At 63.0% G+C, this 57,671-nt stretch carries 48 protein-coding genes (2 of these 48 cut by a window edge); 17 read left to right on the top strand and 31 right to left on the bottom strand.

The window, feature by feature from the left end; genetic code table 11:
- The 4 genes from glgA to DDF70_RS00250 all read right to left on the bottom strand — a co-directional run.
- Positions 1–606, bottom strand: the beginning of a protein-coding gene (gene glgA / locus DDF70_RS00235) for a glycogen synthase GlgA (RefSeq protein WP_114942861.1). 840 nt of this gene lie to the left of the window's left edge; 606 of the gene's 1,446 nt are visible here — the first part of the coding sequence; its start codon is at positions 604–606; the stop codon falls past the left edge of the window.
- Entirely contained in the window at positions 603–1,880 is a 1,278-nt protein-coding gene (gene glgC / locus DDF70_RS00240; protein ID WP_170316016.1) for a glucose-1-phosphate adenylyltransferase, read from the bottom strand. The genes glgA and glgC overlap by 4 nt, the downstream gene beginning before the upstream one ends.
- A gap of 164 nt (positions 1,881–2,044) precedes the next feature.
- On the bottom strand, positions 2,045–2,383 hold the full coding sequence (locus DDF70_RS38985) for a DUF2934 domain-containing protein (RefSeq protein ID WP_114942863.1): 339 nt from the start codon (positions 2,381–2,383) through the stop codon (positions 2,045–2,047).
- A gap of 211 nt (positions 2,384–2,594) precedes the next feature.
- Positions 2,595–3,200 (bottom strand): DedA family protein, encoded by a 606-nt coding sequence (locus tag DDF70_RS00250; protein ID WP_114942864.1) that lies wholly within the window; start codon positions 3,198–3,200, stop codon positions 2,595–2,597.
- A gap of 142 nt (positions 3,201–3,342) precedes the next feature.
- Here DDF70_RS00250 and DDF70_RS00255 point away from each other — a divergent pair, with 142 nt between their 5' ends.
- A complete protein-coding gene (locus tag DDF70_RS00255; protein WP_114942865.1) occupies positions 3,343–4,854 on the top strand; it encodes a phospholipase D-like domain-containing protein in 1,512 nt (503 codons plus the stop codon).
- 3 nt (positions 4,855–4,857) lie between these two features.
- On the opposite strand, the gene DDF70_RS00260 is transcribed toward DDF70_RS00255, so the two are convergent.
- The 3 genes from DDF70_RS00260 to DDF70_RS00270 form a co-directional block, all read right to left on the bottom strand.
- Positions 4,858–5,799: a lysylphosphatidylglycerol synthase domain-containing protein gene (locus DDF70_RS00260; RefSeq protein ID WP_114942866.1), complete on the bottom strand. Its 942-nt coding sequence runs from the start codon at positions 5,797–5,799 to the stop codon at positions 4,858–4,860.
- A gap of 102 nt (positions 5,800–5,901) precedes the next feature.
- Complete coding sequence (locus tag DDF70_RS00265) at positions 5,902–6,675, bottom strand: endonuclease/exonuclease/phosphatase family protein (protein WP_114942867.1); 774 nt, start codon at positions 6,673–6,675, stop codon at positions 5,902–5,904.
- A 146-nt stretch (positions 6,676–6,821) separates the two neighbouring features.
- Positions 6,822–7,760, bottom strand: a complete 939-nt coding sequence (locus DDF70_RS00270) for an O-antigen ligase family protein (protein WP_162820162.1) — start codon at positions 7,758–7,760, stop codon at positions 6,822–6,824.
- Positions 7,761–8,691: 931 nt separating this feature from the next.
- Between DDF70_RS00270 and serA the strand changes: the two genes are divergently transcribed.
- The 3 genes from serA (at position 8,692) to DDF70_RS00285 (ending at position 11,431) form a co-directional block, all read left to right on the top strand.
- Complete coding sequence (gene serA, locus DDF70_RS00275; protein ID WP_114942869.1) at positions 8,692–9,939, top strand: phosphoglycerate dehydrogenase; 1,248 nt, start codon at positions 8,692–8,694, stop codon at positions 9,937–9,939.
- Positions 9,940–10,318: 379 nt separating this feature from the next.
- Positions 10,319–10,624, top strand: coding sequence for a hypothetical protein (locus tag DDF70_RS36300; RefSeq protein ID WP_162820163.1), 306 nt, complete (start codon positions 10,319–10,321; stop codon positions 10,622–10,624).
- Positions 10,625–10,828: 204 nt separating this feature from the next.
- Positions 10,829–11,431, top strand: coding sequence for a hypothetical protein (locus DDF70_RS00285; RefSeq protein WP_114942871.1), 603 nt, complete (start codon positions 10,829–10,831; stop codon positions 11,429–11,431).
- 15 nt (positions 11,432–11,446) lie between these two features.
- On the opposite strand, the gene DDF70_RS00290 is transcribed toward DDF70_RS00285, so the two are convergent.
- From DDF70_RS00290 to DDF70_RS00305, 4 genes are read right to left on the bottom strand one after another with little or no spacing between them, the layout of a single operon-like run.
- A complete protein-coding gene (locus DDF70_RS00290; RefSeq protein ID WP_114942872.1) occupies positions 11,447–12,406 on the bottom strand; it encodes a Rossmann-fold NAD(P)-binding domain-containing protein in 960 nt (319 codons plus the stop codon).
- A gap of 11 nt (positions 12,407–12,417) precedes the next feature.
- Positions 12,418–13,380, bottom strand: a complete 963-nt coding sequence (locus DDF70_RS00295; RefSeq protein ID WP_114942873.1) for a pyridoxal-phosphate dependent enzyme — start codon at positions 13,378–13,380, stop codon at positions 12,418–12,420.
- On the bottom strand, positions 13,377–14,762 hold the full coding sequence (locus tag DDF70_RS00300) for a M20/M25/M40 family metallo-hydrolase (protein ID WP_114942874.1): 1,386 nt from the start codon (positions 14,760–14,762) through the stop codon (positions 13,377–13,379). The genes DDF70_RS00295 and DDF70_RS00300 overlap by 4 nt, the downstream gene beginning before the upstream one ends.
- A gap of 10 nt (positions 14,763–14,772) precedes the next feature.
- On the bottom strand, positions 14,773–15,885 hold the full coding sequence (locus DDF70_RS00305; protein WP_162820164.1) for an aminotransferase class I/II-fold pyridoxal phosphate-dependent enzyme: 1,113 nt from the start codon (positions 15,883–15,885) through the stop codon (positions 14,773–14,775).
- Positions 15,886–16,073: 188 nt separating this feature from the next.
- Here DDF70_RS00305 and DDF70_RS00310 point away from each other — a divergent pair, with 188 nt between their 5' ends.
- Both DDF70_RS00310 and DDF70_RS00315 read left to right on the top strand, forming a co-directional pair.
- Positions 16,074–17,189 (top strand): aminotransferase class I/II-fold pyridoxal phosphate-dependent enzyme, encoded by a 1,116-nt coding sequence (locus DDF70_RS00310; protein WP_114942876.1) that lies wholly within the window; start codon positions 16,074–16,076, stop codon positions 17,187–17,189.
- Positions 17,186–17,827 (top strand): helix-turn-helix transcriptional regulator, encoded by a 642-nt coding sequence (locus DDF70_RS00315; RefSeq protein ID WP_114942877.1) that lies wholly within the window; start codon positions 17,186–17,188, stop codon positions 17,825–17,827. Before DDF70_RS00310 ends, DDF70_RS00315 begins: the two co-directional genes overlap by 4 nt.
- Here the strand turns inward: DDF70_RS00315 and DDF70_RS00320 are convergent.
- From DDF70_RS00320 to DDF70_RS00340, 5 genes are all read right to left on the bottom strand, one after another.
- The gene (locus tag DDF70_RS00320; RefSeq protein WP_114942878.1) at positions 17,818–18,648 is read right to left on the bottom strand and encodes an inositol monophosphatase family protein; all 831 of its coding nucleotides are present in this window, start codon (positions 18,646–18,648) and stop codon (positions 17,818–17,820) included. The genes DDF70_RS00315 and DDF70_RS00320 overlap by 10 nt on opposite strands.
- Before the next feature lie 32 nt (positions 18,649–18,680).
- Positions 18,681–19,517 carry an aldo/keto reductase gene (locus DDF70_RS00325; protein ID WP_114942879.1) on the bottom strand — a complete coding sequence of 279 codons (837 nt, stop codon included), beginning with the start codon at positions 19,515–19,517 and terminating at the stop codon, positions 18,681–18,683.
- A gap of 96 nt (positions 19,518–19,613) precedes the next feature.
- Positions 19,614–20,594: a S1C family serine protease gene (locus DDF70_RS00330; RefSeq protein ID WP_114942880.1), complete on the bottom strand. Its 981-nt coding sequence runs from the start codon at positions 20,592–20,594 to the stop codon at positions 19,614–19,616.
- A 314-nt stretch (positions 20,595–20,908) separates the two neighbouring features.
- Complete coding sequence (locus DDF70_RS00335; protein ID WP_114942881.1) at positions 20,909–21,121, bottom strand: hypothetical protein; 213 nt, start codon at positions 21,119–21,121, stop codon at positions 20,909–20,911.
- 155 nt (positions 21,122–21,276) lie between these two features.
- A complete protein-coding gene (locus DDF70_RS00340) occupies positions 21,277–22,614 on the bottom strand; it encodes a globin-coupled sensor protein (RefSeq protein WP_114942882.1) in 1,338 nt (445 codons plus the stop codon).
- A 154-nt stretch (positions 22,615–22,768) separates the two neighbouring features.
- On the opposite strand from DDF70_RS00340, the gene DDF70_RS00345 reads away from it, so the two are divergent.
- Positions 22,769–23,068: a hypothetical protein gene (locus DDF70_RS00345; protein ID WP_245435312.1), complete on the top strand. Its 300-nt coding sequence runs from the start codon at positions 22,769–22,771 to the stop codon at positions 23,066–23,068.
- Positions 23,069–23,211: 143 nt separating this feature from the next.
- Positions 23,212–23,538, top strand: coding sequence for a hypothetical protein (locus DDF70_RS00350; protein WP_114943266.1), 327 nt, complete (start codon positions 23,212–23,214; stop codon positions 23,536–23,538).
- Positions 23,539–23,580: 42 nt separating this feature from the next.
- Here the strand turns inward: DDF70_RS00350 and denD are convergent, their stop codons facing one another.
- The 4 genes from denD to DDF70_RS00370 all read right to left on the bottom strand — a co-directional run bounded on the left by denD (position 23,581) and on the right by DDF70_RS00370 (position 27,559).
- On the bottom strand, positions 23,581–24,561 hold the full coding sequence (gene denD / locus DDF70_RS00355) for a D-erythronate dehydrogenase (RefSeq protein ID WP_114942884.1): 981 nt from the start codon (positions 24,559–24,561) through the stop codon (positions 23,581–23,583).
- A 124-nt stretch (positions 24,562–24,685) separates the two neighbouring features.
- Positions 24,686–25,696 (bottom strand): TRAP transporter substrate-binding protein, encoded by a 1,011-nt coding sequence (locus tag DDF70_RS00360; protein WP_114942885.1) that lies wholly within the window; start codon positions 25,694–25,696, stop codon positions 24,686–24,688.
- Between the two features lie 40 nt (positions 25,697–25,736).
- Positions 25,737–27,020, bottom strand: coding sequence for a TRAP transporter large permease subunit (locus DDF70_RS00365; RefSeq protein ID WP_114942886.1), 1,284 nt, complete (start codon positions 27,018–27,020; stop codon positions 25,737–25,739).
- Positions 27,017–27,559, bottom strand: a complete 543-nt coding sequence (locus tag DDF70_RS00370; protein ID WP_114942887.1) for a TRAP transporter small permease — start codon at positions 27,557–27,559, stop codon at positions 27,017–27,019. Before DDF70_RS00370 ends, DDF70_RS00365 begins: the two co-directional genes overlap by 4 nt.
- Before the next feature lie 441 nt (positions 27,560–28,000).
- Between DDF70_RS00370 and DDF70_RS00375 the strand changes: the two genes are divergently transcribed.
- The 4 genes from DDF70_RS00375 (at position 28,001) to DDF70_RS00390 (ending at position 31,949) form a co-directional block, all read left to right on the top strand.
- Positions 28,001–29,200, top strand: a complete 1,200-nt coding sequence (locus tag DDF70_RS00375) for a mandelate racemase/muconate lactonizing enzyme family protein (RefSeq protein WP_114942888.1) — start codon at positions 28,001–28,003, stop codon at positions 29,198–29,200.
- Between the two features lie 113 nt (positions 29,201–29,313).
- Positions 29,314–30,690, top strand: coding sequence for an FAD-binding oxidoreductase (locus DDF70_RS00380; RefSeq protein WP_114942889.1), 1,377 nt, complete (start codon positions 29,314–29,316; stop codon positions 30,688–30,690).
- Positions 30,691–30,719: 29 nt separating this feature from the next.
- Positions 30,720–31,496: an SDR family oxidoreductase gene (locus DDF70_RS00385; RefSeq protein WP_114942890.1), complete on the top strand. Its 777-nt coding sequence runs from the start codon at positions 30,720–30,722 to the stop codon at positions 31,494–31,496.
- Positions 31,497–31,718: 222 nt separating this feature from the next.
- Positions 31,719–31,949, top strand: coding sequence for a hypothetical protein (locus DDF70_RS00390; protein WP_114942891.1), 231 nt, complete (start codon positions 31,719–31,721; stop codon positions 31,947–31,949).
- A gap of 23 nt (positions 31,950–31,972) precedes the next feature.
- On the opposite strand, the gene DDF70_RS00395 is transcribed toward DDF70_RS00390, so the two are convergent.
- The 8 genes from DDF70_RS00395 to DDF70_RS00430 form a co-directional block, all read right to left on the bottom strand.
- Complete coding sequence (locus DDF70_RS00395) at positions 31,973–34,081, bottom strand: response regulator (protein ID WP_114942892.1); 2,109 nt, start codon at positions 34,079–34,081, stop codon at positions 31,973–31,975.
- Positions 34,078–39,930, bottom strand: a complete 5,853-nt coding sequence (locus DDF70_RS00400) for a HAMP domain-containing protein (protein ID WP_114942893.1) — start codon at positions 39,928–39,930, stop codon at positions 34,078–34,080. Before DDF70_RS00400 ends, DDF70_RS00395 begins: the two co-directional genes overlap by 4 nt.
- A 372-nt stretch (positions 39,931–40,302) precedes the next feature.
- Positions 40,303–40,641, bottom strand: a complete 339-nt coding sequence (locus tag DDF70_RS00405; protein ID WP_114942894.1) for a cupin domain-containing protein — start codon at positions 40,639–40,641, stop codon at positions 40,303–40,305.
- 18 nt (positions 40,642–40,659) lie between these two features.
- On the bottom strand, positions 40,660–41,418 hold the full coding sequence (kduD, locus tag DDF70_RS00410; protein WP_114942895.1) for a 2-dehydro-3-deoxy-D-gluconate 5-dehydrogenase KduD: 759 nt from the start codon (positions 41,416–41,418) through the stop codon (positions 40,660–40,662).
- A gap of 10 nt (positions 41,419–41,428) precedes the next feature.
- A complete protein-coding gene (gene kduI, locus DDF70_RS00415) occupies positions 41,429–42,265 on the bottom strand; it encodes a 5-dehydro-4-deoxy-D-glucuronate isomerase (RefSeq protein ID WP_114943267.1) in 837 nt (278 codons plus the stop codon).
- Between the two features lie 23 nt (positions 42,266–42,288).
- A complete protein-coding gene (locus DDF70_RS00420) occupies positions 42,289–43,569 on the bottom strand; it encodes a TRAP transporter large permease (protein ID WP_114942896.1) in 1,281 nt (426 codons plus the stop codon).
- 4 nt (positions 43,570–43,573) lie between these two features.
- Positions 43,574–44,113 carry a TRAP transporter small permease gene (locus tag DDF70_RS00425; protein WP_114942897.1) on the bottom strand — a complete coding sequence of 180 codons (540 nt, stop codon included), beginning with the start codon at positions 44,111–44,113 and terminating at the stop codon, positions 43,574–43,576.
- Positions 44,114–44,186: 73 nt separating this feature from the next.
- Positions 44,187–45,167: a TRAP transporter substrate-binding protein gene (locus DDF70_RS00430; protein WP_114942898.1), complete on the bottom strand. Its 981-nt coding sequence runs from the start codon at positions 45,165–45,167 to the stop codon at positions 44,187–44,189.
- A gap of 192 nt (positions 45,168–45,359) precedes the next feature.
- Here DDF70_RS00430 and DDF70_RS00435 point away from each other — a divergent pair, with 192 nt between their 5' ends.
- Positions 45,360–46,040, top strand: coding sequence for a GntR family transcriptional regulator (locus tag DDF70_RS00435; RefSeq protein WP_114942899.1), 681 nt, complete (start codon positions 45,360–45,362; stop codon positions 46,038–46,040).
- Between the two features lie 182 nt (positions 46,041–46,222).
- Here DDF70_RS00435 and DDF70_RS00440 read toward each other — a convergent pair whose 3' ends face one another.
- On the bottom strand, positions 46,223–46,678 hold the full coding sequence (locus DDF70_RS00440; RefSeq protein ID WP_114942900.1) for an Lrp/AsnC family transcriptional regulator: 456 nt from the start codon (positions 46,676–46,678) through the stop codon (positions 46,223–46,225).
- Positions 46,679–47,125: 447 nt separating this feature from the next.
- On the opposite strand from DDF70_RS00440, the gene DDF70_RS00445 reads away from it, so the two are divergent.
- Genes DDF70_RS00445 through DDF70_RS00460 form a run of 4 tightly spaced genes read left to right on the top strand, consistent with a single transcriptional unit; the run spans position 47,126 to position 51,447 of the window.
- Positions 47,126–47,998: a MetQ/NlpA family ABC transporter substrate-binding protein gene (locus DDF70_RS00445; protein WP_114942901.1), complete on the top strand. Its 873-nt coding sequence runs from the start codon at positions 47,126–47,128 to the stop codon at positions 47,996–47,998.
- 31 nt (positions 47,999–48,029) lie between these two features.
- A complete protein-coding gene (locus DDF70_RS00450) occupies positions 48,030–49,430 on the top strand; it encodes an LLM class flavin-dependent oxidoreductase (protein WP_114942902.1) in 1,401 nt (466 codons plus the stop codon).
- A gap of 30 nt (positions 49,431–49,460) precedes the next feature.
- Positions 49,461–50,774 carry an acyl-CoA dehydrogenase family protein gene (locus tag DDF70_RS00455; protein WP_114942903.1) on the top strand — a complete coding sequence of 438 codons (1,314 nt, stop codon included), beginning with the start codon at positions 49,461–49,463 and terminating at the stop codon, positions 50,772–50,774.
- Positions 50,775–50,793: 19 nt separating this feature from the next.
- Positions 50,794–51,447: a methionine ABC transporter permease gene (locus tag DDF70_RS00460; protein ID WP_114942904.1), complete on the top strand. Its 654-nt coding sequence runs from the start codon at positions 50,794–50,796 to the stop codon at positions 51,445–51,447.
- 18 nt (positions 51,448–51,465) lie between these two features.
- Here DDF70_RS00460 and DDF70_RS00465 read toward each other — a convergent pair whose 3' ends face one another.
- On the bottom strand, positions 51,466–55,764 hold the full coding sequence (locus DDF70_RS00465; RefSeq protein WP_114942905.1) for a translocation/assembly module TamB domain-containing protein: 4,299 nt from the start codon (positions 55,762–55,764) through the stop codon (positions 51,466–51,468).
- Positions 55,764–57,671: the 3' portion of an autotransporter assembly complex protein TamA gene (locus DDF70_RS00470; protein ID WP_114942906.1), read on the bottom strand. 72 nt of this gene lie beyond the right edge of the window; the window shows 1,908 of its 1,980 coding nt (coding positions 73–1,980); its start codon lies off the right edge, out of view — the gene reads right to left on this strand; the stop codon is at positions 55,764–55,766. Before DDF70_RS00470 ends, DDF70_RS00465 begins: the two co-directional genes overlap by 1 nt.

Consider the following 57,671-nt stretch of genomic DNA (forward strand, 5'->3'; position numbering starts at 1 on the left):
AAACCCGATCTGCCCGTAATACTCGACGCCGTCGACCGTGAAGACGCTGGCGGGCAGGCCGAGTTCGAACATGAGATCGGCCGGAAAGATGCCCTGGAAGGCGATGTTGTGAATGGTGATGACGGTGCCGGGACGCGGATTGCCGGTGAGGCTCAGGTAAACGGGTACGAGGCCAGCCTGCCAGTCGTGGGCGTGAATGACATCGGGGATGAAACCGGGGGCAAGCCCCTGACCGATATCGGCAGCGGCCCGGGCGAGTGCTGCGAAACGCCGGGCATTGTCCGGCCAGTCGCGACCGTTCGGCGCGAGATAGGGCGAGCCGGGACGTTCGAAGAGATGAGGCGCATCGATGACGAAGAGGTCGAGGCCCCCAGCCCGGCCGGACAGAAGCCGTGCGGCTCCGCCGAAGAACCCGGGATATTGATGCAGGACTTCCGAGTTCTCCAGGGCCTTCAGTACCGCGGGATAACCCGGCACGAGCGTGACGACCGTCACGCCCTCCTCGGCGAGCGCGGCCGGCAGGGCGCCGGCCACATCGGCCAATCCGCCTGTCTTGATGATGGGAAAGACCTCCGACGCGACCGACAGAACGTTCAGAGGCCTCATCCCGCTAATCTCTCGATCATCGGCTTGGTGATGAGGCACACGCCCTTTTCGGTGCGGCGGAAGCGCCTTGCATCCAAATCTGGATCATCGCCGACCACCAGCCCGTCCGGGATATGGACGCCGCGATCGATGACCACGTTCTTCAGCCGTGCTCCGCGGCCGATTTCCGCGAAGGGAAGAATGACGGCGCCCTCCACGTCAGCATAGGAATGCAGATGGACGGCCGTGAAGACGAGCGACCGGCGCAGGGCCGCCCCCGACACGATGCAGCCGCTGGAGACCAGAGAGTTGATCGCATGACCGCGTCTTCCGTCTTCGTCGTGAACGAACTTCGCCGGTGGCCATGTCTCCGAGAAGGTCGAGATCGGCCAGTCGCGGTCGTACAGGTCGAGTGACGGGACGATGGCCGTGAGATCGATGTTGGCTTCCCAGTAGGCGTCGACGGTTCCCACATCGCGCCAATAGGCTTCCGCTTCGCTCCCGCCGGCTTCGGCGCCCGAACGGACGCAGGAGCTGGTAAAGCGGTGGGCCACGGCTTTTCCGTGCTGGACCAGATAAGGGATGATGTCCTTGCCGAAATCCCGGTTCGAGCCGGGCGTTTCTGCGTCGCGACGCAGTTGTTCGAACAGGAACCGGGTGTTGAAGACGTAGATGCCCATGCTGGCGAGCGCCATGTCGGGCTTGTCCGGCATGCCCGGAGGATCGGCGGGCTTCTCCAGGAACGAGATGATCCGGTCCGTCTCGTCGACGGCCATCACGCCGAATCCGACCGCCTCCATGCGCGGCACTTCGAGACAACCGACGGTGACGTCGGCTCCTGAATCGACGTGCTGCCGGAGCATGATCTCGTAATCCATCTTGTAGACGTGATCGCCTGCAAGAATGATGATGTATTCCGGGTCGATGCTCGAGATGATGTCGATGTTCTGGTACACCGCATCGGCCGTGCCTTCGTACCACATCGTCTCGGAGACGCGCTGGCTCGCCGGCAGGATGTCGAAGCTCTCGTTCCGTTCCGCGCGGAAGAAGTTCCAACCGCGCTGAAGATGGCGGATGAGGCTGTGCGCCTTGTACTGCGTCGCGACGCCGATGCGCCTGATGCCGGAATTCAGGGCGTTGGACAGGGCGAAATCGATGATCCGGGTGTTGCCGCCGAAATAGACCGCGGGCTTGGCACGAATATCGGTCAACTCCATCAGGCGGCTGCCGCGTCCGCCGGCGAGAATGTAAGCCATTGCATGGCGTGCAAGTGGCGCATAGGAAGCACTGGAAATAGGCAAGACCGGGTCCTCACATCAACGGCAGCCAACTGCCCCGCTCTATAGACGCTGAAACCGCCTGCAAGTTCTTGCTTGTTGATCCCGGCTTCAGTTTTGCTCTTGCCCCTTTGGAGCCTCCGGCCGCGCGGGTCGAAGGCTCGTGTCAACTCATGCGCTGTTCAAGTCACGCGCGTCGTGCGCCTGCGCTTGGGCGCAGCGACGGGCACCTCGCCTCCTTCCGCGTCGGGCGCGACAACGGGAGCGGCCGCGGGAGCGCGCTTCTTTCGGGTCTTCGGTGCTGGCGGGCTGGTGAGCTCTTCATCGGCCGTCATGCTCGTCATGCCCAACGGAGCCGGGTCGATGATCGGCGCCTTCGTGCCCTCGACCTCGTCGCTCTCGCCGAGAACTTCTCGCTCCGCCTGATACCAAAATTCGTCCGCTTGGCCGTGAATGCTGCCGTGCCGCATCCAGAGCTCATATGCCCTTTCACGGATTCTTTCTTCGAGTTGCTTGTCCATGATTGCCCTTCATCCTGATGCCGTGCCTTGCCCAGATGCCGCGCCGAGCGGACTGTTTTCACCCACAAGCCACAAGGTTACGCGTTCATGGGATATGAACTGTGTAAATTATTAGGCAGTTCCCGCGAATAGCAACGGCTGCCCGCTGAATCAGCGACAAATGTTTGCCCGAACTTGATGCGCATTCGGGTGACGTTTTCAGCGCAGCCGATCAGGAGGACTCGGGCGCCTTGAAGCGGATGACCCTGTACAGGTACCAGAGCGCCAGTCCGGCGAAGACGATGTTCGAAACCGGATTGAGCCATTCCGAAACGCGCTCGTACTGGCTTTGAAGCAGGTATCCGGCGCTCGCCAGCAGAAGGGTCCAGAGAGCGGTCCCGATGGAACTCCAGAAGAGGAAGATCCGGATCGGAACGTCATAGACGCCGGCCGGCACGGAGATGATGGACCGGATGGCAGGGACCAGCCGCCCCAGGAAAAGGGCCACCGCCTGATGGCGCGCGAAGAAGGCTCCGGCCTGATCGATCTCCTCGGGATGGAGCGTAAGCCAGCGCCCGTGCCGTCCGGCGAACCGCTTCAAGCGTCTCAGGCCGAGCCAGCGGCCGATCAAAAACCAGAAATAGGCACCGGCGAGCGAGCCGACCGTTCCAGAGGCAACCACGCCTGCAAAGCTGAGCGTGTCCTTCGCGGCGGAGAAGCCCGCCAGCGGCATGATCACCTCGGACGGGATCGGCGGGAAAAGATTCTCCAGCAGCATGAGAAGGGCAATGCCGAGATACCCGGCTCTGTCGATGAGGCTGACGATCCAGTCGAACACGTGGCTTCACTACATTTGCGGGGGTTGAACGACGTCCGTCCCGCGTGGTGACCGTGGTCGGACCCGAAAGCAACGCACGATCCCGTGTCTGGCTCCACCCGGAACCTTGGCTTCAGTCCCGAGTTGGCAAGATATTCCGTTCATGATCGTGGCTGACGTGCAACTTTTGAAGCAAGCGACAAGCAGGCAGGCGCTCGACAGGGTTCCGGCGGCGGTGACGCGGACGACGGGTCCGATCCTGCGTCCGGGGCAGAATTGCTGGCGCGTGGCCCAGGCCGATCGGGCGAGCGTGCTGATCGACGGCGCCGCCTATTTTGCGAATCTCGAAGCCGCTCTGCGGAACGCCCGCCGCTCGATCCTCATCGTCGGGTGGGATTTCGACGGCAGCATCCGCCTGCGTCCCGACGTCGGCATCGAGGAATCGCAACCGCTGGGTCCCCTGCTCCGCTCGCTCCTCGAGGAGCGACCCGACCTCGAGGTCAGAATTCTCGTGTGGAGCGTCGCGGTCGTTCATGCGCCGGGCGCGCCGGGTCCGCTGATCTTCGGCGCCGACTGGCAGAACCATCCGCGCCTGCAGCTCAAGCTCGACACCCATCACCCGCTCTATGCCGCCCATCACCAGAAGATCGTCTGCATCGACGACAGCCTGGCCTTCATCGGCGGCATGGACCTGACCGTCGAGCGCTGGGACACCTGCCGCCATGCCTGCGACGATCCGATCCGGTTGAAGGACGACGGGACCATCTACGAGCCCGTTCACGATCTCCAAATGGTCGTTGACGGCGAAGCCGCGCACGCCATTGCCGAAGTGGCCTATGGGCGCTGGAAGCTCGGTACCGGTGAAGAGCTCGTCCCGGCCCCGAACGGAACCGATCCCTGGCCTGACGGCCTCGTTCCGGATTTCCGCCATGCGCCGATCGCCATTGCGCGTACCTATCCGGCCTGGGGCGAGCAGCCCGCCGCCAACGAGGCGGCGGCGCTCACCCTGGATGCGCTCTCGGCCGCCAGGGAGACGATCTACATCGAAGCGCAATACATGACGGCGCCCTATGTGGGCGACGTGCTCGAAAGGCGTCTCGCCGATCCCGACGGTCCCGAGGTCGTCGTTGTCCAGACCCACGAATCCCATGGCTGGGCCGAGGAGCTGGTCATGGGCACCAATCGGGACCGGCTGATACGGCGCCTGCGCCAATGCGACCGCCATGGCCGCTTGAGGGTCTATTACCCGGTCATTCCCAACGGAAAAGGCGGGGAATGCCAGGTCCTGATCCATTCCAAACTCATCATCGTCGATGACGTCTTCGTCCGCATCGGGTCCTCGAACCTGAACAACCGCTCCATCGGCCTCGACAGCGAATGCGACGCCGCCATCGAAGCCACGACGGAGGAGATGCGCCGGACCATCGTGGCGCTTCGCAACCGCCTCCTCGCGGAACATCTGGACGTGTCTCCTGAAGCGTTCGACAGCGCTCTCGATGCCAATGACGGATCCGTCATCGCGGCCGTCGAGCAGCTCAACACGGGCATCCGCGGCCTTCGCGCCTTTCAGGCCATGACGGATGACGGCCCGGCTGTCCCGGCAACCGGCACGGGGCTCCTCGATCCGCTCGAACCCTTCGAGCCTCTCTCCCTGTTCAAGCGCCGCAAGGAATAGGCATCACGCCTTCGCGCCGATCCCATCGGTCACATAGGCACTGCCCTTGCGCCGGTAGACCAGTTCCGTGACCGAGAACAGGATGCTGCCCAGGACGAGCGGCACGAGGAAGTAGACGAACCGGAACACGAGAAGCGGCCCGATCAGGTCGTTCTGCGGCAGCAGATACATGACGACGCTCTCGATGACACCGAGGCCGCCGGGGACATGGCTGACGAGCGCCGTCGCGTTGGCGATCACATAGACCGATGCCACGCCCAGGTAAGCCACGTCGGCCACGGCAGCGAGCGCCTGATGAAGGCAGGCCGCCACGAAGGCGAAGTTGATGGAGCCGATCAGAACCTGCCCGATCGCGAGTCTGAGGGGAGGCATTTCGAGCGACCAGCGCCTGATGGTCAGGGGCTTCCGAAGGAAAGCCGACAGGACGAGGTACAGGGCGGGAAGCGCAAGGCAGCCGGTCCCGAGGGCGAGCACGGCCGGCCGGGTGAGCCCCGTGATCTCCATCGCCAGACCGGAGCGCAGCAGGAGGGCCGCTCCGCCCAGGACGAGGAGCCCGAGCCCCACGGTGATGCCGCAAAAGACGATCACCTTGGCGACCTCTCCGGTCTTCAGACCCCACCGGTTGTAGAAGCGGTAGCGGACCGCCCCGCTGCTGAGGGCGGCCAAGCCGATATTGTGTCCCAGCGAAAGAGCCGTGAAGGAGGCCAGAGCCGCCTTCCGATACGGCAGCGGACGCTTGACGTAATGCAGGGCCAGATAATCGAAGAAGCTCAGGCACAGGTAGCTCGCGGCGGCGAAACCCGCCGCGCCCAGGAGCCTCGGCACGGGCACGGCCGCCACGGCGGCGATCAGCTGGTCCAGGCTGTAGCGGCTGAGGGTGCGGTAGAGAAGAAAAGCCGCAAGGCCAATAGCCGTCGCAGCAATCACGTATTTCCAGTTCCGCATCCGCTCTCCTCGACCTGCTCGAGCCGTCACTGAAACGGCTCCGCTCCGTGGGGCTAAACGCGGTGGAGCGCCGTGTGATCCGTCGGACGCTTCAGGACATTGTTATTCCTGTGCATGGGCAAAGGTGGGCCGATGCTCCTTGCCTTGAGCGACCTGGAACTCGACCAGGAGCGGCAGGTGATCCGACGCGACGCGAGCAAGAGGCGTACGCACGGTCTCGACCCGCAGGACGCGCACCGAGCGGCTGACGAAGACATGGTCGATGCGCAGCATCGGCAGGCAGGAGGGGAAGGTTGCCTTGGGGCGCGGCAGCGGAAGCTGCGCCTGCGCGTCCCACAGGTGCGAGGCCAAGCGCCGGTAGGCCCTGGAGCGGGGCGTGGCGTTGAGATCGCCGACGAGAATCACCGGTTCCCGGCAGGCCTGATGCCCGAGCCATTGCGGGCCCAGCAAGGTGTCGATCTGGGCGAGGCGCTCATGCCGGCGCAGCCCCAGATGCGTGTTGATCACCTGAACCTCGGCGCCGCCGATCTGCATGCGGGCCCAGAGTGCTCCCCTCGGCTCCAGGCCGGGCTTGCGGGCCCACCCGGGAAGCGCGTCCGCCTTCACGAGCTGCGACGGCCTGTGGGTCAGGATGGCGTTGCCATATTCCTCCTCGAGCACCTTGAGGCTGGCATGGAAATGGACATGCATCCCGAGCGACTGCGCGATCGCATGGGCCTGATCGATCCCGCCCGTGCGCAGGCGCCCCACATCGAGTTCCTGAAGAGCAACCACATCCGGCTCATAGGCGGCGATCACGTCGGCGATCCGCGACGGGGAGAGCCGACCGTCCGTCCCAAGACAGCGGTGCACGTTGTAGGTCAGGATCCGCGGCACTTGCCCCCCTGTCTCAAACCTCCCCGCGCGACCGATTGCAGTCCGGGATGGTTCATCCGATCTGGTTTGAAGCCAAACTCGGATCGAAGGGCGTTGGATCCCGCCAAGCCTGACAATTCAGGCGCGGCCCCTTTGATGGCCCGCCGTCACTCCACGGGTTTCGGCAGGACCGGACGGACGGTCAGGAGCGCGGCCGCGAGGGAAACGGCCGCAATCCACCATCCCTGCCAGGCGCCATGGCTGACGAGCGCGATCGCGCCGGCCGTCATGAGTGTCATCAGACCCGCCCGGCGAATATTGGCTGGTGCACCCGACAGGCGCCTCAGCACCCACAGGACCAGTGCCGACAAAAGCAGGGCGCCGACGGTTCCCAGCTCGACCCAGACCTGCAGGAAGGCATTGTGAGGATGGCCGATCTTCAGCATCTGACGGTAAGCAGGGTTGATCTCCGCCGCGACCGGGTGGCCGCCCATATGGGGCGAGGATCCGAAGCCTGTTCCAAGGACCGGGTAATGGTGGGTGACGTCGCTGAAGGCCTGCCACAGGGCAATACGCTCCCGCGAGTGCCCCGCCTTCGTAGCCTCGATCACGCGGTCGGGCACGTTTCTCATGACGTTCCCGAAGAAGGGCTGCATCCAGATCAGTCCGAGAAGGACGACCGTCAGGAACCGCCTTACCCAGACGAAGGGGGCGTAACTCAGCGCAAAGGTCCCGGCCGCCGCCAACAGGCCGAACTTGGCGGCCTCGCTGTCCGAGATCAGGATGGTGGTCACGATCAAGAACAGCAGCGCCAGGCAGAGCGCGCGTTGCCGGCGAAAACCGACGAGGGCGAGAACCGGTGCCAGCAGGAGCAAAAGCGTCACGACCGGCCTGTTGTAAATGAAACCATCAACGCGCTGGGACAGAAGCCGCCGGACCGGAAATTTGAGCAGAAGCTCGGCCGTGATCAATCCTGCGGCAATCAGCATCGTCCATGCGAGGGCTCGAACCATCCATCGCGGTGGCGGGGCGGCACGCCAGCTGACGATCAGAATAAGGCTCGACACGGCGGGGAGCATCGCCTCGCCCCAGGAGAACAAGCCCAAGGCGGGTCCCAACGCCCAGGCGAGCGAGACCAGAGGATAGGCGATCCCGCAGAGGACGAGGATCAGGACGCCTGCTCGTACATTCCCGAGCGCTGAACGATCGAGACCGATGGTCCCGGAGGTAAGACGTGCAGCAAGTACGAATAAGGCGCTACAGGCCAAAAGCAAAGGAGAGGATCGATTGGCAACCGCCATCGCTATTGGAAGCAGAGAAACCAATCCATGACCGATATTGTCAAGGTGTGTAGCAAGTTTTTTCCGTCTATCGGAAACCATATGAGGATATTTTACTTCCATTCCGATACTATTTTGCGGATCATATGCATTCTTTTGCTTATAGATTTCCTTATTGCCCGCAAGCATGCGCCATCTCGTTTTTCGAAGTCTCAATCCTTAGCAACCAAGTTGCTGCAGAACAGCGACCTGCCGAGCAGCCGCATGAATAGACAATATGAAACAACATTCATAGGCCAGACAGGTTGGAATGCCACTCAAAAGATGGATTGTAGCGCTCTCCCTAGGCCCGACTGCCAAACTTAGGCAGCTCCTCTCAGGGACACCCTATGGTACCCGATCGATTGAGTTCGAGGCAACGTGAGATTGCCTGCCGGGAACCTAGGGCAGCAATGATTTCGGCACCGTCCGTCCTGTCAGGCTTCCCAGCAAAGGCATCGGGATGAGCCCCTGAAAAGGAACGGGAGCCGTGCGTACATCCGGCACCGGCTCCCGTCTTCTTGACCGGCTGCCGCTGCATCCGGATTGACTCATCATACCCCAGACCGGCCCGGTGAAGACGGTGCATTGGGGGTATCGGACTCCTCCGGTGGGAGTTGTCCTGCCCACCGGCACATGGGCGCGATGCGCCGAAAGGGGCTTGCGCGCCCGCTCCCGCACGGTATGCCATGCCCGCACATGGCGAATTGGAGCTGACATGTCCGAGATGTTCTCCCTGCAGAAAGACAAGATCCGCGTTCTGCTGCTCGAAGGCGTGAACGACAGTGCTGTCGAACTGATCAGGGGCGCCGGCTATACCAACCTGACCCATCTCAGGACGGCTCTCGACGAGGCCGAGCTGATCGACGCCCTGCAGGGCGTCCATCTGCTGGGCATCCGCTCCCGGACGCAACTGACGGGCAAGGTTCTGCAGGCCGCCAACCGGCTGATCGCCGTCGGCTGCTTCAGCGTCGGGACCAATCAGGTGGATCTGGAAGCCGCGCGGCACGCGGGCATTCCCGTCTTCAACGCTCCCTTCTCCAACACAAGAAGCGTTGCCGAACTCGTGATCGGCGAGATCGTCATGCTGCTGCGGCGGACGTTCCCCAAATCCACCGCGGCTCATGCGGGACAATGGGATAAATCCGCTGTCGACAGCCACGAGGTTCGCGGAAAGACCCTCGGCATCGTCGGCTACGGTAATATCGGCTCGCAGCTTTCCTACCTGGCCGAGGCCATGGGCATGCGGGTCATCTTCTTCGACCAGACCGACAAGCTCCGCCACGGCAACACCGAGCCTGCCGACAGCCTGCACGCCCTGTTAGGCCAGAGCGATGTGGTCAGCCTGCACGTTCCCGAGACACCGGCCACTCATGGCATGATCGGCAAGGCCGAGATCGCCGCAATGAAGAAGGGGGCGTATCTCATCAACAACAGCCGCGGCACCGTGGTCGATCTCGATGCTTTGGCCGAGGCGCTCCGGAGCGGCCACCTGCGTGGCGCCGCCGTCGACGTGTTCCCGGTCGAGCCAGCCTCCAACAAGGAGCCGTTCGTCACGCCGCTGCAGGGTCTGCCCAACGTTATTCTGACACCCCATATTGGCGGATCGACCGAAGAGGCTCAGGAGCGGATCGGCGCAGAGGTTGCGAAGAAGCTGGTCGAGTATTCCGATGTCGGCACGACCGTCGGAGCCGTCAACTTTCCGCAGGTCCAGCTCACCTCCCGCGCGACGGGAACACGCTACATCCATGTGCATCGGAACGTGCCCGGCATTCTCGGGCGCCTCAACAACGTCTTCTCGCAGCGCGGCCTCAACATCACGGGCCAGCATCTGCAGACGGACGGCGAGATCGGCTATGTCGTGATCGAGGCGGAAGGGTTGCCGGGTCAAAGCCGGGCAACGCTCAACGAGATCCGCGCTCTGGAAGGGACGATCCGGGCACGGCTGCTCTACGCAAACGGTTGATCCACAGAGAGCTTCCTGAAGCACTCGCGCCGAAGGCATGCTACCGTCAGGGGTGCCTTCCTCCCCGGAAGACCAGAGCGCAGGTTGGCGGAGCAGGCGTGACACCGTGATTTCCGAGGTTCGAGTTAAGTTGCGCGGTTTCCTGCGGCAGATGATGTCCAGGCTCACCCGCGCGACAGGTTTGCCCGGGATCGGCAGGGATGATTCCCCGGCCGCGCGTGGCCGACCGGCTTCCACGAAGGTCTATGCTCGCCCGGACGAACCGGATCGCTTATCATCCACGCTCGACTCCGTCAGCGCGTCGCTTCGGCTTCACGTCGCCGACGACTTCGCTCCTCCGCCCCGCTCAGACATCGAAGACTTGGGACGCTCAATCGATATGAACGCTTCCGTGGATACCCTGGCCGAACAGATGCTGACCCTGGTCGAGATCGTCTCGGCACAGGAAAGGGACATCAAGGCGCTCAAGGAGCAATGCCGCAGGCTCGAGGAACACGATCAAGCCATCGCGGTCGCCTTCTCGACCTTTTTCCACGTCCTATCGGCAGGGCGTGTCGCCAAGCTGAGCGAAATCGCCCATATCCTGAACAACATCATCAAGATCGCCGAACAGGAGGGCCGCCCGCCCGCGTCGATCAAGTTCCTGCAGGATCTCGCCGGAATGCTTCCGGACGAACAGCGCTGAGAAGCGCCAGAGGCAGGCGGGAAGCCATGGAGAATCCTCCTAACCAACCGAAGAATGTGCTCCCGAGTAACCATCTGTTAACCACGTTTCCCTCACCTTCGGGAAACTGCCAGCGCGGTGCTGCCGGGCGGTTGATCATCGGAGGAATCCCGAAGGTGCAGGTCCACTTTGGGTCCGTTGCCTTCGAGGAGAAGGAAGCTAGTGATGTCGACGGACCGGGCCGAAGCCACACTCGAAGTTGCAATCGCCAGGCATGTCGCCATGTCCTTTCAGCGGGGCGGCCGGAGCACCGATGTTACGATCGCGGCCCGAAGCCGCAACCACATCACGGACAGCTTTCCGCGCGGCGAACTCCAGTCGGATCAGGACAACCGGCCGCCGGCGCTCGTCGCTTTCTATCGCAAAGTCACCGCGGCCTTCACGCCGATACCGATCGAGCCCCATCCGCCGGAACGAGCATCGCGCCTCGACGACATCAACGGCTCAATCGAAAACCTGCGCGGTGCGCTTTCCGTCGTCTCGCAGAAGTCGAGAATGGAGCACGCCAGGTTCCAACTGCTGATCGAGCGGCAGCAACTGCTTACGAAGAATGAACTGACCGAAGGCTTCGGGCGGATCGAATCCTGGATCCTGTCCCTGTCGTTCCTCGGGCTGGTTCTCCTGAACGCCGTCAGTCTTCCCTGGGCTTTGCCGTTTCTCGGTTTCAGCATCGGCAGAGCCTGGTACCTCGACAGGATATGCAAGCGCCGCCTCACGACGGTTTCTGAGATCGACACCCTGATCGCCCGCATCGAACGGACGTCATGATCGACGCCATCTGCGTCAGGGCCGCTTCAGAACGGCCGATGCCATGGCGATGTCCTGAACGGCCAGTCCTGAGAATGTCGAGACGGTGATCTGGTCCGCAGCCTCACGCCCTTTCGCCATGCCCATGATGATCTCGCCGATCTCCACCACCATATTCATGGCGGACGCATCGGAGCCATAGGCGTGTCCCAACTCGCCGCGCGAGCGGGCCTGAATCCTGCTGTCCGTCACGACGATATCGGCCTTGCGGATGATGGCGGCATCCAGTTCCTGCTTGTCGGCGCTATCGGCCCCGATGGCGGTGATATGGGTGCCCGGATGAAGATCGCCCCATTGCAGCAGCGGCGACGGGCTTGCGGTCGCCGTGACGATCAACCGGCAGCGCGAAGCCACGTCTGACGGAGACGACACGACCTCGACAGCGAAGTCCTTCTCCTCCATTCGCCGTGCATAGGCCGATACCCGTTCGGGATTACGCCCCCAGACCACGATATTGCGGCAGGGACGGACGGATTGCAGCAACTGCACCTGCAGCTCCGCCTGGATGCCGCAGCCGAGAACGCCGAAGGCATCCACCCTCTCGGGCGCGAGATGCTTCGCGGCGACCGCACCGGCGGCGGCCGTGCGAAGATCCGTCAGCCGTCCGCGATCATTCAGCACTGCTGCCAGCTCTCCCGTGTCCTTCTTGAAAACGAGCAGCAATCCGTCGCTGCTGCTCAGTCCTCGTGCGGGATTGTTCCAGAACCCGGAGGCGATCTTGATCACATAGGTATCGCCGCCGGTCAGATATCCGTACTTGATATGCACCTCTCCCGGCGGGTCGTTGAGGAGCAATTCACCCGGTGCCGGCACCACGGCCTCGCCGCGGGAGAACGCTGCGAAGGCGCTCTCCATGAGGGCGACTGGATCGAGACCTTTCAGGCGCTCCTCGATCTGCGGAAGATCGAGAAATGTGATGGACGATGCAGTCACCATGGGGTCGAGACCTAACTATTCAGGAGAGAGAAGATCTTGTCGCGGTCGAAATTGGCGCCGCAGAGTACGACGACGTTCTTCTGTCCCTTGCAGCTTTCGGCAACCTTGAGGAATCCAGCCAGAGCGAGAGCCGCTGCACCCTCGACGATCTGGTTTTCCTTGAAGGCCAGATCCTTGAGAGCGCCGGCAATCTCGGCCTCCGTGCATGTCACGATCTCGTCGATGACGGACATGGCCAGCGGCAGGGTCATGCTGTCCTCGTCCATGCCGCCGGCAACGCCGTCGGCCAGCGTATCGAGATGCTCGGTCTCGACCACGCGGCCCGCCGCAATCGACGCCGCAAGCGCGGCCGAATTCCGAGCCGCCACGCCGAAGACCCGCGTTTGCGGACTGAAGCTCTTGAGCACGGAGCCGATGCCGCCGATCAGTCCACCGCCGCCCATGGCGATGAACACATTGTCGATGCTCTCGGCCTGCTCCAACAACTCCAGCCCTATGGTCCCCTGCCCGGCCACGATCTCGGGATCGTTGTAGGGCGAGACATAGACGAGACCGCGCGAAGCGGCCTCCTGCTGGGCATGAAGTTCCGCGAGACCGCTTTCCGCGCCATGCAGGATCACATCGACGTTGTACGAACGGATCCGCTCGAGCTTCGCCTGGGCGACGTTTTCAGGCAGCACGACGGTCAAAGCCTGGCCGATGGAACTGGCGGCCTGCGCCGATGCGATGCCGTGGTTGCCGGACGACGCGGTGATGACCGCGCTGTCGAGTCCGAGCGCCGTCATCTTGCTCGCGGCTCCCCGGATCTTGAACGAGCCCGTGAGCTGAAAATTCTCGGCCTTGAAGGAAACGGACGATCCTGTCTCATGGCCGATCCTGCGGGATGGCAGCAGGGGAGTCTCGAAGATATGCGGACGGATGCGCCGACGCGCTTGAACCGACCGCGCCGCAGACTCGAAAACGATGCTGTTCATGGCGTATCTCCTTTCATCGGAGAAGTCTCACGCGACCTGATGCCGCTCGCGCGTTCCGAAAGCCTCTGAAAGAGCGCAGCGGAGCAGGTGATCATCGCCTCGAACTGCTCGACGATGATGTTCTCGTTCGGGGAGTGGAGCATGGCCCCGTGATGGGTGATGCCGATGCCGACGATGCTTGCGCCGAGTTGCTCGACGAAGGGGTGCGACGTGCCGGAGGCGGGCGAACTCGGCTGCACGATGACAGGTTGTCCGAAATGCCGCTCCAGAAGCTCTCTCGCATCCTGAATGAACCAGTGATCCGTCGCTGAACGTACGGGTCTCACATTGGCATCGTGGACGATCAGCTCGATATCCTCGAAACCGTGCCGGTCGAGATGGGCGCGAAGAAGGCTGACGACCTGCTGCGGATCCTGGTCGGGCACGAGGCGAAAATCGATCTTGACGGAACCCTCGGACGGCAGCACCGTCTTGGCGCCCTCGCCCGCATAGCCGCCGGAGAAGCCGTTGACGTTCATGCACGGCGCGAAGTTCATCGCCTCGTAGAAATTGGCCGCGTCGATGCCGTCCAGAATCCGCTGTCCGCCCGTGGCCTGGACCAGGCTGTCGAACGAGAACGGAGGTTCGCCGGCGAGATCCCGCTCCTGCTGCGCGGGCTGCCGGATCGTGTCGTAGAATCCGTCGATCAGCACGCGGCCGCTCTTGTCACGCAAGGAAGCGATCGCGGCTGCGAGCCGCCAGAGCGGATTGTCGAACACCGCTCCCAGGCTTGAATGGAGATCGGCCCTGGCCGTCCTGCAGCGCAGCTCGACGGCCATCACGCCTTTGAAGCCGCAGAGGATGATGGGGCGGCCGCTCGAATCGATCTCTCCATATTCCCACCAGCAGATCTCGGCCTGCACGCCTGAGAACCGGGCTTTCAGGAACGCCTCGAGCGACGGACTGCCGATCTCCTCCTCGCCGTCGACGAGCCAGATGAGCCTGAAGGGCAATGGTCCGGGATGTCGCTCGCGAAACAGACGCCAGCCTTCGAGGCGGCTGACGAATTCGCCCTTGTCGTCGGCAACGCCGCGTCCATACCAGCGTCCGTCGCGCTCGCTGAGTTCGAACGGAGGACTGTGCCACAAGGAAACCGGCTCCTCGGGCTGCACATCGTAATGGTTGTACACGATGACGGTCAGAGGACCGTCGCCGGTCTCACCGACGACGAAGGGGCCGATCTCCCCGGCACAGATCTCCGCCTCGAAACCGGATTGTGCCAGCAGGTCGTGCACCGCACGGGCACACTGAGACAGACATTCTCCGCGCGCACTCACGGACGGGATCTCGACGAGGTGCCTCAGATCTTCGCGCGCTCGCAGCAGATTCTCTTGCGGCAGCATCGGTTGCGCCTTAGGCAATGCCGTGCCGGGACAGGAAAGTGTCGAGGCGGGCCAATCCTTCCACCAGATGCTCGGTCTTCACGCCGATGCCGATGCGGATGTGGTTCTCGATTCCGAACCAGCTTCCGGCAACGACGAAGACGCTCTCCTCTTCCCGCAGCCGGTTCGACAGATCCTCGGACGACATTTCGAAATCGTAGCGGAGAAAGGCCATGCCGCCGGCAGCGGGGCGCTGCCAGGACCAACGGTTCCGCTTCTCGACCCAGCGCTCGACGATGTCGGCATTCTCGCGCAACAGGGCTCGCCCCCGCGCAAGGATGCGCTCGCGGTTCTTCGCCTCCATGACGGACGCTCCGAGGATCTGGCTCAGAATCCCGCTGCCGATGGTCGTGTAATCCTGCCTCTCGGCGGCCGCCTCGATCACCTCTTCGGGTCCGACGATCCAGCCGAGACGCAAGCCCGGACATGCGAAGGATTTCGACAGGCTGCTCGTGACGATGACGCGCGGATACTCTCCATAGAAGGTTTCCGTCTCCGCTCCGTCGATCTCGCCGCCGCGATAGATTTCATCGACCAGAAGCCAGGCACCAGCGTCCTGTGCGGCGCCGAGCAGCGCCTCGCGGCTCCTGCGCGACAGGACGGCACCCGTAGGGTTGCCGGGATTGGTGATCGCAATCAGCTTCACGCCATCCGTCGCCTCCGCCAGGGCCACAGGATCGACCTGCCAGCCCTGGTCGGCCAACAGCGGAAGGCGCTGGACGTTCATGCCGAGCGCGCGCCCGAGACCGTCCACCTGCATGAAGTTGGGAACCGCGAAGAGCACCTTGTCGCCGGGATCGATCATCGCCATCAGGGTGATCATCGTCGCCTCGGAAGAGCCGTTCGTCACCAGCACGTTCGACGCGGCCGCGCCCGGGTACCAGTTGGCGATAGCGTTCCTGAGATCCGGGCGCCCGTCCGTCCAGCCATAGCCGAGCGGCTGGCGCAGAAGCGCCTGAGCCGCGTCCGCCGGCAGGATTTCTTCGATGGTGCAGGGATGCACCCCGCTCTCGGTCAGGTTGATCTCGACGCCGTTCTCGAACAGCGTCTGGCTCCGCTCCATCAGGAAGGTATCGAACTGCACCCAAATGCTCCAATCCGGAAATGGGGTCGAGGTAAGCATAGAGAACGGCCGCGCCACTGCGTTGCCGGGCGAGCGGCAGGGGCGGACCATGGCAGGCACACAGTTGAACCGTCAAGTCCAATTTGGACTATGAAGTCTATTTTCGAGATGGTAAGACCCCGCGAACCATTTCAAAGTCGGGGATCGCCATGAAGATCGAAGAGTTCACGCTCGAGCGCATTCAATCGCTCTATGAGAACACGGTTGAGTACAACCTGTCCGACAGCGGCGTGCATCCCTACTCCCTGCGTGAGCTTCTGACGCCCGAACAGCAGAGCCAGGTGCTCGACGTCGAACTCGGCTATGGCTGGACCAACGGCCGCGTTGAATTGCGGCGGGCCATCGCCAATCTGCATCCCAACCGTAATCCGGACCACGTGATGGTCACCAACGGCTCGGCCGAGGCTAATTTTCTTCTCGTGATGTCGCTTCTCGAGCCTGGAGACGAACTTGTCGTCTTCGTGCCAAACTACCTGCAGATCTGGGGCCTGGCCCGGGCCATCGGCGTGACCGTCAAGGAGGTCCTGCTGCGCGAGGAACTCGGGTGGACGCCGGATCTCGACGATGTGCGCAAGGCCGTCACGAGCCGCACGAAGATGATGACAATCTGCAACCCCAACAACCCGACCGGCGCCGTCCTGTCGCGCGAGACGATGGACGGACTCGTGGCCATCGCCCGGGAGCACGGCATTTATCTCCATGCGGACGAAGTCTATAAGGGCGCCGAACTCGATCAGGATGAGCCTCCGAGCTTCGCGGATCTCTACGAGAAAGCCATCATCACGAGCGGGCTGTCGAAGGCGATGGCGCTTCCCGGCCTGCGCATCGGCTGGCTCGTCGGCCCGGTCGAGGAGATCTACACGTCCTGGCAGCGCAAGGACTACACCTCGATCACGACGGGCGCGGTGAGCGAGTTCGTGGCGGAGATCGCCGTGCAGCCGGCCAAGCGACAGGAAATCCTCTCCCGCAGCAAGCGCATCCTGCGCGAGAACCTCGCCCTGCTGCAGCGCTGGATCGACGCCAACGGCGACCTCTTCTCCTTCGTGCCTCCCAAGGCCGGCGGCATGGCCTTCATCCGCTATGCCACGCCGATGAACTCGACCGAGCTGGTGCATCGCCTGCGCGAGGAGCGCGGCATTATGCTTCTCCCTGGCGATGTGTACGGCATGGATCGTTACATCAGGGTCGGCATCGGCGCTCCCGCCCACCATCTGGAAGCGGGATTGGAACGGCTTGCCGCCTTCGTGCGTGCGCAGGCTGCATGAGCCGCGCGCGCAAAGCCGCGGCGAAGGCGGCGCTCTCGCCTGAACTGGCGAGCTATGCGCCTGTCTGCGACGCCATCGCCCTGCTCTTCCAGCCTTATGCGGAAGTGGTGCTCCACGATCTTTCGACCGAGACCGTGGTGCACCTCTCCAATCCGTTCTCGAAGCGCGAACTCGGCGAGCCATCGCTTCTGCACGAGATCGACTTCAAGCCGACCGACATCATCATCGGGCCTTACGAGAAGGTGAATTGGGACGGGCGGCGCATCAAGTCGGTCAGCGCCGTATTGCGTGTGCATGAAAGGGCCATCGGCATTCTCTGCATCAATGTGGACGTCTCGCATTTCCATGCCGTCATGCAGACGCTGACCGCGCTCGTCGCCGTGCCTCAATCGCCCGAGAAGCCGGCTTCGCTGTTCAAGGAAGACTGGCACGAACGCATCAACGAATACATCCAGTCCTGGACCCGCGAACGCGGGCTAACCATCGCCGAGATGAGCCGCGCGCAGAAGCAGCGGCTCGTCACCGATCTTGCCGGTGACGGCGCCTTCGGAGGGCGCAATGCGGCCGCCTATATCTCGCGCGTGTTGGGCCTGGGGCGCGCTACCGTCTACAATTACCTCAAGAAGGATCAGGCCTGAGGAAGCAGCGCATCACGGATCGCTTTCCAGCTTTCCTGGTCCGGCGCGCTGATGAGACCGCCGCCGCGATTGACCGGGCGGTAGGGCGAACCGTCGAAATGCGCCGTGTAACCGCCGGCCTCGCGATGAATCAGCCAGCCGGCCGCATGGTCCCACGGCATCACGCTCGACGAGAACGAGAAGTGCATGTGACCGGCGGCGGTCTGGCGATAGGTATGCGCCGCGCAGCGCAGGTCCGCCGCCATGGCGACTTTGGGCAGATTGGCCGTCACCACGGGGCGAAGGTCTTCCGGCAGGTAGCGCCACGAGACATTGCCTGCCATCTGCGACAGGGGTGCCTGCGCGGCAACCTGGAGCGGACTGGTGCTGCCGTCGGTGCGCTGAATCCACGCGCCCTCGCCACGAACGGCCATGGACCAATCGTCGGAAATCGGATCCAGGATCACGCCGCAGACAATCTCGCCCCTGATCAGACCAGCCGCCATCACGCCGAAGAGCGGAAGGCCCGAGGCAAAGTTCAGCGTGCCGTCGACGGGATCGAGAATGAAGGCGAGTTCGGCTTGCCCAAGACCGTCGAGCAGGCTCGCATCCCGGCTGACGCCTTCCTCGCCGACGACGAGCGCTCCCGAAAACCGGCGCAGGAGCTCGGCCTCGATGGCGCGCTCGGCCGCCTCGTCCGCATCCGTCACGAGGTCAAGCTGCGAGGACTTGGTCCTGATCGCGTCGGCCGACAGGTTCCGGAACCGCGGCAGGATCTCGGCTTGAGCCGCCGTCCTGAGGATCTCCGCAACGGCGAGTGCATCGGCTCGGGTGAAGGTCATGGGCTTGTCGTGTCCTGCAGTTTCGCAACGGGTCAGATCATTTCGAGCGGGCGCTTGCGCCGGGGCGGAGGAAACTCTGAATCAATGGCCTCAAGATCCTCCCGATCAAGCTGGATCTCAAGCGCTCGGTGATTGTCCCGCACGTGATCCACGCTCGAGGCCTTCGGAATCGCGATCACGTCAGGCCTCCGCAGAAGCCAGGCCAGGGCGATCTGGAACAGGCTCGCGCCATGTTTCTTCCTGATATTCTCCAGGACTTGGCTGCGTGGGAGCCTGCCCTGTTCGATCGGGCTGTAGGCCATGAGCGGCATTTGATGCTCTTGCATCCAGGGGATGAGATCGAATTCCGGCCCTCTCCGGCTCATGTTGTAAAGCACCTGATTGGTGGTGCAGTTTGCCCCCTCCGGAATCGCGAGCAGCTCCTCCATGTCTTCGGTGTCGAAGTTGCTGACGCCCCAGTGACGGATCTTCCCGGCACGGCGAAGCTCCTCGAATCCGGCAACGGTTTCCTCCAACGGCACGCCGCCGCGCCAATGCAGGAGGTAGAGATCCAACCGGTCCGTCTTCAAACGCCTGAGGCTGCGCTCGCAGGCCTGCAGCACGCCCTGGCGGCTCGCATTGTGAGGATAGACCTTGCTCACGAGGAAGAGCCGGTCGCGTTGCCCGGCGAGCGCCTCCGCAACGAGTTCCTCGGCGGCGCCCTCGCCATACATTTCGGCCGTGTCGACGAGCGTCATGCCAAGCTCGACGCCGAGACGGAGCGCCTCGATCTCCTGCGCCCGGCGACTCGCCGTCTCGGCCATCTTCCAGGTTCCCTGCCCGAGAGCCGGAACGGCTTCACCACCCGGCAGCATCACTTCAAGGCTCATGTCTCGACCTCCGCCTGGAGCGATCTTCGCTCGGAAACCGCATGACTGCTCGTGAGAACGGCGCAGTGCCAAGCAAGTTTCATGGCGTTCGGACGATCACTGCAGGCGCGGTCCCTTCATGAAGCGCCCCCGGTCGGCGGATCGAACCGTCACGTCGAACATGTCTCCTTCCCGCTCGAGCGTGAGCGGGACATCGACGCCCGCGGCGCCCAGTGCCCAGATGGCGCGATAAAATTCCGCGAGTGAGGTCACCGTTTGGCCGGCTACCGCATGGATCTGATCGCCGGCCCTCAAGCCCGCCCGCTGCGCCGGAGCGTCGCCAGCCAAGCCGATGACCGTGATCTGATCGTCCTCCGCCTCTGCGACATAGAATCCGAGCCATGGCCGCGGTTTGCTCTTGGTCCGTCCGAGGGTCAGGAGATCGTCGAGGATCGGCTTCAGAAGGTCGATCGGCACGCTCATGTTGAGAGGCACCACGGTACCCCCGGATGCCTGATGCTGGAGCTGGAGCGAGCCGATGCCGACGAGATCCCCACGGGGCCCGATCAGGGCCGTGCCGCCCCAATTGGGATGGGCCGGCGCGGTAAAGATGGCGGGATCGATGAGATATTCCCAATACCCGGCGAATTCCTGGCAGGCGACGACCTGTGCGGCGAGGGAATGGCTTTGCCCGCCGCTCCCGCCGATGACCACCTGATCCCCTGGGTGCAGATGGCGGGAATCGCCTAGGGCCAACACCGGCAGGCCCAGAGGTTCGAGCGCCTGCACCAGCCCGAAACCGCTTTCATAATCGTATGCGAGCACATGGGCCTGAACGACTCGGCCCTTGTTGGTGGTCAGCCAGACCTCCTCGGCTTCGGCAATCAGGTAGCCGATAGTGACGACGAGGCCGTCATCCCGGATGACGACGCCCTGCCCGGCCCGTTCCGTTCCGAGTGTTTCGGCCGTGAAGGCATCGTCCGGAACCCTTGCCCTCAGAGAGACAATAGCCGCGAGAGCATCCTTGAGGTCATAGCCGAGTGTCCTCGGATCAGGCTGGTATTCAGGAGGGATTTCCCACTCTTCGGGTGATTGCATGCAAAGCTCCTCAGACTCCCGGCGGAGAGTCTGCACCCTTTGAAAATGGCAGGACATGCGGCGCCTTCAACAGGCCTCCCCCATTTGACACACAAAAAGCCGTGAAGCGGAATCGTGCGCGGCTGACAGCGCGCGGCCGGCTCGTCCCGTCAGGGGCACCGCCAAAGGCAATGGTTCGCTAATGCATCGTGCGGAAAAGCGGATCCGGATGTCACTAACGTGAGCCCACGGGTCCGCTACGAACGGCGCGCCGCATCAAGGACCTAGCATCGGTGTCCGTCCCAAAAGTGCATTTCTCTTTTGGGCCCGAGGCTCTAGGCTGCTTCGAGAATGTCCACCGAAGCCATGCGCGGGGCCTCGCTCCAGATCTGTTCCTGCTTCTTTTGCAGCATGCTCAAAGCCTGCCGGGCATAGAGGCGGAATTCGTGTTGCAGAAGCCGCGATGCGGTCTCCCAAACTCCGTCTTCATGCCGTGCGACATAGAATGCGCGAGCGATTTGCTCGATTTCCTGGTCCGTCTGATCCACCTGTGCCCCCACACAGGAGCCCTTACGGCTCCGTCGTTGCACCGGAAAGCAAAACCCGGCGGCAACTGTTGGCAAGGTGTCTGATTTGCGGACTCGTGTCTGTACCCCAAAAGACACGATTCAGCCACAAATCGCTGGTGTCGGCTTTGCAGCGGTCAGGCAGCCCTGGCTGTTGCGAGGAAAAGGTCGATATCCTGTCTGAGCCGCTGAAGCTGCTGGTCCAGGGTAAGCTTGGCGCTTGAGACCTCCTGCGCGGCGGCGGCCGCGGAGGCCGTTGACCCGGTCAGAGCCTCGATGCTGCGCACGACCGCATGGGTATGGTCGGTCGTTTGGTTGACGCTGACGGATATTTCGGACGTGACGGCTGCCTGCTCCTCGACGGCTGCCGCGATGGCCGTCGCGATACCGCTCAGTTCCTCCATGATGCGGCCGATATTGTCGATATCGGACACGCTTCGCTGCGTCGCTTCCTGGATCGCCCCGATGCGCGAGCCGATCTCGGTTGTCGCCTTGGCTGTCTGGTTGGCAAGGGTCTTCACCTCCTGCGCCACGACCGCGAAGCCCTTGCCCATCTCACCGGCACGGGCCGCCTCGATGGTGGCGTTCAAGGCGAGCAGGTTGGTTTGAGCCGCGATACGCTCGATCAGATCGACCACGTCGCCGATTTCCCTCGCCTGTTCGGCCAAACCGTTGACTGTTTCCTTCGTCCGCTGAGAACTCTCCAGGGCATGCCGGGCGACGTCCGCCGAGCGGCTGGCCTGCTGCCCGATCTCACGGACAGACGAAGCGAGCTGCTCCGTCGCGGCTGCGCCGGATTGCATGTTGGACGCCGTCTGCTCCGCCGCCGTCGTCACCTGAACGGCAAGGCTCCGGGCACTTCCGGTGGCCTCGTCGAGAACCGTTGCGCTCTCAGAAAGTGCGCTGCTCGCCTGCCCGGAGATCTGCAGGCTTTCCTGCACGGCATCGGAGAAGGACGCGACAGCCTGGGACAGGTCCTCGCCCTTCTTCTGCCGATCCTGAACGAAAGCGTCCTGATAGACGGAAATGGCGAAATCCATGTCGAGCATGACCGCCTGGTTCACCGCCGCCAGCTTACGGGCGAGAGCCCCTCTGCTGAAGCGATGCTTCCTGGACAGCACATGGATCAGCTCATTGAGGACGAAGGCATAGCCTCCGATGTACCAGCGCGGTTCAAGACCGATCTTGTTATGGATGAGCCCGATGCGGCGGATGCCGTCCACATAGGAGGCATCGAAACTGCCGCCGAAAAGCCTGCCCCAATGTTGCATCTGAGCGGATACGAGCCGGGATTGCTGTGTGCCGATCAGCTGGGACAGTTGCGGTTGCCGATGCATGTGCGCGTAGAAGCGCTCGAGGATGTTCGGCAGCTCGGTGGATATTTCCTGCCAGATCCCGCGAAGCTCCCGACAGACTTCGTCGTCGATGCCCAGGAATGCGAGCCGCTCGGCAAGAAACAGGTCGTTTTGCAACATTTTTCCCCAAACCTTGTCTTTCGCCGAGGTCTAATGCCGCAGGCTTGGCCGAGGCTTGCGTCATCCGGCCAAGCCTGCGGCAGTTTGCACCGCCCGCGACTGCAACCAGCCGGCAGGATGTGCGTTGACCTAGGCAGTTTTGCGGGGCTTTACGATGCTTGATAACATTTCAAATCATTCGAATTTAGCTCAACCGGCTACCATGGCGCTGCCCGTCCGTCACAATGTGCCGCCACTCCCCCACTCGGTGCAGGAACATCTCGGACGGCTGCTGCGCGCGGACTACTACGAGCGGGCCGACAAGCCGCGCTATCTCGGCGATCCCGCGCTGCCGCTCGAATTCGACCCCTATCTCTATCGCCTCGAGCAGAAAGAGCGGGCTCTGAGGGTCATGCGGGTTCGGGAACAGGGCACGCAGGCGGTTGCCGAAGCCCTCGCCGGCTTCACCTGCTGAATCGATCCGCGAAAGACCGAGCTCACCCGACTTCCAACAGGCACCGGCTGGCGGGGCGCAGCCTTCGGCCCGCGTTCATAGTCACCGGTTTAGAAAGGCATATTCCGAGGGAACTCCTCCCAGTGGTGGACACTTCCAAGAGCATGGGACACCAAAGCGGACGAGCCGTGCTGAGGCAGGCATTCAGGCGCCTGGAAGATGAGGTGCCGGGCAAGGTCGCCCGGGTGCTTCGCAGCCTGCGCCACCCGAACTCCCGTTGGATCAGGATTCCCGCAGGCCTGCTTCTCATCCTGGGCGGCATCTTCTCATTTCTGCCGGTCCTCGGATTGTGGATGCTGCCCTTGGGCCTTCTGCTGATCGCCCGTGACATCCCCATCCTGCAGAAACCCGTTGGCCGGTTCACCCTTTGGTCGATCCAGAAATGGGCTTCACTCAGGCAACGCTTCTTTCCCGAACGCCCCCGCGGCTGAGCGTCTTTCCGACCATCGACAGACCACCCAAGCGGGCACCGCTCACGTCGGCACGACGCCGCCGAGCTCGTCTTCGACATAGATGGAGATGATCTCGTCGAAACTGGACTCCGCGCGGAAACCCAGGCTCTCGGCGCGGCTCGCATCGAAGCGGCGGGGCCATCCCTCGACGAAACGGACAATGGTCGGATCGATCTCGTGGCGGATCCTGGCGACGGCCTGCTCGCCGGCGACGCGCCGAAGCGCCTCGATCTGCTCGCCGACGGTCACCGATACGCTCGGCATCGTCAGGTTGCGCCGTGGGCCGATCTTCGACGTGTCCATGCTCGCCGCATGGACGAGGAAATTGACGGCGGATCGTGGCGAAGCATGGGCGTGGCGGACATCAAGCGAGACCGGCAGGACGGTTTCCTGACCGTTCAGCGGCTCGCGGATGATGCTGGAGAAAAAGCCCGATGCCGCCTTGTTGGGCTTGCCCGGGCGGACGCAGATCGTTGGAAGCCGGATCCCCACGCCGTCGAAGAACCCGCGCCGGGTATAGTCGGCCAGCAGCAGCTCGCCCATTGCCTTCTGCGCCCCGTAGCTCGTGAGCGGCGTCAGGAAGAACTCATCCCCAATCGCGTCCGGGAACGGAGCGCCGAAAACCGCGATGGACGACGTGAAGACAAGGCGCGGCTTGTATCCGTCACCGATGGTGCGAACGGCATCGAACAGGAAGCGCGTCCCGTCGAGATTGATCCTGTATCCCTTGTCGAAATCGGCCTCCGCCTCGCCGGACACGATGGCCGCCAGGTGAAAGATCACGTCGGGCCGGCTCGCGACGAGCTTCTCCGCCTCGCCGGGCATCGAGAAGTCGGATGTCAGCGTCTCGACGGGCAAGGATGTCTGAGGGCGCTCGGGTTCGACAACGTCGTGCAGAACGAGGCGCGTGATCGCCTTTCCCCCCAGGCGGCCTTCCCTGACCAGGCGTTCCGTGAGCTTGCGGCCGACCATTCCGGCCGCTCCGAGAATGAGGATCTGCATGGATCGGCAATCTTTTCAAATTGCGCCTGAAGTCCGCAACGACCGGTCAGGCTGGAGGACATTGGTGGACGCCGTCCGGTGCGCAAGGGCTCCGAACGGCATCCTTCTGATCACTGAGACGAGCTTACTTCTTCCGGACCTTGTCCAGCTCTGCCTGCATCATCTTCACCGTTTCAGGGCCGATGGTCGCGGCATGCTTCTCCCAGACAGGCTTCGCCTGCTCGCGCATGCGGTTGGCCTCCTGTTCATTCAGCTCGTTGACCACGATGCCCGCGCCCTTGATCTTGTTCAACGAGGCTTCCGACAGCTCGCGGGAAACCTTGCGCTGCTCATCCCGCGAGACGGCGGCGCATTCCCGGAGAGCAGCCTGCTCGTCCTTCGACAATCCGTCCCACAGTTTCTTGGAATAGAGCACGAGGAACGGGGTGTAGGCGTGACGCGTCACGGAGAGGTACTTCTGCACCTCGTAGAACTTCGACGTGTCGATGGTCACGAAGGGATTTTCCTGGCCGTCGATGGCCTTCGTTTCCAGAGCGGTGAACACTTCGCCGAACGCCATCGGAACCGCGTTGGCGCCCATGTTCTTGAACGTGTCGAGGAACACGTTGTTCTGCATGACACGAACCTTCAGCCCCTTGAAGTCCTCCCACTTCTCGACCGGACGGCGAGAGTTGGTGAGATTGCGGAAGCCGTTCTCCCAGTAAGCCAGATTGACGAGACCGACCGTCTCGAGCTTGCCGTCGATGTACTTGCCGAATTCGCCGTCGAGGATGGTATCGGCCTCCTTGTTGTTGGCGAACAGGAACGGCAGATCGAACACGCCGAGATCCGGCAGAATGCCGATGAGGGGGGAGCTGGACGTGACGACCATTTCCTGCGTGCCGGAGCGAAGCGCCTGGGTGGCCTGGAGATCGCCGCCCAGGGCATTGCCCCAGAAGCCCTGCACCTTCATCTTGCCGCCGGACTTGTCGGTCAGGCAGGCCCGAAATTTCTCAACGCCCTTGCCGTTCGGGTGATCCTCGTTCACGCCGTTGGACAGGCGGATGTTGCGCTCCGTGAACTGGGCATTGGCCGGAACGGCCGCCAAGATGGTTGCCGCGACGCCGGCGGCCAGAGCGAATTTGAATGCTTTCATGGTTGCTTCCTCTCTTTTGGTTTTCATAAAGCCTACCGTCTCATCGACCCCGCAGCCAGGCAAGTGGCACCATGACCAGGTCGGGGAAGAGGATGAGCAGGACGAGCACGATCAGCTGGGCGATCAGGAACGGGTTCACACCGCGGATGACCGCGCCCATGGGCACACGGGCGACGCCGCTCACCACGTTCAGCACGATTCCGACCGGCGGTGTGATCAGCCCGATGGCGTTATTGATGATGAACAGCACGCCGAAATAGACCGGGTCGATTCCGGCCTGCTTGACGATCGGCATCAGGACCGGGGTCAGGATCAGAACCGTCGGAGAGAAATCCAGGGCGGTTCCGACAATGACGACCAGGAACATGAGGGCGAACATGAGCAAGGTCTTGTTGCCCATCAGAGGCTCGATGAGCCCGCTGATTTCCCCCGGAATGTTCGCCTGGGTGATGAGCCAAGCGGACACGAGCGCCGCCGCAACCAGGAACATCACCACGGCGGTCGTCTTCGCTGCCGTGAGGAAGACGCCGTACAGCATCGACGGCTTCAGTTCGCGATAGACGAACATGCCGATGAGGAGCGCGTACACGGCGGCGAGAACCGCCGCCTCGGTGGGGGTCACGATGCCCCACTTGATGCCGCCCAGGATCATCACGGGCATGAGGAGGGCATAAAAACCATCGATGAAGGCCTTGCCCCTCTCGCGCATGGAAGCGCGAGGCGTCGCCTTCATCTTATCTCGCCGGCTGACGATGGCCCAGGCGACGACGAGCGCCACGCCCATCATCACACCGGGGAAGACGCCGGCGAGGAAGAGCTGGGAGATCGACACGTTGGCCGCGACACCGAAGACGATGAAGCCGATCGAAGGCGGGATCACCGGCGCGATGATGCCGCCGGCTGCAATAAGTCCAGCCGCCCGCGGAATGTCGTAGCCTGCATTCCGCATCATCGGGATCAGAATGGCCGCGAGCGCCGCCGTGTCGGCGGCCGCCGAGCCGGACAGGGCTGCAAGGATAAGCGCCGCCACGATGGCAACGTAACCGAGACCGCCGTGGATATGCCCGAGGCAGGCCAGGGCGAAATTGACGATGCGCTTCGACAGGCCGCCGACATTCATCAGCTCGCCGGCCAACAGGAAGAACGGGACGGCCAGAAGCTGAAAGTTGTCGGCCCCGATGATCATGTTCTGAGCCACGATCTGGCTGTCGAAATTGCCGAGCCAGAGCATGAGCGCGAGAGCGCACACGATCAGGGAGAAGGCAATCGGCATGCCGAGCGCCATGGCTCCCAGAAGCGAGAAGAGAAAAACGAGAATGGTCACTCGAGCCGCTCCTTCAAGGCATGGGCTTCGTCGCCACTGTAGTCGCCGGCGAAAGCCTTGAGCTCATGCTCGCTGATACGCCCGGTCAGAACGCGCATAATTCGAAGGAGCGCCATCAATCCCAGGCCGATGCTGGTGAAATATCCGACGCCGTAGACCCAGAGCATCGAGATTTCGGTAATGGGCGCATAGTTCGTGGCATTGATCTCGGCCTGCTGCCATGTTCCCCAGAAGAAGACGACGCAGCATCCGATGATGAACAGGTCGGACAGGACCATGCAGACCTTGCGACCGTTGTCGCCGAGACGGGCGACGAGGGTCTCGACGCCAAGATGAGCATTCTCCCGCCCGACCACGACGGCGCCGATGAAGGTCAGCCAGACGAAGAAGAAACGGGACAACTCTTCCGATACGTCGATGCCCGTATCGAAGAGATAACGCAGGACGACATTGCCGAAGACCATGACGACCATGGCGGCCAGCAGAAGAACGAGCAGTCCTTCCAAGCCCTTGAAGAAAAAGGAAATTAGCCTGCTCACACTGTCTCCTGCCAATTGGCCCCCTTGTGGGCGCTCATTATTCTGTCCGTCGCAAAAGGCTCTTCAAGCCTTGCGAAAGCCTAACATGTTGCGCGATCTAAGGTGTAGTGGCAGGGAGTGTCAATTCAGCCGATGGAGCGGTTTCGTGAGTAAGATGCGGCACAGGACGCGGAGCTTTTCTCATTTCCGTCTCGTTCGCTGGCATTTTCAGCGTCGCCAGCAGCAATGCTGGCTTTGAAAAGACCTATCGTCGGAATTTCAGCGCCAGGCGAGAGAGCTCCCTAATTGTATCTTTGTTTCAGATTAGACTTATGAATACCTGCTCCGGCGGAGCATTTCGGTGGATATCATGAGGCCGGCAGCTTCCATCCTATCCGCGGGAGGCATCAAACCGTCCGCACATGCCGCTCGCAACGAGAGCGCAATCCCAACGAGGATCCCATGAAAATCACAGGCGTCGAAACAATCCGTCTCCAGGAGTTCGCAAACATCGTCTGGGTCCGCCTGCACACGGATGAAGGGCTCATCGGCCTCGGCGAGACCTTCATGGGAGCGGCGGCCGTCGAGGCCTACATTCACGAGACAGTTGCAGCCAAGCTGATCGGGCGCGATCCTCTCCAGATCGAAGGAATCAACCGCGACCTCCAGAATTATCTGGGCTGGCGCTCCGCCGGCGTCGAGACACGTGGCAACTCGGCCGTCGACATCGCCTTGTGGGACCTCTTCGGCAAGGCCCACGGCAAGCCCGTCTGCGACATGCTGGGAGGTCGCTCCCGCGACAGGATCCGTGTTTACAACACCTGCGCGGGCTACCGTTACATTCGCGACAGCCGCGCGCAGAAAGTCGCCAACTGGGGCGTCGGCGAGGCGGAAGGCGCCTACGAGGATCTGGACGCGTTCCTGCACCGTGCGGACGAACTCGCCCATTCGCTCCTCGAACAGGGGATCACGGGCATGAAGATCTGGCCCTTCGATGTTGCGGCCGAACGCAGCCAAGGATACGACATCTCGCCGGACGAGCTGCGGACGGCTCTCGAGCCCTTTGCCAAGATCCGCAAGGCGGTGGGCGACAAGATGGACATCATGGTCGAGTTCCACTCCCTGTGGAGTCTGCCGATGGCCAAGAAGCTCGCCGGGGCGCTTGCCGAGTTCAACACGTATTGGCACGAGGATCCCTTCCGGCTCGACAACATCGGCGACCTCAAGGAATACGCGCAGCATTCGAAAGCCTGGGTCTGTGCTTCGGAGACCCTGTCCTACACTCACGCCTTCCGGGAATATCTCGAAACCGGCGTCGCGGGTGTCGCCATGCTCGATCTGTCCTGGTGCGGCGGCCTGACGGAAGCGCGCAAGATCGCCGCGTTGGCGGAAGCGTGGCATGTCCCGGTCGCGCCGCATGACTGCACGGGCCCGGTGGTCTACGCCGCGTCCTGCCACTTCTCTCTGCATGCGCGCAATGCATTGATCCAGGAGAGCGTCCGTGCCTTCTATACGGGCTGGTACACGGAACTCGTGACGGAGTTGCCGACCGTCACGAAAGGTGAGGTCACGGTGAACATGAAGCCCGGTCTCGGACTCGAATTGCTGCCGGAACTCTGGCAGCGGCCGGACGCCATCATACGGCTGACCGAGGAACCGTGATCCTTCAGGATCGACGCACGAATTGTCCTCGTGCAACGGATCAAAATTTGGTCCAGTTTTCCACACGATGCACGAGTTGACCGAAACAGCTCCGGAGTTTGAGTCAGAATACGATGAGCAATGTGATTGACGCCCTTATTGCAGCCCTGGGATCGCAGGTCCGCATCGGATCCGACATCCCTGCCCGCAATCATGCCGATGCCAGCGGCCTCAAGGCGGTCGCACCTCAGGCGCTGATCCTGCCGCAGACCACGGAGGATGTCTCGACCGCCTTGAGGATCTGCCAAGAGCACCGCCAGCCTGTCGTCACGCAGGGCGGATTGACGGGCCTTGCGGGCGGTGCTCATCCGCAAGCGGGAGAGATTGCCCTGTCGCTGGAACGGATGAACGGGATCGAAGAGATCGACCCGGCAAGCGCCACGCTGACGGCCCTCGCCGGCACACCCCTCGCGGTCATTCAGCAGGCGGCGGACGAAGCAGGCTTCCTGTGCGGGATCGACCTCGGTGCGCGCGGAACCTGCACGATCGGGGGCAACATCGCGACCAATGCCGGCGGCAATCAGGTTCTGCGCTATGGCATGACCCGGCGCAACGTTCTCGGCCTGGAAGTTGTCCTGGCGGACGGCACCGTGGTCCGGTCCCTCAACAAGATGCTGAAGAACAATGCCGGATACGATTGGACACAGCTCTTCATCGGCAGCGAGGGAACTCTCGGCATCGTAACCCGGGGGGTGATCGGCCTGCACCCTAAACCCCAGGGACTACAGACCGCTCTCTGCGCGGTCGCCAGTTTCGAGGATGCCCTCGTCGTCCTGCGCCGATTCCAGCAGGCCCATCCGGGACGCCTGCTGGTCTTCGAGGCCATGTGGCGAGAATTCATGACGGTCGCGACCGAGATCTGCGGCCTCGCGCCGGCATTCGAGTCCGAGCACGACGTGACGCTCCTGATCGAGGCCGACATGGGCGTGGATCCGGCGGGAACGGAAGCCTTTTCCCTCCTCCTTGAGGAGTTCTACGAGCAGGACCTGATCAAGGACGCCGTGGTGGCTCAGTCGCGAGCCGACCGGAACCGCTTCTGGGCCTATCGGGAAACGCCCTACGAATACGGACGCTTCCTGCCGGAGGAAATCCGCTTCGACGTCAGCGTGCCGCTCAACCGGATGACGGAAGCCGTCGCACATCTGCGTCAGGAGATGCCCAAGCAATGGCCCGACGCCGTTTACGTCGTGTTCGGACATGTGGCCGACAGCAACATCCATATCAATGTCGCCATTCGCGACATGGACGATGCGATCAAGAAGGGCGTTCAGGGTCTCGTCTACGATCTCGTCTCCCGGCTCGGCGGCTCGATCTCCGCGGAACACGGCATCGGACGCATCAAGCGCCCCTATCTCCCCTTGAGCCGTACGGAGCCCGAACTCGTCCTGATGAGGCAGATGAAGCAAACGCTGGATCCCGCCGGCATCCTCAATCCCGGCCGCATTCTTTAGGTGTGTTTCAGCTCATTCGGGGTCTGAGGATGCATACGAACATTGCGAACCTCTTCGATCTGTCAGGCCGCATCGCCCTCGTGACGGGATCGAGCGCGGGCATCGGCCTTGCTCTCGCGCGGGGGCTCGGACGCGCCGGAGCCCGCGTCATCCTCAACGGACGCCAGCCGGACAGGGTTGCAGGAGCGGCACAGATCTTGCGGGACGACGGTTCGTCCGTATTCGAGATGCCCTTCGATGTGACGGACAGCAAAGCCGTCAAGGCGGCAATCGAGCGGATCGAAGCGGACATCGGCCCCATCGGCATCCTGATCAACAACGCCGGCATGCAGCGCCGAGGTCCCCTGGAGGATTACCCGGAGGAAACCTGGCACGAGCTGATGACGACGAATGTGGACAGCGTCTTCTATGTGAGCCAGGCCGTTGCCAGGAAGATGATCCCGCGCGGCCGGGGGAAGATCATCAATATCTGCTCGGTTCAAAGCGAGCTCGGACGCCCCTCGATTGCGCCATATACGGCCACGAAAGGAGCCGTGAAGATGCTCACGAAGGGGATGGCCATCGATTGGGGCAAGCACGGCCTCCAGGTGAATGGCATCGGACCAGGTTATTTCAAGACGGAACTCAATCAGGCCCTGGTCGACGACAAGGCCTTCTCCGACTGGCTCATCGGCCGTACGCCCTCCCGGCGCTGGGGGGAATTGGAGGACCTGATCGGCGCTGTGATCTTCCTCGCGTCGGATGCATCCGGCTTCGTCAACGGTCAGATCATCTATGTCGATGGCGGCGTGACGGCTTCTCTTTGAGACTCCGGGCAACCCATCTTTAAGGTTTGAGATCGTAAATCGCTATTCGCGGTTGCCATATCCGGCCAGGATGGTTAGCAACGGCACCTGTGTTTTGCATAGCATCGCCCCCGGAAGTGGCCCACTTCAGGGGCAGATGCACATCTTATTGGAAGAGCGCATCATTCGATCCGGCCCAGAGGGCCGCACGATGCACTGGAAAAGCGACTTGGGAGGTGCTTCATGCCCCACGGAGCGTATTGCGTTGCATTCAAGCACAATCGTTGGACGGTTTCTCAATTCGGCCGGGATCTCGGCTCGTTTTATTTTCGCGCAAAGGCATTGAAATTCGCCGTCGAGGCAGCCTGCTGGTCGGCCGTCTCGAACAATCCGACGGTTTTCGTTCTGGATCGCACAGGCGATTTCTACACCGCCTGGCGCGGTGATCGGGACAGTCTCTCAGCCGAATTCTGACCGCCTGCCGCAACTCGGCGCAGCTATGCGACAGCGGCGGTCTGACGCATAGCTGCATTCTCCAACTCAACACCCTGCGAAGAGCCCATCAGCGATCGGATCCTGTCCGCCAAATCGCTCGCCCGATAGGGCTTGTAGAGAAGATTGAGGTCTTCGAGTTTGTCTTCGCCGTCGAAATATCCTGTGGTCAGGAGGACTTGGACGTCCGGCTGTTCCTTCTGAATGAGCCGGGCCAGGTCTATGCCGCTGAGGGCACCCGGCATCCTGACGTCGGAGAGAACGAGCTTGATGTCCTTCTTCGATTTCAGAAGCCGAGCGGCCTCATCGCCGGTCTCGGCCTCCATGACTTTGAAGCCAAGAGAATGCAGAGTGGACTGTGCCACTTGGCGAACGGCAGGATTGTCCTCAACGACAAGCACCATGCGGCCATCCCCGAAAGGGTGAACGACGGCCGATTGGTTATCCTCTGCTCTTTCCGCCGCATCGTGCGAGCGAGGGAGGTAGATGCGGATCGTCGTGCCCGCATTCGGCTCACTCTCGACCTCCACATGGCCTTGGCATTGCTGGACGAAACCATAGACCATGCTCAGGCCCAGGCCGGTGCCTTTTCCGCTTTCCTTCGTTGTGAAGAACGGCTCGAAGACCTTCTCCAGCACCTCGGGTGGCATTCCGATTCCCGTGTCGCTCACGGAGATTACGACGAACTCCCCGCCGGGAGCGGATTTCCCCTCCTCCACCACCTGATTCTTGACGCAGATCGTGAGATCGCCCCCATCGGGCATGGCATCGCGGGCGTTGACCGCGAGGTTCAGGAGCGCCGCCTCGAACTGGGCGCGATCGACTTGGATCGGCCAGATGCCTTCTTCAAGATTCAGGCTCGCATTGATGTGCTCGCCCAGCGTTCTGCGCATCAGCTCGAGCAGGCTCGGCATCAGGCTCGTGACGTCGATGGTTGAAACCTGCAGGGCCTGACGCCGGGAGAAGGTCAGAAGCCGGTAGGTGAGATCGGCGCAATGCTGGGCGCTTTCGAGCGCCATTCGCACCCGGCGCTCGGCTTTCTCGTTGCCCTGAATGGATTTCTTCAGAAGATCAAGATTGCCGATCACGACGCTCAGCATGTTGTTGAAATCGTGCGCGATCCCGCCGGTGAGTCGGCCGACCGCCTCGAGCTTGCTGGCATGAAGCAGGTTCTGCTCCATCTGCTTGCTCTCCGTGGTATCGAACCACATCCCGAAGAATTCACGCGGACGACCGTTCTCGTCGCGCATGAGGACCGTCTGGTCGAGGAAATGCCGCTCGACATCGTCGGCGCAGCGCCAGCGATACTCGAGATTGACGGAGCCCTCTTCCTCCAGCCTCCTCAGCTGGGCCAGGACACGTTCCCGGTCCTCCGGATTGATGCGGGATGACCAGAAGTCAGGACGCTCGAGGAAAGCCTCCGGCCGGAATCCCGTGATGCGCTCGATGCTCTCATTGGTGAAATGGAGGCGGCGATGATCCTCCTCGACGGAGGCCGTATAGAGCGCGATGGGCAGCGATTGCAGGACGATCGACTGATGCTCCTCGCGGCGGCGCAGGGCCTGCTCCGCCTTCAGCTTTTCGCTGCGGACATGAAGGTTGTCCATCAGCAGACGGCGCTCCTGCTCGGCCTGCCGACGAATCTCCTCCGTCTTGCGATAAAGGTCGACGAAAATGTCGACCTTGGATCTGAGGATCAGGGGCTCAATAGGCTTGAAGACATAATCGACGGCCCCCGCCGAGTATCCCTTGAAGACGTGCATGTCGTCCTTGTTGAAAGCCGTCAGGAACAGGATCGGCACGCGCGAGGAGCGCGGCCGGTTCCTGATCAGGCTTGCAACCTCATACCCGTCGAGCCGGGGCATCTGCACGTCGAGCAGGATGACCGCGAAGTCATCCTTCAGGACGTGGCGCAGGGCCCCCTCGCCGGAATCGGCGGTCACGATCTCCACGCCTGGAGACCGGAGCACCTCTTCGACGGCGATCAGGTTTCTCGGATCGTCGTCGACCACCAGGATCTTGGCCGGAATCGGATCCGAAGGGGGGCGGACCGAGACCAGATGAAAGTCATCCAGCCCCTGGCTCAGCTCCCCTTGCCGTAGGTCGTCCGTCATGAGTTCAACCCGGTCTCTGCCGCACCATCGGGAGCCATCTTCCCGTCCGGGATATATGTGCTCCGACTGAGTTGAACGCGCAAGACGGCCAGAAGTTGATCCACATCAACAGGCTTCGACACGTAGTCCGTCGCGCCGGCCTCGAGGCACTTCTCCCGGTCGCCCTTCATGGCCTTCGCCGTCACTGCAACGAGGGGAAGATCGCGATAACGCGGGATATTCCGGATTTCCCGCATGGTCTCGTAGCCGTCCATCTCGGGCATCATGATATCGACCAGAGCCACGTCGACATCCGGATTGGCCTGAAGCTTCTCGATGCCCTCCAGGCCGTTCTCGGCGAAGATAACCGAGATCCCATGCTGCTCGAGCGCGCTTGTCAGCGAGAAGATGTTGCGCATGTCGTCGTCGATGATCAGAACCTTCCGGCCGTCGAGCGATCCGTCGGTACGTTGCGGGACGACGATGTGCTTTTCTTCGGGTATGGCGTTGATCGCCCGGTGCAGGAACAGAGCCGTATCGTTGAGAAGGCGCTCCGACGAGCCCTCGCCTTTCACGATGAGCGTTGCCGCCATTCCTTGCAGATGGCGCTCCTCGGCCTTGGTCAGGTCCTGGCCGGTATAGATGACGATCGGCAGCTCCTCTCCACCCTTCGTCTTGCGCATGCGCTCGATGAGTTCAGAACCGGGGAGATCCGGCAGTCCCAGATCGACGATGGCGCAGTCGAACTGCCGCACCTGGATGGCCTCCAGGGCCGTCTCGGCCGTTCCCACGGCCGTCACGTCGACCTGCTCGCTCTTCATGAGTTCGGAGAGGCTCATGCGCTGAATGTCGTCATCCTCGACGAGAAGCAGCTTCTTCACGGGGCGATCGATGAATTCCTTCGTGCGGTTGAGCGCTCCCATGAGCGCCTCCCGGTCGACGGGCTTCTCCAGGAAGCCGAAGGCGCCCGCCTTGAGCCCGCGCTTCTTCTGATCGTCGACGGAGATCACGTGGATCGGCACATGACGGGTGCGCGGATCGTGCTTCAAGAGATCGAGAAGCGCCCAACCGTCCATGTCGGGAAGGCCGATATCGAGCGTGATCGCATGAGGCTTGTAGCGATGCGCGAGGGCGAGCGCCGAGGCGCCGTCCATGGCGATCAATCCCCTGAAGCCTTCCTCACGGGCAAGCTCCAGCAGCACGGAGGCGAACATGGCGTCGTCCTCGACGATGAGGACGACACGGTCTCCGCTCGTGATCGCATGGCGGTCGTCGAGCGAGGCGGAGAGAGCCATTGCGGCCGACGGCTGCCGGATCATCGTTCCGGCGGTCTCGTCCATCGTGGTGGTGGATTGAGCGGCTCCGTCGCCGTTCGGCCGCACGGAGGAGACCGCACCGGCCGTCCCGTGACTGGCCGGCGGATCGACGGGAACGAAGAGCGTGAACGTCGAGCCGCCTCCCGGCGTGCTCGACACCACGATCTCCCCGCCGAGCAGACGGGCGATCTCACGGCTGATCGACAGGCCGAGGCCGGTTCCACCATATTTCCGGCTCGTCGTGCCGTCGGCCTGCTGGAACGCCTCGAAGATGATGCGCTGCTTTTCCTCCGGGATGCCGATGCCCGTATCCGTTACCGATATGGCGATCCACTGGCTGCCGGCCCGAAGCGGCGTTCCTTCCGCCGATCCGATCTGCAGCGTCACGCCCCCGCGCTCCGTAAATTTGAAGGCGTTCGACAACAGATTGCGAAGTACCTGCTGCAGTCGCTTGGAATCCGTCCTGATCGCCGGCGGCAGCTTCTGGTCGACCTCCACATGGAAATCGAGCTTTCGTTCCTCCGCTACCTGGCGGAAGGTCCGTTCCATGTTGTCGACCAGGTCCTTGAAGGCAACGCTCGACACCTCCAGGCTGACGGTGCCGGACTCGATCTTCGACAGGTCCAGAATGTCGTTGATGAGCGAAAGCAGATCGGAGCCAGCCGCGTGGATGGTCTTGGCGAACTCCCTCTGCTTGTCGGTCAGGTTGCCATCCGAGTTCTCGGTCAGGAGCTTCGAGAGGATGAGGAGCGAGTTGAGCGGCGTCCGCAACTCGTGGCTCATATTGGCCAGGAACTGCGACTTGTAGCGCGACGTGAGCGAGAGCTGTTCGGCCTTCTCCTCCAGGGCGGTCTTCGCAACGGACACTTCCTGGTTCTTCGTCTCGACCTCTCTCTTCTGAAGTTCGAGCAGCCGCGCCTTGTCCTCGAGCTCCTCGTTCGTCTTCTGCAAGGCCTCCTGCTGCTGCCGCAGGAGTTCCTCGGACTGGCGCAGGCTGGCGGCTTGCTGCTCCAGCCGGTCGTTGGTGTTTCTCAGCTCTTCCTGCTGGCTCTGCAGCTCGGTGGTCAGAAGCTGGGACTGCTTCAGCAGGCCTTCCGTCCGCATGTTCGCTGCGATCGTGTTGAGAACGATGCCGATCGATTCCGTGAGCTGTTCGAGGAACGACTGATGCGTCTCCGAGAAGCGGCTGAAGGAGGCGAGTTCGATCACCGCCTTGACCTCCTGCTCGAACAGGACAGGCAGCACGATGATGTTGAGGGGCGGCGCTTCACCCAGAGCCGAACTGATAGTGATGTAGTCGCCCGGCACGTTGGTGAGCAAAATCCGCTTCTTCTCGTAGGCAACCTGCCCGACCAGCCCCTCGCGGAGGCGGAAGCGGTTGTTGAGATGTTTCCTCTCCGTGAAGGCGTAAGACGCCACCATGTCGAGGATCGGTCCGCTGCCGTCATTCTCCATCTTGTAGAAGACGCCCTGCTGGGCATTCACGAGCGGGGCGATCTCCGACAGGATCATGTTGGACACGGTGGTGAGATCGCGCTCGCCCTGCAGCATGCGGGTGAACTTGGCGAGATTGGTCTTCAGCCAATCCTGCTCCGCGTTCTTGAGCGTCGTATCGCGCAAGTTGCGGATCATCTCGTTGACGTTGTCCTTGAGCGAGGCCAGCTCGCCCGAGGCTTCCACCGAAATCGAACGCGTCAGATCGCCCTTGGTCACGGCGGTGGCCACGTCCGCGATGGCGCGCACCTGGGTGGTGAGGTTGGCCGCAAGCTGGTTAACGTTGTCGGTGAGATCGCGCCACAGGCCCGCGGCGCCGGGCACCCTCGCCTGTCCGCCGAGCTTGCCCTCTACGCCCACCTCGCGGGCGACGTTCGTCACCTGGTCGGCGAAGGTGGCCAGCGTGTCGATCATCTCGTTGATGGTCTCGGCAAGCGCGGCGATTTCGCCCTTGGCATCCACGACGAGCTTGCGCTTGAGGTCACCCTCGGCGACGGCTGTCACCACGCTGGCGATGCCGCGCACCTGACCGGTGAGGTTGTTCGCCATCATGTTGACGTTGTCAGTGAGGTCCTTCCAGGTGCCGGCCACGCCGCGCACCTGAGCCTGACCGCCGAGCTTGCCTTCGATGCCCACTTCGCGCGCCACGCGCGTCACTTCGGACGCGAAGGAGTTGAGCTGGTCCACCATGGTGTTGATCGTGGACTTCAGCTCAAGGATTTCGCCACGGACATCGACGGTGATCTTCTTGGACAGGTCGCCGTTCGCGACCGCCGTCGTCACCTCGGCGATGTTACGCACCTGACCGGTCAGGTTCGCCGCCATCATGTTGACGTTGTCGGTGAGGTCCTTCCAGACGCCGCCGACGCCGCGCACCTGCGCTTGTCCACCAAGTTTGCCCTCGGTGCCCACTTCACGCGCCACGCGGGTCACCTCGCCGGCGAAGGAATTCAGCTGGTCCACCATGGTGTTGATCGTGGACTTCAGCTCCAGGATTTCGCCTTCGACCGCAACAGTGATCTTTTTCGACAGGTCGCCGTTCGCGACCGCCGTCGTCACCTCGGCGATGTTACGCACCTGACCGGTCAGGTTCGCCGCCATCATGTTGACGTTGTCGGTGAGGTCCTTCCAGACGCCGCCGACGCCGCGCACCTGCGCTTGTCCACCAAGTTTGCCCTCGGTGCCCACTTCACGCGCCACGCGGGTCACCTCGCCGGCGAAGGAATTCAGCTGGTCCACCATGGTGTTGATCGTGGACTTCAGCTCCAGGATTTCGCCTTCGACCGCAACAGTGATCTTTTTCGACAGGTCGCCGTTCGCGACCGCCGTCGTCACCTCGGCGATGTTACGCACCTGACCCGTCAGGTTCGCCGCCATCAGGTTCACGTTGTCGGTGAGGTCCTTCCAGGTGCCGGCCACGCCTTCCACGCGGGCTTGGCCACCGAGCTTGCCTTCGGATCCCACCTCTTTCGCCACGCGGGTCACCTCGCCGGCGAAGGAATTCAGCTGATCCACCATGGTGTTGATGGTCGATTTCAGCTCGAGGATTTCTCCACGCACTTCGACGGTGATCTTCTTGGAGAGGTCACCGTTCGCGACGGCCGTGGTCACTTCCGCGATGTTACGCACCTGCCCGGTCAGGTTCGCCGCCATCAGGTTCACGTTGTCGGTCAGGTCCTTCCAGGTACCCGCCACGCCACGCACCTGCGCCTGACCGCCGAGCTTGCCTTCCGAGCCCACTTCCTTCGCCACACGGGTCACTTCGGACGCGAACGAATTCAGCTGGTCCACCATGGTGTTGATGGTGTTCTTGAGTTCCAGGATCTCGCCCCGGACCTCCACGGTGATCTTCTTGGAGAGGTCGCCGTTCGCGACCGCGGTCGTGACCTCGGCGATGTTGCGAACCTGGGCGGTCAGATTCGCGCCCATCATGTTCACATTCTCTGTGAGATCGCGCCAGACGCCACCGACGCCCTCCACCTGCGCCTGACCGCCGAGTTTGCCTTCCGAGCCCACTTCCTTCGCGACGCGCGTCACTTCCGAGGCAAAGGAGTTGAGCTGGTCGACCATGGTGTTGATGGTGGACTTGAGGGCCAGAATCTCGCCCTTCACATCTACCGTGATCTTCTTGGACAGGTCGCCGCGGGCAACCGCCGTGGTGACCTCTGCGATGTTACGCACCTGACCCGTCAGGTTGGCGGCCATCATGTTGACGTTGTCGGTCAGATCCTTCCAGACGCCGCCGACGCCACGCACTTGGGCCTGACCGCCGAGCTTGCCTTCCGACCCGACCTCTTTCGCGACGCGCGTCACCTCGGACGCGAAGGAGTTGAGCTGGTCCACCATGGTGTTGATGGTGTCCTTCAGCTCCAGGATCTCGCCCTTCACGTCGACGGTGATCTTCTTGGACAGGTCGCCGTTCGCCACGGCGGTGGTGACCTCGGCAATGTTGCGGACCTGACCGGTGAGGTTTGCCGCCATCAGGTTCACGTTCTCGGTGAGGTCCTTCCAGGTGCCGGCCACGCCCTTGACCTTCGCCTGACCGCCGAGCTTGCCTTCCGATCCCACCTCGCGCGCCACGCGGGTCACCTCCGAGGCGAAGCTGCCGAGCTGGCCGACCATGGTGTTGACCACTTTGCCGATGCGCAGGAATTCGCCACGCAGGGGACGCCCATCGGTCGCGAGATCGATCGTCTGGCTCAAATCGCCCTTCGCCACCGCGCCGATGACCCGCGCCACCTCGACGGTCGGCTGAACGATGTCGCCGATCATCGCATTCACGGAGTCGACGCATTCGCTCCAGCAGCCGGTCGCCCCTGCAAGGCGCCCGCGCTCCTCGATCCGGCCTTCCTTACCGACGACCTTGGCGACGCGCTCCAGTTCCTGCGCGAGGCCGTGGTTCAGGTCCGCTATATCGTTGAACGCCTCCGCAATCTCGCCATCGATACCGGTCAGATCCGACGGCAGACGGGTGGAAAAATCGCCTTTTCTCAAGGCTCGCAGTGTTTTGAGAAGCAGCCTGGGATCAAGCTGCGAAGTGGCGGTTTCAACTTGCGACATAAAAGCCCCCGTTACGCTGTTCCAGACGCAACCCACGCCTGGCCCCCTTGTGCCGACATTCCAAAAGCTACTTTGTTCGTCTTCAGATGGAATTCGACCGACCTTAACGTTTTTCAAGAGGCGGAGTTCCATGCCGGACCAAATTTCGCGATGGATCGGTTAACGCGAAATATTCTGTCGCAGACCGGCCACATGTGGCCGTCGGGGCTCCGGGAGAGGGAGCGACGCATGGAAGCCGGCTTACCGACTGACGGGGGTGTCGCCTGGACCGTCGGCACAGCCCAGAAACCGATCGGTCCGACAGCAAACAAGCCGCAACCAGTCATGGTGCGGCTTGAGGCAGGAAATTGACTGTAGGGTGTGGGCGTCAGGTCAGACGAAATCTTCACGCATCGGGGTGAAGACGTCGAGAAGCACCCCGGCTTCCACCGCAACGGCGCCATGAATGGCGTTGGGAGGCACGAGAAAGCTGTCGCCCTGCTTCAGCCTCTCGGTCCGCCCGGCAATCGTCACGTCGAAGACGCCCGCTTCGACAAGGCTGCACTGGATATGCGGATGCGAATGGGGCGTGCCGACGGCACCCGCCCGGAAATCTACGCGCACCATCATCACCTCTGCATTATAGGTGAGGATCTTGCGGCGGATACCCTCGCCTGCCGGCTCCCAATCGAGCTTGCTGTCAAAGGCGAAAGGTTCATTGATGCGGTTCATAGTTCCTCCAGAAAGTTCTCAACGGGCGAGCCATCCGCCATCCACCGGCAAAACGACACCGTGAATGTAATTTGCGGCTGACGATGCCAGGAAGACGGCAGCGCCGCCGAGATCCGTCGGATCGCCCCATCGCCCGGCGGGGATACGCCCGAGAATTTCGCCGCTTCGTTTGGGATCATTGCGGAGCGCCTCCGTGTTGTTGGTCACGAAGTAGCCCGGCGCGATGGCATTCACGTTGATGCCTTTCCCCGCCCATTCGCAGGCGAGCAACCGCGTGAGCCCGGCCAGCCCGCTCTTGCTCGCGGTATAAGACGGAATGCGGATTCCGCCTTGGAAGGACAGGAGCGAAGCGATGTTGATGATCTTGCCGCCGCGCTCGTCCGCCAGCATGGTACGGGCTGCCGCTTGGGACAGGAAGAATGTGGATTTGAGATTGACGTTCATCACGTCGTCCCAATCCTTCTCCGTGAAGTCGATGGCATCCGCGCGGCGGATGATGCCGGCGTTGTTGACGAGGATGTCGATCCGTCCGTTGACCGACGTCGCCTCGGCGACGATGCGCTCGACGGGTTCGAGGCTCGACAGATCCGCCTGCACGGAATGAAAGTCCGCGCCTGCATCCCGGCACAGGCGCTCGGTCTCGTCCATGGCCGAGCGTCCCACGGCCACGATGGAAGCGCCTGCTTGCGCCAGCGCGACGGCGATCGCCTGGCCGAGCCCGGTATTGGCCCCGGTCACGACCGCCGTCTTGCCGGTCAGATCGATGGAATACGTCATCGCACGATCCTCACCGCAACGAGTCCATGGGCACCATGTCCATGTCGGTGAAGTCCTGGTTGTCGCCGCCCATGGCCCAGACGAAGGTGTAGTTGCTGGTGCCGACACCCGAATGGATGGACCAGCCCGGAGAGAGGATCGCCTGCTCGTTGGCGACGACGAGATGCTTCGTCTCGTCGGGCTCGCCCATGAAATGGAACACGCGTGTGTCGGGCTGCATGTCGAAATAGACATAGACTTCCGAGCGACGGTCGTGCACGTGAGCCGGCATGGTGTTCCACATGCTGCCGGGCTTTAGCTGCGTCATGCCGAGAACGAGCTGGGCCGAGCGGCACACCTCGGGATGAATCATCTGGAAGATCGTGCGGACATTGCCGTTCGCCGCATCGCCCAGATCGACCCGGCGGGCGCGGTCGAGGCCGATCTTCACGGTCTCGAAACGGGCATGGGCCGGCGTGCTCACGAGATAGAACTTCGCCGGATTGCTCTCGTCGAGGCTCTCGAAGCAGACGTCCTTCGTGCCCATGGCGATGTAGAGGGCGTCGCGGGGTCCGAGGTTGTGGACCTCGCCGTCCGTATGCACGCGCCCCGCCCCGCCGAGATTGACGACGCCGAGCTCGCGGCGGTCCAGGAAGTTCGGAGAGCCGATCTGCTTGTGCGTTTCAAGCCTGATCGCTCCGGCGGCCGGTGTCGCGCCCCCGACGACAAGCCGGTCGATATGGCTGTAGGTCAGCCTGACCTCGCCGGGAACGAACAGCGTCTCGATCAGGAAGTGCCGGCGCAGTTCGGCCGTGCTGAAATGGCGGACTGCCTCGGGATGGCATACCTGCCGGATGTCGATGGTCATCATTACCTCTCGGATGCGGTGATTTAGCGGAACAGGGCCGGAAGCCCGAGCGACAGGCCGGGGATGTAGGTGACGAGCAGCAGCACGAAGACGCTGGCGCCAAGGAACGGCCAGATGGTCTTCATGGCCTCGCCGATGGTGATCTTTCCGACCGCGCATCCGACGAAGAGCACTGAGCCCACCGGCGGAGTGTTGAGACCGATGCCGGCATTGAGGATGAGGATCACGCCGAAATGCACCGGGTCGATGCCGAAGGCCTTGATCACGGGCAGGAAGATCGGCGTGCAGATGATGATCATCGGCGCCATGTCCATGAAGGTCCCGAGCACCAGCAGGATGACGTTGATGAGCAGCAGCACCACAATGGGATTGTCCGACACGCTCCTCATGAGCGAGATCGTGGCCTGCGGTACCTGCAGGAAGGCCATGAGCCAGCCGAATGCACTGGCCGTGCCGATGACGAGCAGGACCATGGCGGTGGTGCGCACGGCTCCCAGCGTCGCCTCGACGAAGCTCTCCCAGTTCATCTCGCGATAGACCAGGAGCGTAACGAGCAGCGCATAGACGACCGCGATGCAGGAACTCTCCGCCGCCGTGAAGACTCCTGAGCGCACGCCGCCGAAGATGATGAAGATCAGCAGGATTCCCGGCACGGCCGATACGAAGAAATAGGCCAGCATCCGGAAGCCTGGGAAGGGATCGGCCGGATAGCCACGGCGCACGGCCACCACATAGGCCGTGACCATCAGGGCGGCGGCCAGAAGAAGTCCCGGCACCACGCCGGCGGTGAAGAGATCCGCCACCGAGATCGTGCCGCCGGCCGCGATCGAATAGATGATCATGTTGTGGGACGGCGGGATGAGCAGCGCGATGATGGCCGCATTCACCGTCACATTGACGCTGTAGTCCTTGGCATAACCCCGCTTCTCCATCTGTGGGATCATGATGCCGCCGATGGCGGAAGCGTCGGCAATCGCCGAGCCTGAAATGCCGCCGAAGAGCGTCGAGGCCACCACGTTCACCTGGCCCAGGCCGCCGCGCAGATGCCCGACGAAGCCGGCCGCCAGGCGGATCAGACGGTCGGCGATGCCTCCGCGCATCATCAGGTCGCCCGCATAGATGAAAAACGGGATCGCCATCATGGCGAAGGCGTTCATGCCGGAATTGAGCTGCTGGAACACCACCACCGGCGGCAGCTGCATGTAGAGCACCGTCGCCAGCGACGCGATGCCGAGACAGAATGCGACCGGCGTGCCGATGATGAGCAGGAGCGTGAAGACGCCGAAGAGAACCCACATCTCCATGACATCACTCCTTCACGGCTGCGAGACGCGGCTCGTCCGCGCGCACCAAGGGCACTTCTTCTCCTGCGAGCAGGAGGCGAACGAGCTTTTCCAGGGAAAACAAGGCGATCAGAACGCCGCCGACCGCGAGGGGCACGTAGTCGAAGCCCTGCGGGATCGGCAGGCCCGGCATCAGGGCGGACCAGGTTTCCACCGCCAGAGCCGTGCCGTACCAGGCCATGGCGGCTCCGAAGAGCATCACCAGCACCTCGGTGACGGCGAGCATGATCTGACGCAGGCCGTGCGGCGCGTAATGAAGGGCGATCTCGAAGCCAAGATGGTTGCCCTCGCGCACGCCCACGGCGGAGCCGAGCAGGATGAACCAGCTCATGAGAAGCAGCGAGGCCGGCTCCGTCCAGCTCGGCGACTGGTTCAGCACATAGCGGCCGAACACCTGCCAGGCGACGAAGAGGGTCATTGCGACGAGGCCGATCCCGGCGATCCAGAGAGCCGCCCGATTCACGACGGCGAGGATGCGGGACAGCGCGGCAAGTTCAGCACGCATCGGTGAGGGTCTCCGGTGGAGCAAGAGACGGACCGGCCCTCAAGCCGATCCGCTGGCATCGGTATGGGGAGGCTCAGTTCATCGCCTGGATGCGGGAGACGAGCTCCTTTACCTTCGCGTCCTTGGCGTATTTCTCGTAAACGGGCTTCATGGCGTCGATGAAAGGCTGCTTGTCGACGTTGTTGATCTGGCTGCCGCTCGCCCGGATCTTCTTCTCGGCGTCCTTCTCGCGGGCCTCCCAGAGCTCGCGCATCTTCACGACGGACTCCTTCGCCGTCTCGCGCACCGCCTTCTGGTCTTCCGGCGAGAGCTTGTCGAAGCTCCTCTTCGACATCACCAGGACTTCCGGCGACATGGAATGCTCCGTCAGGGAGTAGAACTTCGCCACTTCGAAGTGGCGGAAGGAATCGTAGCTCGGCCAGTTGTTCTCGGCGCCGTCCACCACGCCGGTCTGAAGCGCGGAATAGACCTCGCCCGGAGGCATCGGCGTTGCGTTGGCGCCAAGTGCATTCACCATATCGAGGAAGAGATCCGACTGGATCACACGTACCTTCATGCCCTTCAGATCGGCCGGCGTGTTGATGGGGCGCTTGGAATTGTAGAACGAGCGCGCGCCCGAGTCGTAGAAGGCGAGCGCCACCAGCCCATGCGGTTCGAAAGCCTTGAGGATCTGGTCGCCGACAGGGCCATCCATGGTCTTGCGCATGTGGTCGACAGACCGGAAGATGAAGGGCAGCGACGGGACCAGCGTCTCAGGGATCAGATTGTTGAACGGGCCCATGTTGATCCGGTTCAGGTCGATCACGCCGAAACGGGTCTGCTCGATGGTGTCCTTTTCCTGTCCGAGCTGCGCGGAATGGAACACCTGCACCTTGTAGCGGCCGTTGGTCTTCTTTTCGAGCAGGGAGCCGAAATACTTCACGGCTTCGACGGTGGGGTATCCGTCCGGGTGGATATCGGCCGAGCGCAGAGTCGTCTGGGCGCCGGCCGAGCCGCTCATGAAAGCCGCCCATACGCCAAGAGCGGTGGCGGCAAGGGTTCTCCTGGTGACCATGATCTTCCTCCTTAGGCTTCCTCAGGTGCGTTATTGTTTCAGACCAAGCCCTTCGCCGGCTTGCCCTGCGCCATGAGCCCGTGCGACTCATCGGGCGGGACCGGATGCCGCTTGCCGCGGCTTACCTGGTCGACGATTGTATGGTAGTATGCACTTATATGTTACGCAACCCGCCAAAAGAATGAGATTGCCGTGAACACGCCCTTCCCTGTCGGCCAAGGCTCCGCTGCCCAACGCATCGAGAACGAGCTGCGCCGCCTGATCATTGCCCTGGAGCTTCCACCCGGAAGCCGGCTTTCCGAGCAGGACATCGCCGAGCGCCATGGGGTCTCGCGCCAACCGGTGCGCGAAGCGCTGATCGGCCTCGCGAGGACCCGTCTGGTGGAGATCCAGCCGCAGCGCGGCACGACGGTCGTGAAGATTTCGGTGCGCAAGATGATGGAGGCGCGGTTCGTCCGGGAGGCCATCGAGACGGCGGTCGTGCGCCGCGCCTGCTCATCCTTCGATCCGCAGAGCCGGGAACGGATCGACGATGTCCTCGAAATGCAGGAGCAGGCCGCCCGGCGGAACGACCACGACGCCTTCCAGCGCTACGACGAGCTATTCCACATCGCGTTGGCCGAAGGGGCTGGATGCCCCCTCGCCTGGGAGGCCGTTCAAGACATCAAGGCCCATATGGACCGGGTCTGCCAGCTGACGCTGCCCAGCCCGGAGGCGATGCTGCCCCTGATCGACCAGCACCGTGCCATCGTGACGGCCATCGACAGCCGCAACGAGGATGCCGCGGCAGAAGCCATGCGCCGGCATCTCACGGAGATCCTGCGCGCCCTGCCGCGCGTCGAGGCCGAGAACCCGGAGCTGTTCAGCTCGTGAGGGACGGCTTATAGCAGGTGGCACCTCCCCGTCATTCCGGGGCGAGCGTGAGCGAGAACCCGGAACCCATAATCACGACGCGGAAGGAAAGAGCGAGCGGCGTCACACCTCTTCCTGAAACGTCAGCGGCTATGGGTTCCGGGCTCCGCTGCGCGGCCCCGGAATGACGGTGGTGGCACCGATCACGACCGCAGCACGAAAGCCGTCGTTGACTTGATCCGTTCCATCGCAAATCTCGACGTGACGTTCTTGAGGGGAATGGCCTTCACCAACTGCTTATAAAAGCTGTCGTAGGCCGCCATGTCGGGCACGACGACGCGCAGGATGTAGTCCACGTCGCCGGCCATGCGGTAGATTTCCATAACCTCGGGAATGCCGGACACGAATTCCGCGAATTGCTGCATCCAGCTCTCGGAGTGGTCATAGGCCTCCACGGCCACGAATGCCGTCAGGCTGAGGCCGATCTTGTCCGGATCGACCAGCGCCACCCGCCGCTGAATGACGCCCGAGGATTCGAGCCGCTGGATCCGTTTCCAGCAAGGCGTCTGGGACAGGTTCACGCGCTGGGCGAGCTCCGCCACGGAGATACTGGCGTCCTCTTGGAGGAACCTCAGGATTTTGGCATCGATTGCGTCCATCGATTGTCCTACCGGCGTTTCGCGAGCCCCTTTATGTTCTTTATACAGAACGAGGTCAAGCCAATCGGACGCACTGAGACCACGACCCAGGACCTATAGGCAATCGAGATAGACGCAAAAACTAGGAATTCCGGCATTCGTGTAAGGAAGAAGAATTTTTCGCCTGCCCGCGCTGGAACCAGAAGAAGTTTTTTCTTTGCATCCGTGTTCTAAAAAAAGAACAATCTAATTGACCCGGACGCATTCGCTGGGCACCATTTCGTCAAGTCTCCGGAATGCGGAATGGGTCTTTTGCATCAGCATAGGAAAGTATCTGCCTGCGGCAGATCAGATTTTCAAAGATGTCAAAGCTCATGACGCGGCGAAACGACGGCCACACATCTTAAGTGGCTCATCGGGAGGCAGGCAACTTCACGTTCTTTTCTTTCAAACCCGAGGTCCCGTTCGATGCTGATCCGAGCTTTCTCCGCATGGAGCCACCGCCGACCAAGCGCAAAGACCCTGCCGCTCCTGGCCCTTCTTGCCGCCTCCGCCTGGGCCCTCGTGGCGGCCCCTGCTCACGCGGAGCCGCCCCTGAAGATCGGCATCAATTCGGGCCTCTCGGCCGATGCGGTGCACCAGGCGGTCAAGGAAGCCAAGGAGCAGGGGCTCGACGTGAAGGTGATCGAGTTCACCGACTGGATCACGCCCAATGCCGCCCTCGTGAACAAGGACATCGACGCGAATTACTTCCAGCATATCCCCTTCCTGGAGGATGCGAAGAAGGCTCGCGGCTATGATTTCGTATCCGTCGGCGTCGGGACGATGTCCAAGGTCGGCCTCTACTCGAAGAAGTACAAGAGCATCGCGGACCTGCCCAACGGCGCAAAGGTCGCCATTGCCAACGATCCGGTGAACGGCGGGCGGGGTCTCGTTCTCCTCGAACGTGTCGGCTTGATCAAGCTCAGGGAAGGCCTGGACTACAAGGCTACCGTCGCCGACATCGTGTCCAATCCGAAGAACATCAAGATCACCGAACTCGTCGCCCAGCAACTGCCGACCGCCCTCGACGACGTGGATCTGGGACAGGGCTACCCTGCAACTCTCAAGCAATACAACATCGATCCGAACTCGGCCCTGATCTTCGACAACGTCCAGAAGCGCTTCGCCATCCAGTGGGTGGTGCGCGCGGAAGACGCCGAGAATCCGCGGATCAAGAAGTTCGTCTCGATCTATCAGAACTCGCCCGAGGTCAAAGCCACCCTCAAGAAGCATTTCGGCGACATGACCGTTCCTGCGTGGGATCTCCCGCAGGCGGCCGCCGCCAATCCGACGAACTGACCAAGAACCAAAGATCGAGCCGGGTGAGGCCATGACCAAGAAGATCAACATCTACGCCTTCGACATGAACTGCGTGGGCCACATCAATCATGGAATGTGGACCCACCCGCGCGATCAATCTCCGTCCTATACGAGTCTGGATTACTGGGTGAACCTCGCGAAGATCGCCGAGCGGGGCAAGCTCGACGGCATCTTTCTCGCCGACATCGTCGGCGTCTACGATGTCTACAAGGGCGGCCCCGAGACGGCCATCGCGGCCGGCGCGCAGGTTCCTGTCAACGACCCGATGCTCGTCGTGCCGGCCATGGCCTATGCCACGAAGCATCTCGGTTTCGGCGTAACCGTCAACACGACCTATGAGCAGCCCTATCTGCATGCCCGCCGCATGTCGACGCTCGATCATCTCACGAATGGCCGCATCGGCTGGAACATCGTGACAGGCTATCTCGACAGCGCGGCCCGCGGCATGGGTCTGCCCGAGCAGCTCGATCACGATCATCGCTACGACATCGCCGACGACTACCTCGACGTGCTCTACAAGCTTTGGGAAGGCAGCTGGGATGACGATGCGGTCGTTCGCGACCGCGCCCGCGGCATCTATGCGCGCCCGGACAAGGTCAGGGCCATCAAGCACGACGGGCCCTATTATCAGATCGACGCCATTCACCTGAGCGAACCGTCTCCTCAGCGAACCCCCGTCCTGTACCAAGCCGGCTCCTCGACACGCGGGCGCGAGTTCGCTGCCAGACATGCCGAATGCGTGTTCACGGGCGGCCCCAATCCGGGCGTTGCGAAAGACATCATCGCGGACATCCGGGCCCGTGCAGCAAGCCATGGGCGCAATCCCCATGACGTGAAGGTCTTCGTCGGCATGAGCCTCGTGGTCGGCCGCACGGAGAAGGAGGCGCAGGACAAGCTGGAGGAGTATCGCCGGCATGCGAGCGTGGAAGGTGCGCTCGCGCATTTCTCGAGTTCGTCGGGCGTGGACTTCGCGAAATACGATCTCGACGAGCCGATCCAGTACGAGAAGAACAACGCCAACAACTCGACCCTTGAAGCGATCACCAAGCGCAGCGCCGGCACGGTCTGGACCGTTCGCAAGCTGATCGACCAGATGATCCTCGGCAGCCGGCAAAAGCCCTTCGTCGGCACGCCCGAGCAGATCGCCGACCATATCGCCTCATGGGTCGAGACGGCCGATATCGACGGCATCAACCTGCCGCGCACGGTCGCGCCGGAGAGCCTGGCCGATTTCGTCGATCTCGTCGTCCCGGCTCTCCAGGAGAGAGGCCTGTTCAAGACCGATTATGCCGACGGAACGCTGCGCGAGAAGCTGTTCGGCGAAGGCCGCAGCCGTCTTCCGGCCGAGCATTGGGGTGCTCGTTACCGTCCGAGCGCGGTGCAGCCGGCTCCCGCTCGAAAAATCGCCTGATCGCTTTTCTCCTTTCGAACGGAAGCACCGATGTCCGCCGCCACAAGCCTTTTTACACCAGACCCGCACATCGGCGCGGGCAGCACCCTGCACCGATCTGCGTCTCTCCCTGTGTCCGACGATGAGCTGGCGCAGCGCTTCCGGCCGATCTTCGCGAAGATCGCCGAGGGAGCCGTTGCGCGCGAGCAGTCGCGCACATTGGCCGTCGAGGCCGTCGCCTGGCTGCGCGACGCCGGTTTCGGCGCCCTGCGCATTCCGCGAGCCTATGGCGGCCTCGGCGCCAGTCTGCCTCAGACGTTCCGGCTTCTCATCGAGCTTGGTGAGGCGGATTCCAACCTGCCCCAGATCTTCCGCGCTCATTTCGCCTTCGTCGAGGAGCGCCTGAACGGCAAGAACGAAGCGGACCGCCGGCGCTGGTTTTCGCTCATCGTCGATGGCGCCCTTTTCGGCGCCGCCATGGCCGAGAAGACGGAGGGCACCGAGACGACCGTGACGCTCACGAAGAACGGCGATCACTGGCTTCTCGACGGCTACAAGTTCTACAGCACCGGGACGATCTACGCGAACTGGATCGTCGCGGTCGCCCTGGAGGGAACGGAGTATGTCTCCCTCGTTCTCCCCACGACGGCGCCGGGCGTCACGATCGAGGACGATTGGGACGGCTTCGGCCAGCGCCTGACCGGCAGCGGCACGACGCGCTTCGACAAGGTCGCAATCCGCGAGGATCAGATCCTGCGCCGGGTCTCCGTCGAGCAGCCGCCGAAGACCTCGTACATCATCGCCTATTACCAGCTCTTCCATCTGGCGGCGCTCGCGGGCATCGCCCGGGCGGTCCTGAAGGATGCCATCGAATTCACCCGCGCCAAGACCCGGACCTTCGCGGTTCCGGGCAAGTCGAGTCCGCGTCATGATCCTCTCGTCCAGGGCGTGATCGGACGTCTCGCGAGCCTGTCGTTTACGGCGGACACGCTGGTGGACGGGGTTGCCGATGCGATTGAATCCTCCTACCAGGCCGCTACCAACGGCCAGGATGCGACGGAACTCTATACCGCGGCCAACATCAAGGCCTATCAGGCGCAGCAGATCGTGATCGAGCAGGTGCTCGAGGCGACCACATTGCTCTTCGAGATCGGCGGCGCCTCGGCCACGAGCGAGACGCGGCGTCTCGACCGCTACTGGCGCAATGCCAGGGTCCTCGCCTCCCACAATCCCGCCATTCAGCGCGAACGCGCCATCGGCGATTACTGGCTGAACGGCACGCCGCCCGTCGGCGTCCTCCAGGCCGTCATCCAGAGCGAAGCCCAGGCGAAGAACGCCGCCGAGGCTTCATCGCGCACCTCATGACCGGAACGGGATACCAGCCATGCCTGCCAACTTCATACCCATGTTCTGGGAGGCCTTCCTCGAAAGCCTGACCATGGTCGGCGTCGCGGGCCTCTTCGCCTTCGCGGCCGGGATCCCCCTGGCTGTCGTTCTCGTCACCACGAGCATCGGCGGCATCTACGAGATGCCGCGCCTCAACCGGGTGCTGGGAAGCGTCATCAACGGCTTCCGCTCGACGCCGTTCATCATTCTGCTGGTCGCTCTCATTCCCTTCACGCGCCTGATCGTCGGCACGTCCATCGGCCTCTGGGCAGCGGTCGTTCCGCTGAGCATCGCCGCGACGCCGTTCTTCGCCCGCATCGCCGAAGTAAGCCTGCGGGAAGTCGATCACGGCCTCGTCGAGGCCGCGCAGGCCATGGGCGCGAGCCGCTGGCAGATCATCGTCCACGTGCTTCTGCCGGAGGCCCTGCCTGGCATCATTCGCGGATTCACCATCACGCTTGTGTCGATGATCGGCTCCTCGGCCATGGCCGGCGCCGTGGGTGCCGGCGGACTGGGCGACCTTGCCATGCGCTATGGTTATCAGCGCTTCGACACGACAGTGATGGTCAGCGTCATCGCGGTCCTGATCGTCATCGTCACGGTGGTCCAATCGACAGGCGATCTCATCGCGAACCGCTTCGACCGGCGGTAACGCGGAAGAGGACTGCCCTCAGTATTCCATCTCGAATCCCAACCCCACGGAACTGCCGCCTTCTGCATTGATCTCGCCCTGGGCCTTCAGGCGCCGCGTCAGGTCGACATCGACCGTCACCCCACTCTCTTCAGGCAAGGCACCGGCCTTCACGCCAACCCGCACATTGTCACTGATATAGCGCGAGACGCCCACGCCCGGCCCGCCGCCGGCGCCGACCGTGATGTCGAGGCTGTCGACGCCGAGGGAGCGGCGCAACTGCTCGAAGGCGTCGCTGCCGGAACCGCCCGAGAGCTGCGCGACGGCCTGCGCGAGCTGCAGCGCCTGCCCGGCGGACAGCCCGCCTGACGGTCTTTGGAACAGGATGCGGGAGAGAACCTCGTCCTGAGGCAGGTCCGGGCTGGAACTGAACGTGAATTCCGGGCTTGAAGCGGGACCCGTCACGCCGATGCGCGCGGTGACGTCTCCCGCCTGCGTCTCCGCCAAGAAGTCGAGCGACGGCGTGAGGTCGCCGGTGAAGTCCAACCGTCCGCGCACGAAATCGAGCCTCTTGCCCAGGATGTCGAAGCGCCCGCGCCGGAGTTCGAAAGCCCCGATGGCAACGGGATCCTGCGTCGTCCCCTGAAGCCGCAGATCGCCGCCGAGTTCCGCATTGATTCCGCGCCCGCGTACGAAGATCCGGTTCTGCGCCGTCAGGGTCAGATCGAGTTCCGCCCGGAACGGAGTGCCCCGCGCGGAAGCGGATTGCCGCCGCTGTGCGAGAGCGAGCCGGGCGGCGGCGGTCGGGGTCGGCCGCACGTGCCGGGTCCCGGGGAGCGGCCTCAAGGTGGTCGGAAGCCGGTCCGGCACGGAAACGTTCATCGAGATAATGTTGATGCGTCCCGCGGCTCGCGGCCTGCTCATGAGCGGGCCCGAGAGCGTGAGGTCCAGATCCGCCGTCGCATCGACTGTCTCGTTGGAGACGAGCTGCGCGCGGTTGCCGGTGATCCGGATCTCTCCCGGCAGTCCAGCGGCCGGATCGATCGTCACCTGGCCGCGCGCCGCAAGGGAGCCGCCACTCGGCGTCTGGGCGGTCAGGTTCTCGATGGTGAGCACCTGCCCGCGCGCGACAAATCTCCCGGTGATGCCGGTGAGCCGGATTCCCTGCAGCGAGTCCGTGAAGCTGCCATTAGCGAGCGTGACGCTGCCTTCGATGCGCGGGTCCGCGAGCCTGCCGGCAATCGACAGGTCGAGATTGGCCGCGCCTGTCAGACGCTGACCGGATGCGGACAGGAACGAGTTGGCGATGGTAAGATCGGTGCGTCCCGATACCCTGAGCGCAAGCTCCTCGGCCGGGCTGAGAGGCACGCTCCCTGAAACCTGCAACGTTCCGCCACGTCCAATCGCAATCCGGGCATCGATGCCGGCCCGCTGGTCGGCCAATCGTCCCTGCGCGTCGATGTTGAGCGCTGGCAGGCCCGCCCGGCGCGTCTCCGCCGTGGCGAGGCCCGAGACTGTGACGCGGTAGTTTCCGCTCGGATTTGCCATCGTTCCACCGATGGAAGCATTTCCGTTGACCGTTCCGGCGAGACCGAGATTGGGCACCACGATGTCGGCCACCTGAAGCGGCAGGCTGCGGACATCGACGGTAAGATCGAGCCTGTCGGCGACCGTGCCGTTGACGGTGATGCGCCCCTGGTCCGCCGCGATCAGGACGTTGGACAGGGTGACGGCACCATTCTGCAGCGTGATGGCTGCCGGCTGCGCGAGAGCCAGGCGGCGGTTGCCTCGGCTGGCCGTGAAGCTCGCAAGCTCGATCCGCGTCGCATTGCCCGGAACAACGCGTCCCTGCGCATCGAGATTGAACCCCTGCCCCACGGCAGAGGCCGTGAATTGCGAGGCGGCCGGTGTGCCGTTCGCCACGAAACGCACGGTCCTGTAGGTCTGCCCCGCGGCCGTCAGCGCCTCGGCGGAGACGCTGCCGTCGATCATGGGACGGCGGTAAAGGTCCTGGAGGGTGAGCTTCGCATCGAAGTCCCGCACCGAAATGTCCGCCACGGCAAAGCGCGTGCCCTTGGCCGTGATCCGTGCATCCTGACCGCCGTCGCGAGCGCTCAGCGAGACGATGGCATCGAGCGCACCATCGAGCTTCGTGAGCACGAGCGGCGACAGGTCGTCGAAATTGCTGCCTGACAGGGAAATCTCACCCTGTGCCAACTGGTCGGCACCGAGACGAAGGTTCCCCTTCAGGACAACCGACCCGATATCGACGGCGAGCCGATCCAGGAGCCAACCGCCGTCCGCAGGTTTGGCGAGATGGAGAGAGCCCGTCGCAGGCTTTCCATCAACCCGCCCGTCGAGCGTCAGCGCCGCGTCGAGCGCGCCGGTGACGTCCTTGGCGTCCAAATCGATCGCGAGCCGTGGAATGGAGCGGTTGAGGGCGCGCACGTCAGTCAGCGTCGCAACGCCCTTCACGTCCGGCTTCTCGAGAGATCCGCCGAGACGCGCCGTGACATTCGCCCGGCCGGCGGTGATGCGCGGATCGACGCGCCTCAACTCGTCAATGGTGACGTCGAGGCCAAGATCGGCCGCCAACTGCGTGGCGCGCCCATCGATGCGGGCATCGAGATGGGCCCCGTCCACACGGAAATTCTCGAACGCGTAACCGTTCGGGATGCGCCGCAACGTGCCCGCCGCCGTGACATTGCGGCCGAGGAGACCGTCGACAGACGGGGTACCCGTCGAGAGTTCCCGCAACCGAGCATCGATCACCGCCGCCATGTCGTAACGGCGCGGATTGCCGGACAATTTCGCCGTCAGAGTTGCGGCTCCCTGTAACGGTCGGCCCGCGAGTCCGGAGAAGGATGCCAGCGCCGGAATGCGGGCATCGAGCGTGCCGTCGAGAACGGTACTTCCCACGCGTCCAGCGAAACTCGCCTGTGCCGTGGAAGTTTCGATGCGCGCCGTCTCCACATTGGCGATCCCGTCGAGACCGAAGGAACCGCGTGAGGTGATGGAGAGCGTCGGTCCGATCGCCCTGGCGAGCGCCCGGTCGGCGGGTCGGATTCCTGCGGCATTGGCGTCGACGGCAAAGGAGAACTGGCTGGGCGGGGTTGCGCCGTCCGCCGGGTTCATGGCTACGCGCGCCGTCAGCGTGTCCACGGAACCCTCGGGCAACCTGATTTCGGCGGCATCGAGCGCGCCATTGATGCGTGGCGCCGTCAACGGGCCCTGGACCGTGCCGTCAAAATTGAACCGGGCGATCTCCGCCTCACCGGCGCGCGTTTTCGCACCGTCGGTCGGAAGGGCGCGGGCGTTGAGGGTGAGATCGAGCACCTGGCCGGAACTGACGGTTCCGGTCATGTCGAAGCGCGCCACGTTCGATGTGATGCGCACCGGCTGGAAGCGCAGGCTGCTGTCGTCGCCGACAGTCACATTGCCGACGAGCTGTGTGGTTCCGCTGAAGACGGGCGCTGCCGGTGCCGGCAGTAATCCTTCGATGCGGGCCGCGAGATCCAGGTTCACGTCATAGGCGGCTGTGGCGCGCCGGACGGTCGCCGTGCCTGCGGCCCCAATCGTCGGCCCGGCGGTGAAATCGAGCCTCGCGGCGAAATCGCTCATCGGTCCCTGACCGGTGAGTTTCAGGTCGACGGGCGGAAGCCCTGGCAGATCCATCAGCCGCGCCGCGATACCGCCGGCAGGCTCCTGGTGCGCGAGGTCGAGGGCGAGCCGTTTCGTCTGCGGCACATAGGTGAGATCGATCGAAAGCCGGCCCGGGGCATCGAGGCGCTGAGCCTGGAAATTCAGATCGAGGCCTTCGGATGGATCGCCCAATTGGGCGGAACCCGCCGCCGAAAGCCGCGCCCCGGTGCCGAGCACCGGCTGGCCGAGGGTGAGTTCCTGCAGGGCGAAGCGGTCCACGATGACCTTGACCGGCAGCTCGGGCAGGATCGGCTCGTCGGAGACAGGCGCATCCTCCTCGGCTGGCAGCGGCCTGCGCGCGATCTGAAGTTTGTCGATGGTGAGCTCATCGACCTGAAGGCGCCCGCGCAGCAGCGCCGTGCGGCTCCAGACCAGCCGGGCGCGGTCCAGGTTGAGCCACACGCCGTCCCGGTCGGCGATGCGGATGTCCCGGATGACGGCGTCCGATGTCAGGGCCCCTTCGATGCTGCCGATGGTGACGCGGGTGGTCGGCGTCGAGAGCAGGCGCGAAATCAGGCTCGCCAGGATGCCCTGATCGCTCTGAGCCTGGCTCGGGCGGTCGCTCACCAGCCAGAAGGCCGCGACGGCCAGGAGGACGATCGACATGAGAGCGAGGGAGCGGATTGGCTTGATCATCAGAAGGCCTGCCCGATTCCAACGTAGATGGCGTAGGACGGATCGCCGGGCCCCGGATTGACCGGGATCGCAACGTCCAGGCGAATGGGCCCGATGGACGTGTAGTAGCGAAGGCCCAGGCCCGCGCCGACGCGTATCGTCTCATCGAAATCCGGGAAGCTCGACTCGAAGGCCGTCCCCGCGTCCACGAAGGGAACGATGCCGATGGTATTGGTGATCTTGATGCGCGCCTCGAGCGAGGCTTCGAGCAGGCTTCGGCCGCCGATGGGTTGGCCGAGGAAGGTCGGGCTCAGAGAGCGATAGCGGTAGCCGCGCACCGAACCGCCGCCGCCGGCATAGAAGCGGCGATTGGCTGGAATTTCATCGAGGTCCGCGCCGACGATGGAGCCGAGGCCGATGCGGCCGGCAAGGATGTACCGGGCTTCCTCGTCGAGGGAGAAATAGGCCGACGCGGTTCCCTTCGCGACCGTCATGGGTACCGACGAACCGAGGAACTCCGGGTAAGGCGCCACGGACGCGATCACCCTCATGCCCTTCGTGGGATTCAGGGGGTTGTCGGTCGAGTCGTAGCTGAGGGAGACGGGTAAGCCGACCAGCGTGTAATCGATCTGGCCGAGAATATCCGTCGCCTGTCCCTTTTCGTACTCGATACCGCCCTGGATCGAGAAGGTCTCGCTGAAGCGGTGGCGGATGCCGGTGCTCGCGTTCACGAGACGGCTCGTATAGCCTTCCGTCCTGTCGCGCTCGACAAGGCCGTCGACCAGCCAGTCGTTGCGGGTCCCCCAGAGAGCAGGCTTCAGGAAGCTCGCACGGAACCGCCCGCCGAGATTGTCCCAGGAGAAATCCTGGTTCCGGTCGGGTTGCCCCCCGTCCTCGGTGAGATAGAAGACGCTGCCCTCGAGCCGCAGCCGCTCGGCACCGCCGAACAGGTTGCGGTGGGCCCAGTAGGCCCGCACCGCCGGCCCGTCGGTCGTCGAATACTGCACCGAGGCTCCGATGACCCGCGGCGGGCGCTCGGTCAGCTCTACGAAGAGAGGAAGATTGCCGTAAGCATCCAAGGCCTCCCCCTCGCGGATGCGCACTGAAGACAGCGCCTCGATCTGGGAGATCGACTTGCGCATGGAGGCGAGTTCCGCAGGCGAATAGGGATCGCCCGGCTCCGTATAGATGAAGGAGCGCACAACGGCCGGATCGACATTCTCCGCGCCGTGGATCGAAATTGCCCCAATGCCTGCCTGAGGTCCGGGATCGACGCTCAGACTCACGTCCATCACTTGCGCCGGATGGATGACCACGGGATTCTGCCGACGGACCTTGGCGAAGGGGTGCGACTTGGACCGGAAGTAATCGACGATCCGCGCCTCGGCGGCGACGATGTCGGCGGAACGTGCCGGGTCTCCGGGCTTGATCTGCACGATACGAGGTGGAAGCTCTCCCGGCGGGAAGGGACGCCCTGTCCTGGCGTCCAGGACCGCAACGTCCCCCAAGGCGAATTGCGGACCCGGATCCGCAACGATCTGTACGGGCACGAGCGCGCGCGAGAGATACCCCGCCGCGGCGCGGGTTGCGGCATCCCTGCGGGGAGCCTGCAGGACCATCGGCACGCCCGCCACGTTGATCGTGACGCGGGCATTGTAATACCCGGCGCCCCAGAGCGCATCGATCAGGCGAGGCAGGTCGGCCTCGGCGCGGCTGGCCAGCGCTGCGGCGTCGGGCGGCGGATCCGATTGCAGGCTTTGGAGGGTCGAGGCGTCCTTCAGGACCTGCTTGAGATCGCTGTTGTCCCCGCTCACCACGATATCGAGGGAATACGGCAGGGCCTGCGGACTCGGGGGCGGCGGCGCTTCGCCATCCCCGCGAAGCCACCCGAAGAGATCAAATGCCACGGCAGGCGCGAGCGGCAATCC

It is taken from the genome of Microvirga calopogonii, assembly GCF_003347665.1.
In the GTDB taxonomy this organism is placed as follows: domain Bacteria; phylum Pseudomonadota; class Alphaproteobacteria; order Rhizobiales; family Beijerinckiaceae; genus Microvirga; species Microvirga calopogonii.

What these genes read in the sequence shown, in the direction of transcription:
- DDF70_RS00455 (WP_114942903.1), top strand. Translation starts at nt 49,461, where the DNA reads ATGTCCGCCGCCACAAGCCTTTTTACACCAGACCCGCACATCGGCGCG.
- DDF70_RS00425 (WP_114942897.1), bottom strand. Translation starts at nt 44,113, where the DNA reads ATGCGTGCTGAACTTGCCGCGCTGTCCCGCATCCTCGCCGTCGTGAAT.
- DDF70_RS00295 (WP_114942873.1), bottom strand. Translation starts at nt 13,380, where the DNA reads ATGAACAGCATCGTTTTCGAGTCTGCGGCGCGGTCGGTTCAAGCGCGT.
- DDF70_RS00390 (WP_114942891.1), top strand. Translation starts at nt 31,719, where the DNA reads ATGCCCCACGGAGCGTATTGCGTTGCATTCAAGCACAATCGTTGGACG.
- DDF70_RS00360 (WP_114942885.1), bottom strand. Translation starts at nt 25,696, where the DNA reads ATGAAAGCATTCAAATTCGCTCTGGCCGCCGGCGTCGCGGCAACCATC.
- DDF70_RS00445 (WP_114942901.1), top strand. Translation starts at nt 47,126, where the DNA reads ATGCTGATCCGAGCTTTCTCCGCATGGAGCCACCGCCGACCAAGCGCA.
- DDF70_RS00395 (WP_114942892.1), bottom strand. Translation starts at nt 34,081, where the DNA reads ATGACGGACGACCTACGGCAAGGGGAGCTGAGCCAGGGGCTGGATGAC.
- DDF70_RS00465 (WP_114942905.1), bottom strand. Translation starts at nt 55,764, where the DNA reads ATGATCAAGCCAATCCGCTCCCTCGCTCTCATGTCGATCGTCCTCCTG.
- DDF70_RS00450 (WP_114942902.1), top strand. Translation starts at nt 48,030, where the DNA reads ATGACCAAGAAGATCAACATCTACGCCTTCGACATGAACTGCGTGGGC.
- DDF70_RS38985 (WP_114942863.1), bottom strand. Translation starts at nt 2,383, where the DNA reads ATGGACAAGCAACTCGAAGAAAGAATCCGTGAAAGGGCATATGAGCTC.
- DDF70_RS36300 (WP_162820163.1), top strand. Translation starts at nt 10,319, where the DNA reads ATGAACGCTTCCGTGGATACCCTGGCCGAACAGATGCTGACCCTGGTC.
- DDF70_RS00385 (WP_114942890.1), top strand. Translation starts at nt 30,720, where the DNA reads ATGCATACGAACATTGCGAACCTCTTCGATCTGTCAGGCCGCATCGCC.
- DDF70_RS00330 (WP_114942880.1), bottom strand. Translation starts at nt 20,594, where the DNA reads ATGCAATCACCCGAAGAGTGGGAAATCCCTCCTGAATACCAGCCTGAT.
- DDF70_RS00420 (WP_114942896.1), bottom strand. Translation starts at nt 43,569, where the DNA reads ATGGAGATGTGGGTTCTCTTCGGCGTCTTCACGCTCCTGCTCATCATC.
- DDF70_RS00350 (WP_114943266.1), top strand. Translation starts at nt 23,212, where the DNA reads ATGGGACACCAAAGCGGACGAGCCGTGCTGAGGCAGGCATTCAGGCGC.
- kduI (WP_114943267.1), bottom strand. Translation starts at nt 42,265, where the DNA reads ATGACCATCGACATCCGGCAGGTATGCCATCCCGAGGCAGTCCGCCAT.
- DDF70_RS00310 (WP_114942876.1), top strand. Translation starts at nt 16,074, where the DNA reads ATGAAGATCGAAGAGTTCACGCTCGAGCGCATTCAATCGCTCTATGAG.
- DDF70_RS00340 (WP_114942882.1), bottom strand. Translation starts at nt 22,614, where the DNA reads ATGTTGCAAAACGACCTGTTTCTTGCCGAGCGGCTCGCATTCCTGGGC.
- kduD (WP_114942895.1), bottom strand. Translation starts at nt 41,418, where the DNA reads ATGACGTATTCCATCGATCTGACCGGCAAGACGGCGGTCGTGACCGGG.
- DDF70_RS00460 (WP_114942904.1), top strand. Translation starts at nt 50,794, where the DNA reads ATGCCTGCCAACTTCATACCCATGTTCTGGGAGGCCTTCCTCGAAAGC.
- DDF70_RS00300 (WP_114942874.1), bottom strand. Translation starts at nt 14,762, where the DNA reads ATGCTGCCGCAAGAGAATCTGCTGCGAGCGCGCGAAGATCTGAGGCAC.
- DDF70_RS00320 (WP_114942878.1), bottom strand. Translation starts at nt 18,648, where the DNA reads ATGACCTTCACCCGAGCCGATGCACTCGCCGTTGCGGAGATCCTCAGG.
- DDF70_RS00345 (WP_245435312.1), top strand. Translation starts at nt 22,769, where the DNA reads ATGCTTGATAACATTTCAAATCATTCGAATTTAGCTCAACCGGCTACC.
- DDF70_RS00285 (WP_114942871.1), top strand. Translation starts at nt 10,829, where the DNA reads ATGTCGACGGACCGGGCCGAAGCCACACTCGAAGTTGCAATCGCCAGG.
- DDF70_RS00430 (WP_114942898.1), bottom strand. Translation starts at nt 45,167, where the DNA reads ATGGTCACCAGGAGAACCCTTGCCGCCACCGCTCTTGGCGTATGGGCG.
- serA (WP_114942869.1), top strand. Translation starts at nt 8,692, where the DNA reads ATGTCCGAGATGTTCTCCCTGCAGAAAGACAAGATCCGCGTTCTGCTG.
- DDF70_RS00440 (WP_114942900.1), bottom strand. Translation starts at nt 46,678, where the DNA reads ATGGACGCAATCGATGCCAAAATCCTGAGGTTCCTCCAAGAGGACGCC.
- DDF70_RS00315 (WP_114942877.1), top strand. Translation starts at nt 17,186, where the DNA reads ATGAGCCGCGCGCGCAAAGCCGCGGCGAAGGCGGCGCTCTCGCCTGAA.
- DDF70_RS00325 (WP_114942879.1), bottom strand. Translation starts at nt 19,517, where the DNA reads ATGAGCCTTGAAGTGATGCTGCCGGGTGGTGAAGCCGTTCCGGCTCTC.
- DDF70_RS00375 (WP_114942888.1), top strand. Translation starts at nt 28,001, where the DNA reads ATGAAAATCACAGGCGTCGAAACAATCCGTCTCCAGGAGTTCGCAAAC.
- DDF70_RS00260 (WP_114942866.1), bottom strand. Translation starts at nt 5,799, where the DNA reads ATGCGGAACTGGAAATACGTGATTGCTGCGACGGCTATTGGCCTTGCG.
- DDF70_RS00400 (WP_114942893.1), bottom strand. Translation starts at nt 39,930, where the DNA reads ATGTCGCAAGTTGAAACCGCCACTTCGCAGCTTGATCCCAGGCTGCTT.
- DDF70_RS00290 (WP_114942872.1), bottom strand. Translation starts at nt 12,406, where the DNA reads ATGGTGACTGCATCGTCCATCACATTTCTCGATCTTCCGCAGATCGAG.
- DDF70_RS00255 (WP_114942865.1), top strand. Translation starts at nt 3,343, where the DNA reads ATGATCGTGGCTGACGTGCAACTTTTGAAGCAAGCGACAAGCAGGCAG.
- DDF70_RS00405 (WP_114942894.1), bottom strand. Translation starts at nt 40,641, where the DNA reads ATGAACCGCATCAATGAACCTTTCGCCTTTGACAGCAAGCTCGATTGG.
- denD (WP_114942884.1), bottom strand. Translation starts at nt 24,561, where the DNA reads ATGCAGATCCTCATTCTCGGAGCGGCCGGAATGGTCGGCCGCAAGCTC.
- DDF70_RS00380 (WP_114942889.1), top strand. Translation starts at nt 29,314, where the DNA reads ATGAGCAATGTGATTGACGCCCTTATTGCAGCCCTGGGATCGCAGGTC.